The 57359-nt window shown below is 55.2% G+C and carries 55 protein-coding genes, 1 pseudogene and 1 other annotated feature (2 of these 57 cut by a window edge); of the genes and pseudogenes, 31 read left to right on the forward strand and 25 right to left on the reverse strand.

The features are described 5' to 3' along the window. Positions 1-214 carry the 3' portion of a metal-dependent hydrolase gene (locus ACQ3G7_RS05615; protein ID WP_263097722.1) on the forward strand. 308 nt of this gene lie to the left of the window's left edge, so 214 of the gene's 522 nt are visible here — the last part of the coding sequence; its start codon lies off the left edge, out of view; it ends in the stop codon at positions 212-214. A gap of 68 nt (positions 215-282) precedes the next feature. Here the strand turns inward: ACQ3G7_RS05615 and cysS are convergent, their stop codons facing one another. Further along, positions 283-1668 carry a cysteine--tRNA ligase gene (gene cysS / locus ACQ3G7_RS05620; RefSeq protein WP_263097723.1) on the reverse strand — a complete coding sequence of 462 codons (1386 nt, stop codon included), beginning with the start codon at positions 1666-1668 and terminating at the stop codon, positions 283-285. A 173-nt stretch (positions 1669-1841) separates the two neighbouring features. Between cysS and ppiB the strand changes: the two genes are divergently transcribed. The 4 genes from ppiB to purK all read left to right on the forward strand — a co-directional run bounded on the left by ppiB (position 1842) and on the right by purK (position 4766). Then, the gene (ppiB, locus tag ACQ3G7_RS05625; RefSeq protein WP_263097724.1) at positions 1842-2336 is read left to right on the forward strand and encodes a peptidylprolyl isomerase B; all 495 of its coding nucleotides are present in this window, start codon (positions 1842-1844) and stop codon (positions 2334-2336) included. 3 nt (positions 2337-2339) lie between these two features. Further along, positions 2340-3062 carry a UDP-2,3-diacylglucosamine diphosphatase gene (lpxH, locus tag ACQ3G7_RS05630; RefSeq protein WP_430889148.1) on the forward strand — a complete coding sequence of 241 codons (723 nt, stop codon included), beginning with the start codon at positions 2340-2342 and terminating at the stop codon, positions 3060-3062. 130 nt (positions 3063-3192) lie between these two features. Then, the gene (purE, locus tag ACQ3G7_RS05635; RefSeq protein WP_263097726.1) at positions 3193-3702 is read left to right on the forward strand and encodes a 5-(carboxyamino)imidazole ribonucleotide mutase; all 510 of its coding nucleotides are present in this window, start codon (positions 3193-3195) and stop codon (positions 3700-3702) included. Continuing rightward, positions 3699-4766: a 5-(carboxyamino)imidazole ribonucleotide synthase gene (purK, locus tag ACQ3G7_RS05640; protein WP_430889149.1), complete on the forward strand. Its 1068-nt coding sequence runs from the start codon at positions 3699-3701 to the stop codon at positions 4764-4766. Before purE ends, purK begins: the two co-directional genes overlap by 4 nt. A 102-nt stretch (positions 4767-4868) precedes the next feature. On the opposite strand, the gene ACQ3G7_RS05645 is transcribed toward purK, so the two are convergent. The 6 genes from ACQ3G7_RS05645 to ybbA all read right to left on the reverse strand — a co-directional run bounded on the left by ACQ3G7_RS05645 (position 4869) and on the right by ybbA (position 12167). After that, positions 4869-5528 (reverse strand): methionine ABC transporter permease, encoded by a 660-nt coding sequence (locus tag ACQ3G7_RS05645; protein WP_263097728.1) that lies wholly within the window; start codon positions 5526-5528, stop codon positions 4869-4871. Further along, positions 5521-6543: a virulence-associated ABC transporter ATP-binding protein SfbB gene (sfbB, locus tag ACQ3G7_RS05650; RefSeq protein WP_430889150.1), complete on the reverse strand. Its 1023-nt coding sequence runs from the start codon at positions 6541-6543 to the stop codon at positions 5521-5523. Before sfbB ends, ACQ3G7_RS05645 begins: the two co-directional genes overlap by 8 nt. A 57-nt stretch (positions 6544-6600) precedes the next feature. Then, on the reverse strand, positions 6601-7437 hold the full coding sequence (locus ACQ3G7_RS05655; RefSeq protein WP_430889151.1) for a MetQ/NlpA family ABC transporter substrate-binding protein: 837 nt from the start codon (positions 7435-7437) through the stop codon (positions 6601-6603). Positions 7438-7738: 301 nt separating this feature from the next. Further along, positions 7739-8887: a porin gene (locus ACQ3G7_RS05660; protein WP_263097731.1), complete on the reverse strand. Its 1149-nt coding sequence runs from the start codon at positions 8885-8887 to the stop codon at positions 7739-7741. Between the two features lie 182 nt (positions 8888-9069). Next, entirely contained in the window at positions 9070-11484 is a 2415-nt protein-coding gene (gene ybbP, locus ACQ3G7_RS05665; RefSeq protein ID WP_430889152.1) for a putative ABC transporter permease subunit YbbP, read from the reverse strand. Further along, complete coding sequence (gene ybbA / locus ACQ3G7_RS05670) at positions 11481-12167, reverse strand: putative ABC transporter ATP-binding protein YbbA (protein WP_430889153.1); 687 nt, start codon at positions 12165-12167, stop codon at positions 11481-11483. The genes ybbP and ybbA overlap by 4 nt, the downstream gene beginning before the upstream one ends. Between ybbA and tesA the strand changes: the two genes are divergently transcribed. From tesA to ACQ3G7_RS05705, 7 genes are all read left to right on the forward strand, one after another. Further along, positions 12138-12761 carry a multifunctional acyl-CoA thioesterase I/protease I/lysophospholipase L1 gene (tesA, locus tag ACQ3G7_RS05675; RefSeq protein WP_430889154.1) on the forward strand — a complete coding sequence of 208 codons (624 nt, stop codon included), beginning with the start codon at positions 12138-12140 and terminating at the stop codon, positions 12759-12761. The two genes, ybbA and tesA, sit on opposite strands and share 30 nt — an antisense overlap. Before the next feature lie 28 nt (positions 12762-12789). After that, the gene (locus ACQ3G7_RS05680; protein WP_263097735.1) at positions 12790-13560 is read left to right on the forward strand and encodes an SDR family oxidoreductase; all 771 of its coding nucleotides are present in this window, start codon (positions 12790-12792) and stop codon (positions 13558-13560) included. A 59-nt stretch (positions 13561-13619) separates the two neighbouring features. Then, a complete protein-coding gene (locus ACQ3G7_RS05685) occupies positions 13620-14474 on the forward strand; it encodes a co-chaperone YbbN (protein ID WP_430889155.1) in 855 nt (284 codons plus the stop codon). A gap of 84 nt (positions 14475-14558) precedes the next feature. Beyond that, positions 14559-15476 carry an SPFH domain-containing protein gene (locus ACQ3G7_RS05690; RefSeq protein ID WP_263097737.1) on the forward strand — a complete coding sequence of 306 codons (918 nt, stop codon included), beginning with the start codon at positions 14559-14561 and terminating at the stop codon, positions 15474-15476. Beyond that, positions 15473-15931 (forward strand): NfeD family protein, encoded by a 459-nt coding sequence (locus ACQ3G7_RS05695; RefSeq protein ID WP_430889156.1) that lies wholly within the window; start codon positions 15473-15475, stop codon positions 15929-15931. Before ACQ3G7_RS05690 ends, ACQ3G7_RS05695 begins: the two co-directional genes overlap by 4 nt. Before the next feature lie 23 nt (positions 15932-15954). Continuing rightward, positions 15955-18174, forward strand: coding sequence for a PA5441 family protein (locus tag ACQ3G7_RS05700; protein ID WP_430889339.1), 2220 nt, complete (start codon positions 15955-15957; stop codon positions 18172-18174). Then, positions 18144-18884 carry a DUF3142 domain-containing protein gene (locus ACQ3G7_RS05705; RefSeq protein ID WP_430889157.1) on the forward strand — a complete coding sequence of 247 codons (741 nt, stop codon included), beginning with the start codon at positions 18144-18146 and terminating at the stop codon, positions 18882-18884. Before ACQ3G7_RS05700 ends, ACQ3G7_RS05705 begins: the two co-directional genes overlap by 31 nt. Here ACQ3G7_RS05705 and cueR read toward each other — a convergent pair. Further along, a complete protein-coding gene (cueR, locus tag ACQ3G7_RS05710) occupies positions 18838-19248 on the reverse strand; it encodes a Cu(I)-responsive transcriptional regulator (protein WP_061497047.1) in 411 nt (136 codons plus the stop codon). The genes ACQ3G7_RS05705 and cueR overlap by 47 nt on opposite strands. A gap of 239 nt (positions 19249-19487) precedes the next feature. Here cueR and ACQ3G7_RS05715 point away from each other — a divergent pair, with 239 nt between their 5' ends. The 5 genes from ACQ3G7_RS05715 to ybaK all read left to right on the forward strand — a co-directional run bounded on the left by ACQ3G7_RS05715 (position 19488) and on the right by ybaK (position 24511). Next, complete coding sequence (locus ACQ3G7_RS05715) at positions 19488-19784, forward strand: TM2 domain-containing protein (RefSeq protein WP_263100951.1); 297 nt, start codon at positions 19488-19490, stop codon at positions 19782-19784. 128 nt (positions 19785-19912) lie between these two features. Continuing rightward, positions 19913-20374 carry a YqhG/Tai3 family protein gene (locus ACQ3G7_RS05720; RefSeq protein WP_312690924.1) on the forward strand — a complete coding sequence of 154 codons (462 nt, stop codon included), beginning with the start codon at positions 19913-19915 and terminating at the stop codon, positions 20372-20374. A gap of 187 nt (positions 20375-20561) precedes the next feature. Then, positions 20562-23060 (forward strand): copper-exporting P-type ATPase CopA, encoded by a 2499-nt coding sequence (gene copA, locus ACQ3G7_RS05725; protein ID WP_430889158.1) that lies wholly within the window; start codon positions 20562-20564, stop codon positions 23058-23060. A gap of 83 nt (positions 23061-23143) precedes the next feature. After that, positions 23144-23953: a TraB/GumN family protein gene (locus ACQ3G7_RS05730; protein ID WP_430889159.1), complete on the forward strand. Its 810-nt coding sequence runs from the start codon at positions 23144-23146 to the stop codon at positions 23951-23953. A 78-nt stretch (positions 23954-24031) separates the two neighbouring features. Continuing rightward, entirely contained in the window at positions 24032-24511 is a 480-nt protein-coding gene (gene ybaK / locus ACQ3G7_RS05735; protein WP_263097743.1) for a Cys-tRNA(Pro)/Cys-tRNA(Cys) deacylase YbaK, read from the forward strand. A gap of 7 nt (positions 24512-24518) precedes the next feature. Here the strand turns inward: ybaK and ushA are convergent, their stop codons facing one another. Next, positions 24519-26171, reverse strand: a complete 1653-nt coding sequence (gene ushA, locus ACQ3G7_RS05740) for a bifunctional UDP-sugar hydrolase/5'-nucleotidase UshA (protein WP_430889160.1) — start codon at positions 26169-26171, stop codon at positions 24519-24521. 175 nt (positions 26172-26346) lie between these two features. Here ushA and ACQ3G7_RS05745 point away from each other — a divergent pair, with 175 nt between their 5' ends. Continuing rightward, positions 26347-27546, forward strand: a complete 1200-nt coding sequence (locus tag ACQ3G7_RS05745; protein WP_263097745.1) for an MFS transporter — start codon at positions 26347-26349, stop codon at positions 27544-27546. Positions 27547-27773: 227 nt separating this feature from the next. Next, complete coding sequence (gene ybaL / locus ACQ3G7_RS05750) at positions 27774-29450, forward strand: YbaL family putative K(+) efflux transporter (protein WP_263097746.1); 1677 nt, start codon at positions 27774-27776, stop codon at positions 29448-29450. 32 nt (positions 29451-29482) lie between these two features. On the opposite strand, the pseudogene ACQ3G7_RS05755 reads toward ybaL, so the two are convergent. The 11 genes and pseudogenes from ACQ3G7_RS05755 to ACQ3G7_RS05805 all read right to left on the reverse strand — a co-directional run bounded on the left by ACQ3G7_RS05755 (position 29483) and on the right by ACQ3G7_RS05805 (position 40579). After that, a pseudogene (locus tag ACQ3G7_RS05755) lies at positions 29483-30797 on the reverse strand (type II toxin-antitoxin system HipA family toxin). Then, positions 30798-31046: a helix-turn-helix domain-containing protein gene (locus ACQ3G7_RS05760; protein ID WP_430889161.1), complete on the reverse strand. Its 249-nt coding sequence runs from the start codon at positions 31044-31046 to the stop codon at positions 30798-30800. It abuts the pseudogene before it with no gap. Positions 31047-31192: 146 nt separating this feature from the next. Beyond that, the gene (locus ACQ3G7_RS05765) at positions 31193-32497 is read right to left on the reverse strand and encodes an inosine/guanosine kinase (RefSeq protein WP_263097747.1); all 1305 of its coding nucleotides are present in this window, start codon (positions 32495-32497) and stop codon (positions 31193-31195) included. A 64-nt stretch (positions 32498-32561) separates the two neighbouring features. Beyond that, the gene (hemH, locus tag ACQ3G7_RS05770; protein ID WP_430889162.1) at positions 32562-33524 is read right to left on the reverse strand and encodes a ferrochelatase; all 963 of its coding nucleotides are present in this window, start codon (positions 33522-33524) and stop codon (positions 32562-32564) included. A gap of 112 nt (positions 33525-33636) precedes the next feature. Further along, positions 33637-34281 carry an adenylate kinase gene (gene adk, locus ACQ3G7_RS05775; protein ID WP_263097749.1) on the reverse strand — a complete coding sequence of 215 codons (645 nt, stop codon included), beginning with the start codon at positions 34279-34281 and terminating at the stop codon, positions 33637-33639. A 165-nt stretch (positions 34282-34446) separates the two neighbouring features. Then, entirely contained in the window at positions 34447-36321 is a 1875-nt protein-coding gene (gene htpG, locus ACQ3G7_RS05780) for a molecular chaperone HtpG (RefSeq protein WP_430889163.1), read from the reverse strand. Positions 36322-36431: 110 nt separating this feature from the next. Then, entirely contained in the window at positions 36432-37037 is a 606-nt protein-coding gene (gene recR, locus ACQ3G7_RS05785; RefSeq protein ID WP_263097751.1) for a recombination mediator RecR, read from the reverse strand. Then, positions 37037-37366, reverse strand: coding sequence for a YbaB/EbfC family nucleoid-associated protein (locus tag ACQ3G7_RS05790; RefSeq protein WP_023478246.1), 330 nt, complete (start codon positions 37364-37366; stop codon positions 37037-37039). Before ACQ3G7_RS05790 ends, recR begins: the two co-directional genes overlap by 1 nt. Positions 37367-37447: 81 nt before the next feature. Next, positions 37448-39376, reverse strand: a complete 1929-nt coding sequence (gene dnaX / locus ACQ3G7_RS05795; protein ID WP_430889164.1) for a DNA polymerase III subunit gamma/tau — start codon at positions 39374-39376, stop codon at positions 37448-37450. Next, positions 38051-38115: a sequence feature (DnaX frameshifting element), on the reverse strand. (Overlaps the previous gene by 65 nt.) A 121-nt stretch (positions 39377-39497) precedes the next feature. Further along, the gene (gene apt, locus ACQ3G7_RS05800) at positions 39498-40049 is read right to left on the reverse strand and encodes an adenine phosphoribosyltransferase (protein WP_263097753.1); all 552 of its coding nucleotides are present in this window, start codon (positions 40047-40049) and stop codon (positions 39498-39500) included. Positions 40050-40201: 152 nt separating this feature from the next. Then, a complete protein-coding gene (locus tag ACQ3G7_RS05805; RefSeq protein ID WP_263097754.1) occupies positions 40202-40579 on the reverse strand; it encodes a DUF454 family protein in 378 nt (125 codons plus the stop codon). Positions 40580-40646: 67 nt separating this feature from the next. Here ACQ3G7_RS05805 and priC point away from each other — a divergent pair, with 67 nt between their 5' ends. Continuing rightward, on the forward strand, positions 40647-41174 hold the full coding sequence (priC, locus tag ACQ3G7_RS05810; RefSeq protein WP_430889165.1) for a primosomal replication protein N'': 528 nt from the start codon (positions 40647-40649) through the stop codon (positions 41172-41174). Positions 41175-41187: 13 nt separating this feature from the next. Next, positions 41188-41334, forward strand: a complete 147-nt coding sequence (rsmS, locus tag ACQ3G7_RS05815; protein WP_071890056.1) for a pleiotropic regulatory protein RsmS — start codon at positions 41188-41190, stop codon at positions 41332-41334. A gap of 35 nt (positions 41335-41369) precedes the next feature. On the opposite strand, the gene mscK is transcribed toward rsmS, so the two are convergent. Further along, on the reverse strand, positions 41370-44726 hold the full coding sequence (gene mscK, locus ACQ3G7_RS05820) for a mechanosensitive channel MscK (RefSeq protein WP_430889166.1): 3357 nt from the start codon (positions 44724-44726) through the stop codon (positions 41370-41372). A gap of 126 nt (positions 44727-44852) precedes the next feature. Continuing rightward, entirely contained in the window at positions 44853-45506 is a 654-nt protein-coding gene (gene acrR / locus ACQ3G7_RS05825) for a multidrug efflux transporter transcriptional repressor AcrR (protein WP_263097757.1), read from the reverse strand. Positions 45507-45648: 142 nt separating this feature from the next. On the opposite strand from acrR, the gene acrA reads away from it, so the two are divergent. From acrA to ACQ3G7_RS05855, 6 genes are all read left to right on the forward strand, one after another. Next, positions 45649-46842, forward strand: a complete 1194-nt coding sequence (gene acrA / locus ACQ3G7_RS05830; RefSeq protein ID WP_263097758.1) for a multidrug efflux RND transporter periplasmic adaptor subunit AcrA — start codon at positions 45649-45651, stop codon at positions 46840-46842. 22 nt (positions 46843-46864) lie between these two features. Then, complete coding sequence (gene acrB / locus ACQ3G7_RS05835) at positions 46865-50014, forward strand: multidrug efflux RND transporter permease subunit AcrB (RefSeq protein ID WP_263097759.1); 3150 nt, start codon at positions 46865-46867, stop codon at positions 50012-50014. 514 nt (positions 50015-50528) lie between these two features. Continuing rightward, positions 50529-50903, forward strand: a complete 375-nt coding sequence (gene tomB, locus ACQ3G7_RS05840; protein WP_061497094.1) for an Hha toxicity modulator TomB — start codon at positions 50529-50531, stop codon at positions 50901-50903. 23 nt (positions 50904-50926) lie between these two features. Continuing rightward, entirely contained in the window at positions 50927-51145 is a 219-nt protein-coding gene (hha, locus tag ACQ3G7_RS05845) for a hemolysin expression-modulating protein Hha (protein ID WP_061497097.1), read from the forward strand. 74 nt (positions 51146-51219) lie between these two features. Beyond that, positions 51220-51786: a maltose O-acetyltransferase gene (gene maa, locus ACQ3G7_RS05850; protein ID WP_430889167.1), complete on the forward strand. Its 567-nt coding sequence runs from the start codon at positions 51220-51222 to the stop codon at positions 51784-51786. A gap of 100 nt (positions 51787-51886) precedes the next feature. After that, entirely contained in the window at positions 51887-52366 is a 480-nt protein-coding gene (locus ACQ3G7_RS05855) for a YlaC family protein (protein WP_430889168.1), read from the forward strand. Here ACQ3G7_RS05855 and pdxR read toward each other — a convergent pair. Then, positions 52332-53780: a MocR-like pyridoxine biosynthesis transcription factor PdxR gene (pdxR, locus tag ACQ3G7_RS05860; RefSeq protein ID WP_430889169.1), complete on the reverse strand. Its 1449-nt coding sequence runs from the start codon at positions 53778-53780 to the stop codon at positions 52332-52334. The genes ACQ3G7_RS05855 and pdxR overlap by 35 nt on opposite strands. Positions 53781-53878: 98 nt before the next feature. On the opposite strand from pdxR, the gene ACQ3G7_RS05865 reads away from it, so the two are divergent. Then, positions 53879-54580 (forward strand): GNAT family N-acetyltransferase, encoded by a 702-nt coding sequence (locus tag ACQ3G7_RS05865; protein WP_430889170.1) that lies wholly within the window; start codon positions 53879-53881, stop codon positions 54578-54580. Here ACQ3G7_RS05865 and ykgO read toward each other — a convergent pair. Further along, positions 54577-54717 carry a type B 50S ribosomal protein L36 gene (gene ykgO / locus ACQ3G7_RS05870; RefSeq protein ID WP_088236752.1) on the reverse strand — a complete coding sequence of 47 codons (141 nt, stop codon included), beginning with the start codon at positions 54715-54717 and terminating at the stop codon, positions 54577-54579. The genes ACQ3G7_RS05865 and ykgO overlap by 4 nt on opposite strands. Before the next feature lie 3 nt (positions 54718-54720). Continuing rightward, positions 54721-54981: a type B 50S ribosomal protein L31 gene (locus ACQ3G7_RS05875; protein WP_061497109.1), complete on the reverse strand. Its 261-nt coding sequence runs from the start codon at positions 54979-54981 to the stop codon at positions 54721-54723. A 263-nt stretch (positions 54982-55244) separates the two neighbouring features. Between ACQ3G7_RS05875 and ACQ3G7_RS05880 the strand changes: the two genes are divergently transcribed. The 3 genes in view from ACQ3G7_RS05880 to ACQ3G7_RS05890 are tightly spaced (at most 26 nt apart) and all read left to right on the forward strand, a layout consistent with a single transcriptional unit that may run on beyond the window. After that, positions 55245-56270 carry an isopenicillin N synthase family dioxygenase gene (locus tag ACQ3G7_RS05880; RefSeq protein WP_430889171.1) on the forward strand — a complete coding sequence of 342 codons (1026 nt, stop codon included), beginning with the start codon at positions 55245-55247 and terminating at the stop codon, positions 56268-56270. 26 nt (positions 56271-56296) lie between these two features. Beyond that, on the forward strand, positions 56297-57103 hold the full coding sequence (locus ACQ3G7_RS05885; protein ID WP_430889172.1) for a MetQ/NlpA family ABC transporter substrate-binding protein: 807 nt from the start codon (positions 56297-56299) through the stop codon (positions 57101-57103). Then, positions 57100-57359, forward strand: partial view of a methionine ABC transporter ATP-binding protein gene (locus tag ACQ3G7_RS05890; RefSeq protein ID WP_430889173.1) — the 5' portion only. It continues 532 nt past the right edge of the window; 260 of the gene's 792 nt are visible here — the first part of the coding sequence; its start codon is at positions 57100-57102; the stop codon falls past the right edge of the window. The genes ACQ3G7_RS05885 and ACQ3G7_RS05890 overlap by 4 nt, the downstream gene beginning before the upstream one ends.

Here is a 57359-nt window from a genome sequence, read left to right on the forward strand (position 1 = left end):
GGATTCGATAACCACCGGGGGTAAAGGTGTTGGCTGGCTATGGCCCTGGTCAGATGAACGTTTCTTTGCGCCGTGGCAGGTGATTAAAGTCGCGCCTTTCGCGTTATCACGCTACAACACGCCGTACGGGCATCAGGTGATTATCTCAGAATTGCTGTGGGTGTGGCTGCCGGGAGCGGTGGTGATGGGATTGTTGTGGTGGCGCAGGCGTTAACCGCCCGCCGTTTTGTCGTTAACAGGCCGGATAAGACGCTAACGCTTATCCGGCCTGTTTATTCTCTGTTACTTACGGCGCCAGGTGGTCCCTTGCGGGCCATCTTCCAGCACGATACCCATCTCATTAAGACGGTCGCGCGCCGCATCCGCCGCCGCCCAGTCTTTCGCTTTACGCGCATCCAGACGCTGCTGAATTAACTGTTCGATTTCGGCAACTTCGCCATCATCCGCCTGCGCACCGCTTTGCAGGAACAGATCCGGGTCCTGCTCCAGCAGGCCCAGCACGCCGGACAATTTACGCAGATGCGCCGCCAGCGCGTTTGCCGCATGCGCATCTTCTGTTTTCAGGCGGTTAACGTCACGCGCCATATCAAACAGCACGGAGTAGGCTTCAGGCGTGTTAAAGTCATCGTTCATCGCTTCGATAAAGCGGGCTTCAAACGCCTCGCCGCCTTCCGCCGCGACCGACGTATCCGTACCACGCAGCGCGGTGTACAGACGCTCCAGTGCAGAACGCGCCTGCTTAAGATTCTCTTCGCTGTAGTTAAGCTGGCTACGGTAGTGACCCGACATCAGGAAGTAACGGATGGTTTCGGCATCGTAGTACTTCAGCACATCGCGCACGGTAAAGAAGTTACCCAGCGATTTCGACATCTTCTCGCGGTCAACCATCACCATGCCGGAGTGCATCCAGTAATTGACGTATTCGCCATCGTGGGCGCAGGTCGACTGGGCAATTTCGTTTTCATGGTGCGGGAACATCAGGTCAGAACCGCCGCCGTGAATGTCAAAGTGCGAGCCCAGTTGTTTGCAGTTCATCGCTGAACACTCAATATGCCAGCCCGGACGCCCTTCGCCCCACGGTGACTGCCAGCTCGGCTCACCCGGTTTGGACATTTTCCACAATACGAAATCCATCGGGTTGCGCTTCACTTCCGCCACTTCAACGCGCGCGCCGGCTTGCAATTGATCCAGATCCTGACGGGAAAGCTGACCATACGTCGGATCGGTCGGCACAGAGAACATCACATCGCCATTATCCGCGACATACGCGTGACCGCGCTCAAGCAGACGTTCAGTAATCTCAATAATTTCGTGGATATGATGCGTCGCACGGGGTTCGTTGTCCGGACGCAAAATATTCAGCGCGTCAAAATCCTTATGCATCTCGACAATCATGCGATCGACCAACGCCACAAAGCTTTCGCCGTTTTCATTAGCGCGCTTAATGATTTTGTCATCAATGTCGGTGATATTGCGCACGTACTTCAGCTGATAGCCGAGAAAACGCAAATAGCGGGCGACCACGTCAAACGCAACAAACGTACGGCCATGGCCGATATGACAGAGATCGTAAACAGTAATACCACACACGTACATGCCGACTTCCCCGGCATGAATAGGTTTGAATTCCTCTTTTTGGCGCGTCAGTGTATTAAAGATTTTTAACATCGAAGATTCCATGTAGACGTGTGTGGAGCGAAAGCTGCATATATTACCCGTAATTCAAACCCGAAGCAGCACACTTTGCAAGGTGATCCAACCTGCCGGTTATGCTATAACAAGCGACTATCTCTGGCCCATTGCCGGGTCTACGCACCACACTATCAGAACAGGATGCAATAATGGTTACTTTCCACACTAATCACGGCGACATCGTAATCAAAACGTTTGATGACAAAGCGCCTGAAACAGTTAAAAACTTCCTGGACTACTGCCGTGAAGGTTTCTACAACAACACCATTTTCCACCGTGTTATTAATGGCTTTATGATCCAGGGCGGCGGTTTTGAACCGGGCATGAATCAGAAAGCGACAAAAGACACCATTAAAAACGAAGCCAACAACGGCCTGAAAAACACCCGCGGTACGCTGGCAATGGCGCGTACTCAGGCGCCGCACTCCGCCACCGCGCAGTTCTTCATCAACGTGGTCGACAACGACTTCCTGAACTTCAGCGGCGAAAGCCTGCAGGGTTGGGGCTACTGCGTGTTTGCCGAAGTGGTTGAAGGCATGGACGTTGTGGACAAAATCAAAGCGGTCGCCACCGGTCGCAGCGGTATGCACCAGGACGTACCGAAAGAAGACGTGCTTGTTGAAAGCGTGACCGTTAGCGAGTAATTCGTGGCGACACTCTTTATCGCAGATTTACACCTGCAAACAGAAGAACCGGCGATCACCGCCGGTTTTCTGCGTTTTCTGGCGGGAGAAGCGCGAAAGGCGGATGCGCTCTATATCCTGGGCGATCTGTTTGAGGCCTGGATTGGTGACGACGACCCCACCCCGCTGCACCAGCAAATCGCGCAAGCGATTAAATCCCTCGTCGACAGCGGCGTACCCTGCTACTTCATCCACGGCAACCGTGATTTTTTGCTCGGTAAACGTTTTGCCCGCGCCAGCGGCATGCAACTCCTGCCGCAAGAACAGGTGCTGACGCTGTATGGCCGTAACGTGTTGATTATGCATGGCGATACGTTATGCACCGACGATGCCGGCTATCAGGCATTTCGCGCCAAAGTCCACCAGCCCTGGTTACAGGCGCTGTTTCTCGCCCTGCCGCTCTTTATCCGCCGCCGTATTGCCCGGAAAATGCGGGCTAACAGCCGCGCCGCCAACAGCAACAAATCGCTGGAGATCATGGATGTCAATGCACAAGCGGTCGTCGGGACGATGGAAAAACACCGCGTACAATGGCTGATCCATGGTCATACTCATCGTCCGTACATTCATACCCTGACGGCAAATAACGCGCCGGCTTTTCGCGCGGTATTAGGGGCCTGGCACAGCGAAGGGTCAATGGTGCGGGTGAGCGAGAGTGACGTGGAATTGATCCCTTTCCCTTTCTGATTTTGGCTGCGTAGTACGGCGAGAGATCCGCGAAACATCGCCACGCAACCGTTTTCCTTGACCGTTTTACATGCTATTCTCTGTGCCCTCTTATGTAGTCTGAAGCACACCCACAGGAGTTTTGAGACGCATGTCTTCAAGCAACCAACCGGCGCGCATCGCCATTGTTATGGGCTCGAAAAGCGACTGGGCAACCATGCAGTTCGCCGCAGAAATCCTCGATACCCTGAACGTCCCGCACCATGTTGAAATCGTCTCTGCACACCGCACCCCGGATAAACTGTTCAGCTTCGCCGAAAACGCGGAAAACAACGGTTATCAGGTGATCATTGCCGGCGCTGGCGGCGCAGCGCATCTGCCGGGAATGATCGCGGCAAAAACGCTGGTTCCCGTGCTGGGTGTGCCGGTACAAAGCGCGGCGTTAAGCGGCGTGGACAGTCTCTACTCCATAGTACAAATGCCACGCGGTATTCCGGTGGGCACACTGGCGATTGGTAAAGCAGGCGCAGCCAATGCAGCTCTGCTGGCGGCGCAGATTCTGGCGCAGCACGACGCCGCGCTGCATCAGCGTCTGGCGGACTGGCGTAAAGCGCAGACCGATGAGGTGCTGGATAACCCGGACCCGCGAGGTGCGGCATGAAACAGGTCTGCGTATTAGGCAATGGTCAACTCGGGCGCATGTTACGCCAGGCGGGAGAGCCGCTCAGCATTGCGGTCTGGCCCGTCGGGCTGGATGCCGATCCGCAAGCGGTGCCGTTTCAGCACAGTGTGATTACGGCGGAAATCGAGCGCTGGCCGGAAACGGCCCTGACCCGCGAACTGGAACGTCACCCGGCGTTCGTCAACCGTGATGTATTTCCGGTGATTGCCGACCGCCTCACGCAAAAACAACTCTTCGATAAACTCTCGCTGGCGACAGCGCCATGGCAGTTACTGGCAGAAAAAAGCGAATGGCCTGCGGTTTTTGCCCGCCTTGGTGAGCTGGCGATTGTAAAACGCCGCGTGGGCGGTTACGACGGTCGCGGGCAGTGGCGCTTACGTGCGGAAGAGATCGACCGGTTGCCGGATGAGTGCTATGGCGAGTGCATCGTCGAGCAGGGCATTCATTTCCTCGGGGAAGTGTCGCTGGTTGGCGCGCGCGCCCATGATGGCAGCACCGTGTTTTACCCGCTGACGCATAACCTGCACCAGGATGGGATCCTGCGCGCAAGCGTAGCGTTCCCGCAGCCCAACGCAGCGCAGCAAAAACAGGCAGAAGCCATGCTGTCGGCGATTATGCATGAACTGAACTACGTTGGCGTGATGGCGATGGAGTGCTTCGTCACCCCGTCAGGTTTATTGATTAATGAGCTGGCGCCGCGTGTGCATAACAGCGGGCACTGGACGCAAAACGGCGCATCAATCAGCCAGTTTGAGCTGCATCTGCGCGCCGTGGTGGATTTACCGCTGCCGCCGCCGGTGGTGAACAGCCCTTCGGTGATGATCAACCTGATTGGTAGCGATCTGAACTACGACTGGCTGAAACTGCCGCTGGTGCATTTGCACTGGTACGACAAAGAGGTGCGACCGGGGCGCAAAGTGGGCCATCTGAATCTGAACGATACCGATACCGCCCGCCTGAGCGCGACGCTGGAAGCGCTGGTTCCTCTGTTGCCGCCGGAATATGCCAGCGGCATTGCCTGGGCGCAGTCAACTCTGTCATAACGGCGGGTTTGCTCATCTGCAAGCCGGATGAGGCAACGCTGCCATCCGGCAGAAATGCCCGCTGGCGATTACGCTGAGCGGGCCTGCATGCAAAATGCTGTATTAATGGCGATCGCGTTTATCGGCGCGTTTCGCCAGCCAGTCTCCCAGCACCTGCACCACCTGCACCAGAATAATCAGCGCCACCACCGTGACGATCATCACCTGCGTTTCGTAGCGGTAATAGCCGTAGCGAATCGCCAGATCGCCCACACCGCCGCCGCCGACAATCCCCGCCATCGCCGAATAGCCAATCAGGCTGACCAGCGTAATCGTCAGACCACGCAGTAACCCGGCGCTGGCTTCCGGCAGCAACACGGTACAGATAATGCGTAACGGGCTGGCGCCAAAGGCCTCCGCCGCCTCAATAATGCCTTTATCCACTTCGCGCAGCGCGCTGTCCACCAGACGGGCATAGAACGCTATCGCCGCCACTGACAGCGGTACCGACGCCGCAATCGGCCCGATGGTGTTACCCAACAGAAACTGCGTTAACGGCAGCAACAGCACCAGCAGGATCACGAACGGTACCGAGCGGATCACATTCACCAGCACGGAGCTCGCCAGGTAAACCACGCGGTTTTGCCAGAACAGATGCCTGTCGGTGACGAAAATCAGGAAACCGAGCGGCAAGCCGCCAATGATTGCCAGCACCGTTGAGATGCTCAGCATCTGGAAGGTTTCGCCAAAGGCCAGGCTCAGGTCGGCCACTAAATCATCCACGGATCACCTCCACCTGTGCGGTACGGTTGCGAATATAGTCCACGGCCTCGCTCAAGACGGTCGGGTTGTCCGCAGACGTTAATTGAACCACTAAGATCCCCAGCGCTTTCTCACCGATGTACTCGATTTTGCCGTGCAGGATATTGACCGCCACGCCAAATTTCACCGCCGCATCGGAAAGCACCGGCTGCTCGGCGGAATCGCCAATAAACAGGATCTTCAGTAGCTGCCCCGGCAGATGCTGCCGCAGGCGTTCCGGCAGGGTTAAATTGAGCGTGTGCGACACCAGCTGCTGCGTAAAAGCATGTTGCGGGTGGGCAAAGAGATCAAACACCTCCCCTTCTTCCACAACCTTGCCGCCGGACATGACCGCCACCCGATCGCAGATCGATTTGATCACATTCATCTCGTGGGTGATCAGCACGATGGTAATGCCTAGCTGTTGGTTGATCTGCTTCAGTAACGCCAGAATGGTGGCGGACGTTTCCAGATCCAGCGCCGAAGTCGGCTCATCGCAGAGCAGCACATCCGGATGGTTGGCAATGGCGCGGGCAATGCCGACACGCTGTTTCTGCCCACCGCTAAGCTGCACGGGGTAGCGGTTCGCTTTATCGCTCAAACCGACCAGCTCAAGGATTTCCGCCACGCGCGGAGCGATCTTCGCGCGCTCCCAGCCCGCCGCTTTCAGGCTGAAGGCCACGTTCTGCGCCACGGTGCGGGTATGCATTAGGTTAAAATGCTGAAAAATCATACCAATACGCTGACGCGCCTGACGCAACGTCGAGCCCTGAAGCGCAGAAATCGCCACGCCATTGATTTTTACGCTGCCCTGACTCGGCCGCTGTAACGCATTCAGCGTGCGTAGCAGCGTACTTTTGCCCGCACCGCTGGTGCCGACAATGCCGAAGATCTCACCCGGCGCAATACGCAACGTCACATCGTCCACCGCCCGGGTGGTTGCCGTTGCGCCGCGGCTTGCGGGAAAGTCCACGCAAACCTTTTCTATTTCAATCATGTAAACCTCAAACGGCAAAAGGCAGGCCGTAGCCTGCCCGTAAACTCAACCTGATGGTTATTTTTTGTCGGCGACAGCCATCCATTCGGGTTTCTGGAAAGCGGTAAAGATGTTTTTCGGGTCGTCGATCACCGCGCGATAGGCGGGCGATTTCACCACTTCGACGATGTCTTTGGCGAAGGGCTTGTCCGCATCTTCGGTGCGCACGGCAATAATGTTTTTCAGGTTCTCATCCAGATGCTCTTGTTTTAGCGCTGAAGCGAGATCCATTCCGGCGGCAATGGCGAAGTTACCGTTGACCAGTGATGCCGTCGCACTATCCAGCGTACGCGGCAATTGCGCCGCTTCCAGCGGTTTAAACACCAGCCCTTTCGGGTTGCCGGCAATATCCCGCTCGGAGGCTTTGGTCGGGTCGATATTCTCTTTGAGGGTAATAATATTGAGCGATTGCAGGAAACGCAGTCCGCGCGCCAGATTGGTCGGGTCATTGGACAGCGTCACAATGTCGCCCTTTTTCAACTCATCCAGGCTTTTGATTTTGTGGGAATAAAACCCCATCCCCGCCGTCGGCACGGCCAGCAGTTTGGTCAGTTTCAGGCCCTTATCGGCAGTGAATTTATCGAAATAGAGGCTGTGCTGGAACAGGTTGGCGTCGATGCTGCCGTTCGATAGCGCCATGTTAGGCTGCACGTAATCGCTGAATTCGCGCACCACAACGTTATAGCCTTTCTCTTTCAGCGATGGCGCAATCGCCTGTTTGACCATATCGCCATACGGCCCCGGCGCAACGCCGAACACAATGGTGTGCGGATCGCTGCTGGCGTGAGCAAACGGTAAACCACATACCAGAAGTAATGCGCCGACGAGGGCGCGCAAACTGAGACGACGTCCCATAAATTCTCCCTAACGAGTTGGTCTGCTGTGTGACGCGGCGTGCAATGCGGCGCGTTCCATTTTCACCCTGTGAATAAGGCTGTCGTCTAAGATGGCACAAACGCAACGCGGCGGTAATTGAAAAAAATTCAACTTGCTGTGAACTATGTCACTGAATGGCGGGGAGATCCTGGCGAGGTAAAACAATGAAGCATAACGAAAAGCCCTACCCTGAGCAGGGTGCTGGCACTCTCGTTATGCTTTTTATAGCTAAGCATTGCCGGATTTTAACGAAGCCATCCGGCAAATACCCATCGACTTATCAGAAGTCGTAACGCAGACGAACGATGTTCATATCGCCCAGAGCTTTGTCGGTGCTGTTGGTGAACACGTGTTCGTAATCCACACGGAAACCGTAATCCAGCTGAACGGTCACACCCAGGCCGTTGTCGATACGTTGATAGTAACGACCGGTGGTGTATTTCAGACGGTCGCCCATCACGTACGGCTGGACATATTTAAGCCCGTACTGGCCCACCGGGATTTTGTAACCAGCATAATATTCAATACCCCACGCGTCGCCCGCGAAGTAGTCATGAACATTTTTCTGACCGGTGGTGAGGAAGTTTTCGTACCAGCCGCCGCCGAAGGAGAAGGTCCAGTTATCCGGCGTCCAGCTCAGCGCTGTACCGTAGATGTTCTGGCTGTAAGAATCGGTATCGCCACTGCTGCTGTTACGCACGTTGGCTTTGGTGTAGTTCCACGCCGTACCCCATGTCAGGTTTTTGGCCAGGTGGTAATCAACGCCCAGTGAACCGCCGCCATTACGTTTGTAACGCACGCTGTTTTTCAGCAGCAGATCGGTATCTTCGAACAGGTAGGATGCGTAAAGATCAGCGTCACCGAAGCTATTCTTATATTTCAGCATTTTGCGTGAACGATAAGAACCGTCGTAATCGCCTTTCACACCGTTACCCGATGCCTGGGCTTTCATATCGTAGTCCCAGACGTCAGTTTTCGCACCGACCACATCGTAGTACACGCTGTTCTGCTGACCGAAGGTCATGGTACCCCAGGTCTTACTTTTCAGACCGGTGTACAACATACGGCGGGACGTATAGTTGCTGCCTTCAGCATAATGGCTGTCCCAGTCGAACACCGCCGGAACGTTGACACCCAGTTCGTAGTAGCTGATCCAGCTAATATCATCAAACAGGTAGTAATCCGCAGCAAAACGGAAGCGCGTGCCGCCGTCATACCCGTTACGTTTGTAGGATGTTTTGTCCATGTCACCCATCGCGTTATCAAACTGCGCGCGGATAGACCCACCTACGGTGAAATTCAAACGACTCAGCGGATCGCCCGCTTTTGGATCCTGTTTCAGGACGGTGATTTCCGCCTGGCTTGCAAAAGACATCAATGCCACTGCGGCGCCGATGGCTGTCGCCACGGCAGTTGTTTTTATTTTCATGTTTTTCCCTTGAGATAGACACTGCTAAATAATTTTTAGCATGCAGATACTATCTGTAATAAACGGAACGTTTATAGGGATTTTTTAATGATTTGTGCTACTAAATATTTGATGTGTAAATGTTTACACATGGAAATACAAACACACCGGTAGACATGACCGGTGTGTGATGATACTCACTGTTAATTATTGAACTGACGGAATAGTGCCTTGCCTTTTAGCAGTCGGAGGCCCAGCCAGCCGCCGCACAGCGACAATAGCAGCGCGCCGCATAACGGTAAGGTGACCCACAAGCGCCAGTCTGGTGCCCACGGGAAGTCAAACACCCGTGTTTGCAGTACCGCCAGTGCAGTCTCTGCGCCAATCGTTGCCACCAGCCCGGAAACCAGCCCCAGCAGGGCAAATTCACACCACAGCGTGGTGCGGAGTAGCCGCTTCCCGGCTCCCAGAGTACGCCAGACCACCAGTTCCTGATGACGCTGTCGCATACCGACCTGCACCTGCGCCAGCAACAACAACACGCCGCACGCCGTAACCAGCACCACCATCACTTCCAGCGCCCGACTCACCTGCTCCAGCACCTGTCCGACCTGTTTTAAGATCGCGCCAATATCCAGCAGGCTGATGGTGGGAAACTCGCGGTTAAGCTGTGTCAGCATGCCGTTGCCATTTTCCCAACGGAAACTGGTGAGCCAGCTTTGCGGCTGCCCATCCAGCGCCCCGGTCGGGAAAATAAAGAAGAAGTTTGGCCGCATACTTTCCCAGTCGACCTTGCGCAGGCTGGTAATTTTCGCGCTGAACGCCTGGGTATCGCCGGTAAAGGTCACGCTGTCGCCCAGTTTCAGACCCAGCCTTTCCGCCAGTCCTTCTTCTATAGAGACTTCGCCCGCTTTCGGCGGCCAGCTTCCGGCGGTGATCGGGTTATGGTCCGGACGCTGCGTTTGCCAGGTCAGATTCAGTTCGCGGTTTAGCGCCTCATCCGGGTTACCGTCCGTTGACTGACCGTTAATTTGCGTCAGCCTCGCCCGTACAATCGGGTAGAAGGACTCCGGGATCACCTGATGCTCAGAGAGGAAGGCTTTTAACGGCGTAACCTGCTCCGGTGCGATATTGATCAGGAAATAATTCGGGCTTTCCGGCGGCAGTTGCTGCTGCCAGCGATCCAGCAGATCGCCGCGCAAGACCAGCAGCATCGCCAGCAGCATAAAGGAGAGCGAAAATGCCGATAGCTGACTTAAGGTTGACCAGGGTTGGCGCAGCAGACGGTTGACCGCAAGGCGCAGCGGCAGCGCTTTTAACGTCAGTTTTTTCAGCACATTAAGCAACAACCAGCCGACTACGCCGCACAGCAGCGCCAGCACCACCGCCCCTGCCAACACCGACCAGAGCAACATACTGCCGCCCATCAGCCAGGCCAGCAACACCACAGCGACAGCACAAATCACCGGTACGTAAAATTTCAGCGGCCAGAGATCCGCCACCGCATCCCGGCGCAGCACGCGCAGCGGTTGCGTTGCCAACAGTAAGCGGTACGGGCGTAACCCCACCAGCACGGAAATCACCAGCACTGCGCCCACCGCCCATAGCCACGGCCACAGGCTGGCAGGCGGTAATGCCGCGGGCAGAACCGGTTTGAGCAGCAGCATTAATATTTTTTCAAACAACAATCCTATTGCCCCACCGGTGACCACCGCCAGCGCCAGCACCAGAACCCACTGGCCGACGATCAGCTTGCGCAACTGTGCCCGCCCGGCCCCCAGTGTTTTAAGGATCGCCACCAGATCGTAGCGGCTGCGGCAGTAATGCCCCATCGCCACGGCTACCGCAGCGACCGCCAGCAACAACGTGAGCAGCGCCGACAACAGTAAAAATTGCTGTGAACGTTGCAAGGATTTGCCCAGCGCGCCGTCGTCCTGCTCAAGCCCGTACCAGCGGTGTTCCGGCTTTAACTGCGGCAGCAACCATTTTTCATATGCAGCCAGTTGCTCAGGCGTACCGCCAAACTTCACGCGCCAGGTCACCCGGCTGCCAGGCTGCACCGCCCCGGTTTTTGGTACATCCGCAGTGTTCATCAGCAAACGCGGCGCCATCTGGAAGGGGTTAAAACCGGCATCCGGCTCCTGAAGGACCTCCCCGGCGATACGCAATGTGGCATCGCCGACATCGATGCTGTCGCCAACCTTCAGATTCAACAGCGCCATCAACCTTGGCGCCAGCAGCACGCTTCCTGCCTGCGGCTTTAAATGCGCCGGCTGGGTTTGTAACTCGCCGTAGATAGGATAGATATCATCAACCGCTTTCACATCCGCCAGTTGCGGCGTATCTCCGGCAAAGGTCATGGTATTAAAACCAATCTGCTCGCTCACGGTGAGCCCGGTTTTCCGTGCTTCATCCAGCCAGGCCTGCGGCACTTCGCGGGAACTGCGCAGCGCCCGGTCGCCCGCCATAAAGTCCCGGCTTTGCTGGCTCAGCCCTTTCTCCATGCGATCGCTGATATTGCCCAGCGCCAGCACGCAAGCCACTGCCAGGCTCAGCGCCAGCCAGACAATCAGTAGCGACGGCGAGCGCCATTCGCGCCAGAACCAACGGGCAATCATGCTTCCTCCCGCAGTTCACCGTTGACCAGCCGCAAACGCCTGTCGCAGCGCGCCGCCAGTTGCAGATCGTGTGTGACCAGCAACAGCGTGGTGCCAAATTGCTGGTTCATGGAAAACAGCAGATCGGCGATCTTGTCCCCGGTCTGTCGATCCAGGTTGCCAGTGGGTTCATCGGCAAACAGCACCGCCGGTCGGCCATTAAAGGCGCGCGCCAGCGCCACACGCTGCTGCTCGCCGCCGGAAAGCTGCGCCGGAAGGTGATCAAGACGTTTGCCCAGCCCCAACTCATCAAGGAGTGCTTTGGCACTGGCGCGGCTTTTACCGCTGTTTTCGCCGCGCAACAAGGCGGGTAACTCGACGTTTTCCAGGGCGTTGAGAGTGGGAATGAGCATAAAAGACTGGAAGACGAAACCGACATTCTGTGCGCGCAACTGCGCTCGCGCCTCTTCATCCATAGCGTGCAGCGGTTTCCCCAGCAGGTTGACTTCGCCACTGCTGCCGTCATCCAGCCCGGCGAGGATCGCCAGCAGCGTCGACTTACCGGAACCGGATTCGCCAATCAGGGCAATGGTCTCGGCTGGTTTGACAACAAGCTCAACTCCGGTGAGGATGGAAAGTTCATGCTCCCCCTGACCGACGGACTTCTTAAGACGATGAACTTCAACAATGTTTTCCGCTGGCATTTGCCCTTCCTGTTTTTGCTTTTGTTAACCTTCCGCGCCGCCGCGGCGGACACGTTGTTGATTCTTGGCGACAGCCTGAGCGCCGGGTACCGCATGGCGGCGAACGTTGCCTGGCCTGCGCTGCTCAACGATAAATGGCAGCAAAAGCCCGCCGTGGTGAACGCCAGCATCAGCGGCGACACGTCGCAGCAGGGGCTGGCACGGTTAACCGCGCTGTTGAAAGAACACCAACCTCGCTGGGTGCTGGTGGAGCTGGGCGGCAACGATGGTCTGCGCGGTTTCGCACCACAACAGACGGAACAAACGTTGCGCCAGGTGGTGCAGGCGGTCAAAGCCGCCAACGCTGAACCCTTGCTGATGCAAATTCGGCTGCCCGCCAACTACGGTCGCCGCTATAATGAAGCGTTCAGCGCCATTTATCCTAAGCTTGCCAAAGAGTTGGATGTGCCTCTACTGCCCTTTTTTATGGAAGAGGTGTATCTGAAACCACAATGGATGCAGGATGATGGCATTCACCCCAACCGCGACGCCCAGCCGTTTATCGCCGACTGGATGGCGACACGGTTGGCTCCTTTAGTTAACCACGACTCCTGATCAATCAGGGACGCCCTCAGGTAAAGTTATGCAAAAAACGGTCTTAATAACAGGATGTTCCAGCGGCATTGGTCTGGAAAGCGCACGCGAACTGAAACGTCAGGGTTTTCGCGTGCTGGCGGCCTGTCGCAAACCGGACGACGTCGCGCGAATGGATCGGGAAGGATTTACCGGCCTGTTACTGGATCTGGATGACCCGCAAAGCGTTGATCGCGCAGCAGATGAGGTGATCGCACTGACCGAAAATCGGCTGTATGGGCTCTTTAATAACGCCGGTTACGGCGTCTACGGCCCGCTGGAGACGATCAGTCGCGAACAGCTTGAACAGCAATTTTCCAGCAATTTTTTCGGCACGCATCAACTCACCCTGCGCCTGCTGCCGGCCATGCTGCCCCACGGTGAAGGGCGCATTGTGATGACCTCGTCGGTCATGGGCCTGATCTCCACCCCCGGGCGCGGTGCCTATGCCGCCAGTAAATATGCGCTGGAAGCCTGGTCGGATGCGCTGAGAATGGAGCTGCGCCATAGCGGCATTAAGGTCAGCCTGATTGAACCCGGCCCCATCCGTACGCGCTTTACCGACAATGTGAATCAGACGCAAAGCGATAAACCGGTGGAAAACCCCGGAATTGCCGCACGTTTTACCCTCGGCCCGGAGGCGGTGGTGGCAAAAGTACGCCATGCTTTCGAGAGCAATCATCCCAAAATGCGCTATCCGGTTACGCTGGTCACCTGGGTTGTCAGCCTGTTGAAGCGCCTGCTGCCCGCACGCGTGATGGATAAAATTTTACACGGGTGAGTTGAAGGCGTATTGCCTGTCCCCATGTAGTACTAAACAGTAAAAACAGAGAATTCCACATGTCCGTACAGAATATCGTCAATATTACCGAAGCCAATCTGCAACAGGTGCTGGAGCAGTCCGTTGCGACGCCGGTGCTGTTCTATTTCTGGTCAGATCGCAGCCAGCATTGCCAGCAACTGACCCCGGTGCTGGAAAATCTGGCCGCGCAGTACAACGGGCAATTTGTGCTGGCGAAAGTAGATTGCGATGCCGAACAGATGGTGGCTTCGCAGTTTGGTCTGCGCGCGATCCCGACGGTCTACCTGTTCCAGAACGGGCAACCGGTGGACGGGTTCCAGGGGCCGCAACCGGAAGAGGCTATTCGCGCCCTGCTGGATAAAGTCCTGCCGCGCGAAGAAGAGCTGAAAGCTCAGGAAGCCATGCTGTTGATGCAGGAAGGAAAACACGCCGACGCATTGCCGCTGCTGAAAGACGCCTGGCAGCTTTCTCAACAAAACAGCGAGATTGGCCTGCTGTTGGCGGAAACGCTGATCGTTTTACACCGAGCAGATGAAGCGGAAAGCGTGCTGAAAACCGTGCCGTTGCAGGATCAGGACACCCGCTATCAGGGTCTGATTGCGCAGATTGAGTTGCTGAAGAAAGCTGCCGATACGCCGGAAATCCAGCAGTTGCAAAAACAGGTGGAAGAGAACCCGGCCGACGCACTGCTGGCGACGCAGCTTGCGCTGCAATTGCACCAGGTGGGGCGCAACGAAGAAGCGCTTGAACTGCTGTTCAACCATCTGCGTAAGGATCTCTCTGCCGCAAACGGCGAAGCACGCAAAATGCTACAGGAAATTCTGGCCGCGCTGGGGACCGGTGATGCGCTGGCATCGAAGTATCGCCGCCAGCTTTACTCCCTGCTTTACTAATCTTCCTGCCAAATTTGGCGATCGTGCTGTTTTGATCGCCAATTCGGGCTAAGATGGCATCAAATTAAACAGGAGGTTTTTTTGATGCCAATCGTCATTCTGGTTTTTATCTTCGTTGCGCTGGTGGTGGTTATCTCTGGCGTAAAAATCGTACCGCAAGGCTTCCAGTGGACCGTGGAACGCTTTGGACGCTTTACCCGAACGCTGCAACCAGGTCTGAGTCTCGTCGTGCCGTTTATGGACCGTATTGGTCGTAAGATCAATATGATGGAACAAGTTCTCGATATCCCCTCTCAGGAAATCATCTCCAAAGATAACGCCAACGTCACTATCGACGCGGTGTGCTTTATTCAGGTTATTGATGCGCCGCGCGCCGCCTATGAGGTGAGCAATCTGGAGCTGGCAATCATCAACCTGACCATGACCAACATCCGTACCGTACTGGGTTCAATGGAGCTGGACGAAATGCTCTCGCAGCGTGACAGCATCAACACACGCTTGCTGCATATCGTTGATGAAGCGACAAACCCGTGGGGCGTAAAAGTGACGCGTATTGAAATTCGCGATGTGCGCCCGCCCGCAGAACTGATTGCCTCAATGAATGCGCAGATGAAAGCAGAGCGTACCAAACGCGCCTATATTCTGGAGGCCGAAGGGGTGCGTCAGGCGGAGATCCTCAAAGCGGAAGGGGAAAAACAGTCGCAAATCCTGAAAGCAGAAGGCGATCGTCAGTCGGCATTCCTGCAAGCGGAAGCCCGCGAACGTTCCGCAGAAGCGGAAGCGCGCGCCACGCAGATGGTTTCGGAAGCTATCGCCGCCGGGGATATTCAGGCGGTGAACTACTTTGTGGCGCAAAAATACACCGAAGCATTGCAGCAAATCGGGTCGGCGAATAACAGCAAAGTGGTGATGATGCCGCTGGATGCCAGCAGCCTGATGGGGTCTATCGCCGGGATCACGGAGCTGATCAAAGACAGCGCCAGCGAGCGGAATAAACGATGATCCCGCTGCTGCTTGAGCATACTTACCTTGCCTGGCTAACGCTCGGCGGGTTGCTGCTTGCCGCCGAAATGCTCGGCGGTAATGGCTACCTGTTATGGAGCGGCGTAGCAGCCGTGCTCACCGGGTTACTGGCCTGGGTTTTACCTTTTAGCTGGGAGTGGCAAGGCGTTCTGTTCGCCGTACTGACCATGCTGGCCGCCTGGTTATGGTGGCAATGGCTGGCGCGCCGGGTGAAGCAGCAAAAGCCCGCTGACGCGTCGCTTAACCTGCGCGGTCAGCAACTGACAGGCCGGCGTTTTCAACTGGATACCGCACTGGTTAACGGCCGCGGTCATATGCGCGTGGGCGACAGTTCATGGCCTGTCAGCGCAGAGGAAGATTTACCCGCAGGCCAGCATGTGGAAGTGATTGCCGTAGAAGGCATCACCTTACACATTAAAGCCGTAAGCAAATAATAACATCACAAGGATCCGAAGTGATCGCACCCAAAAGCCATCTTGCGCTGGGCGTATGCCTGGCGTTTGCCGCCAGCGCCCCGGCGCTGGCGTCGTTTGATATGGATTACTGCCCCTGGGGCCACGCGGGCTGTTTTATCGTCAGTCCGCCGGTACTCGCCATCAACACCGACACGCGCGATAACCTGCTACGTCTGGTGGATGAAGCGAAAAACTTTACGCCACTACGCCAGCCCGTACCGGCAGACATCACCCGTAGCCGGGATTTCTATTTCGGCATTCATATGGATAACCCGACCAGCCAGCCGCCGACTGCGCCGACCACCGCCGAAACGCCAGGGGAAGACACCCTGCATCAGCAGATGACGGCGCTGGGACTGGATCCGGATGCCGCAACGGATGCCGTACTTCAGCGCATGACCGCGCAGGGTGCCGATCTTCAGGAAGCCAGCAACGCAACGGTCCAGCAGGATGAACTGGAGAACCGTTTTGTTTCGCGTAATGACGAAACGCTTTCCGCCTTTTTCGCCGCACTGCTCGCCGATACCTCCCTGAGCCATGAACAACGCCAGGCGCTGGCAAAAGCGCGCATGGCGGTAAACGGCACGGAAGCCAGCGAGCAAACCGTAAAAGCGCTCTCGTTCCCGCAAGGATCGGCAGCACAAGGGTTCCAGGCCTATTTACACGGCGCGAATGCGTTCTACGCGGGCGATTTTGATGCCGCCGGGCAGACATTTACGGCCCTCAAAACCAGCCAGCAGCCATGGCTTGCCGAAACGGCCAGCTATATGTTGATGCGCAACGCGCTCAATGCCAGTAGCGCAAATGCCAACGGCGACTATGGCGATTTCGATGTCCATAAAGTGGATAAAGCTCTCGCACAACAAGCGCGGGACGCCGCAGAAAGTTACCTGAAAACCTGGCCGAAAGGGCACTACGCCGACTCCGCACAAGGGATGCTGCGCCGTATTAACTGGTATTTACAGGATGGAAATGCGCTGGCGAAGCTCTATGAGCAGGCGCTGTCGCAGACCGAAAACGCCGATGCACTGGTCGCCATCATCGGCGAAAGCGACAACAAGCTGATAAGCCAGGATATCACCTGGGGAAGCGACGCCTTTCTCACCGCGCCGGACGCCTCGCTGCTGACGTTTGTGCAGACGCTGCGGCTGATGCGTAATAACACCTGCGACGGACGCACCCACTGCGTGGATCAGGCCTGGCTCGACAACCTGAAAGCCGACTTTGAGAAGAACAAACATGCGGATCTGTGGAATTACCTGCGTCTGATGCTGGCCTGGAGCAAGCAGGATTACACCACGGTGCAGAACGCCATTACGCCCGCCCAGTCGCTCCCGTCGCACAATATTCTCGCCTTCAGCGAGCAGGTGCTGTATGGCGATGCGCTGATGGCGCAAAAACAGTGGCCCGCCGCGCAGGCGCACTGGCTGCATCTGCTGGATCTGAGTAAAGATGTTGAACAGCAACAGCTCCTGCAAGCAAAACTGGCCGCCACGCTGGTGGAGAGTGATGCGCAGGCGCAGATTTTTGCTGCAGACAGCCGGGTGACCAATTTGCGTTACCGCTCACTGGTGCTGAAAACCCGGGCCTCGCGGGAGTTGCTACGCCAGCAGGCCACGCACGGGCCCAACAAAGAAGAGCGTACCATCGCCCTGCACACGCTACTGACGCGCGATCTGACCGAAGGCCATTACGCCGACTGGTTGCAGGATATGTCCCTGGTGGCCGCGATTACGCCGCCGGTCGCTGAAGAGGCGTTTGATGATGTGAAGCTGAGCACCTTTGGCTGGAAAGGCACGGACAAAGAGACCGCTTATTTCTGCGCACCGCTGGAGACAACCGTCACCACCCTGAGCCAGAAAGCGCACGATGCGCACGCGCTGAATTGCCTGGGTGAGTTCTTCCGCACGACACAAGCCCGCGTGACGCTGGAGAAAGATCGCGGCGGTAATGACGTGCTCGACGTCGCGACGCATGCAGAAGAACGCCCCGGCGTGCCGCACCGTCTTGCCTTATATCAGCAGGTTATTGCCGATGCCAAAGCCGAACCCGAAGATAAAAGCTATGCGCTCTACCGGGCGGTGATGTGCTATGCCCCCTCCGGCTATAACGATTGTGGCGGCAAAGACGTCGATAAAGCGGTGCGTAAATCCTGGTTCCAGCAGTTGAAGAGCCGTTATCCTGGAAACGTATGGGCCCGAGATCTCAAATACTACTGGTAATCGCTCTGTTTGCCGCGCTTCTTACTCCCTCTGCCCTCGCGGCAGAGGGCAGCCAGGCGTTCTGGTTGTGGTCTGGTGTCCGCCCCACGGCAGCGTTACGTGATGCAAAGACCGTTTACCTGCATCAGGGTGATGTCCTTGTCCTGGCGGGCAATGCGGTATTTGAACGTAAAGGCTTGCCGGTCAATCGACTGACTTTTCCGCATATCTGGCTAACCGTTCGCTTTACCACGTTGGATGTACCGGACGCGCTACTGCTGCGTCTTAATCGCCTGTTGGCGCGCTGGCGTGACGCCGGGAACACGGTCGTGGGATTACAAATAGATTTTGACGCCGCTACGCATCAGCTTGAGGATTACGCGCAGTTTTTGCGCCGGGTGCGGCAGATTTTACCCTCGCAGTATGCGCTGGGAGTCACCGGCTTACTGGACTGGGCGAAAACCGGTAATGTGCAAACGCTGAACGCCCTGCCGGTGGATGAACTGGTGGTGCAAAGCTACCAGGGGCGCAGCACGGTGGATAATTACACCGCCTACCTGCCTGCGCTGTCCGGGCTGCGTCTGCCGTTTAAACTGGGCGTGGTGCAAAACGGCCAGTGGGATCGTGACGAAGAGCGACGTATTGCCGCTTCGCCGTGGTATCGCGGGACGGTGATCTTTATGCTTAACCCTTCGCGTGGTGATGGCAGCAGCCAGAAAGGTTATCAATAATCGGGCAGTCTGCACTGTCGTCTCCGGGACAGGAATCCGCCAGCGCCAGCAGTTGCGTACGCATCTGCTGCAATTCGATGATATGCCGCTCGATCTCCGCCACTTTCTGCAAAGTGCGCGCTTTCACATCGGCACTGTGGCGGGCCGGATCGTTAAACAGGGTGACCAGCTCGCCGCACTCTTCAAGGTTAAACCCCACCTGGCGCGCCTGACGTAGCAGGGTCAGCTCATTTAAATGCTGTTGCGTGTAGCTGCGATAGCCGTTTTCGCTGCGTAACGGCGGCGTGACCAACCCTTTTTCTTCATAAAAACGGATCGCTTTACTGGTCAAACCGGTTTTTTTTGCCACATCGCTGATATTCACATGTCCCCCTTGCAGTCCGTGTTTCCGACCCGACAACATTATTTCGCCGACACAACGTATAGAGTATAGGGCCTTTAACCCGCCCTGACGTCAGGTGCACAATAGTAAGCGGCACAATATGACAAAACAAATATATCATTGTTGCCAATACATTTTTTATTTACCCCCGTTACCGCTTCGCTATAACATGTGGCCGGATGTTTCAAATAATGATAAATGATTTACACACAGGAGTTGTTATGAGTGATATGGCGTTTTGCCGTGGTTGCGGAAAGGAAATTCATAAAGAAGCGGTTGCCTGCCCGAATTGCGGCGCACCACAGGCCGTGGCGGGAACCAAAAGCCGCATTACCGCCGCACTGCTTGCTTTCTTCTTTGGTGGATTTGGCGTGCATAAATTTTATTTAGGGAAAACAGGTCAGGGCATTCTTTATCTCCTGTTCTGCTGGACCTTTATTCCCTCCATCATCGCGTTTATCGAATTTATTATTTACCTGTGCAATTCCGATCAGGAATTCGCCCGTAAATACGGTTAATGATCTGCCCGCTTCACGCGTCAGGCCTCGCACTATGCGGGGCTTTATTTTTTTATTCCCGCCCGACAGGCCTCTCCCGGCCCCGGCTATCGCAGATTCCACCCACCGTATGTTATCTACAGGAAAAAATGATGCGTTACGTACTGTCGTTATTGCTGGCGCTTTACCTTCCTTTCGCAAGTGCAAACACCGGAACGGATGTGCAGAAAGAGATCACGGCGTTTTACACCTATTATCTGAACGAGTTTGGCAAAACGCCGCCGGATGAACTGATTAAAACGAAAACCATGCAGCAATGGGCATCGAAGAAATTACTGGCGCGAATGGCCGTTATTTATGACATGCCTGAACAGGAATTATTGGGCTCAGATTACTTCACCTATTGCCAGGACTATGACCCGGCATGGATCGCGCGCCTTAATGTCTCCCCCGCAAAACCAGACGGAGACAGCATGAAACTGGACGTTTCGCTGGGTATTGAAAATAACAAGGCAAAACATCTTCAGGTATGGACGCGTAAGGAAGAGGGCAAATGGAAAATATGGCGAGTCGTTGACGCCGGAAACCATTACGAGCAGAAACTCGATTAACGCAACCCGATCAGCCATCAGCCCCGCTCACATCGCGGGGCTTTTTTATGGTGATTATCTGCGGACTGCGATACAGAGCAGAGGACAGCGTCCACCTTCTTTGCGGATCGCCCTTGACCTTCCCCTTGATGGAAGGTTTAAGCTTCAGCACAGTTACTATTCAGCGTCATCATTAAGGAGATTGAGTATGTCTCATACTATAGAGCTAACCCTTGATGGCCTCTCCTGCGGCCATTGCGTTAAACGCGTGAAAGAGAGTCTGGAAAAACGCCCGGACGTCGAACATGCAGACGTTACCATTGAACGTGCGGAAGTGACCGGCAGCGCCAGCGCTGACGCGTTAATCGCCACCGTGCAGGAAGCCGGCTACGGTGCGAGCGTAAGCCACCCAAAGGCTAAACCGCTGGCAGAGTCATCACTCCCGTCGGAAGCACTGACAGCGGCCACTTCTGAGCTTCCGGCAGCCGATGACGTTGACGACAGCCAACAACTGTTGATCAACGGCATGAGCTGCGCCAGTTGCGTCTCCCGGGTGCAAAAAGCCTTGCAGGCGGTTCCCGGCGTCACGCAGGCACGGGTTAACCTGGCGGAGCGCACCGCGCTGGTCATGGGCAGTGCGCCCGCCGCAGAGTTAGTCAACGCCGTAGAGCAGGCCGGCTACGGCGCAGAAGCCATTGAAGACGACATTAAACGGCGTGAACGCCAGCAAGAAACCGCCCTCGCCACCCTGAAACGCTTTCGCTGGCAGGCCATTGTCGCCTTGCTGGTTGGCGTGCCGATCATGGTATGGGGCATGCTGGGCGACAATATGATGGTGACCGACGCCAACCGCTCGCTGTGGCTGGTTATCGGTCTTATCACCCTCGCCGTTATGGTGGTGGCGGGCGGCCATTTTTACACCAGCGCATGGAAAAGCCTGCGTAACGGCAGCGCCACCATGGATACGCTGGTGGCACTCGGCACGGGCGCCGCCTGGCTCTACTCGATGAGCGTCAACATATGGCCCCAGTGGTTCCCGATGGAAGCGCGCCATCTCTATTACGAAGCCAGCGCGATGATCATCGGCCTGATTAATCTCGGCCATATGCTGGAGGCGCGTGCACGCCAGCGCTCATCAAAAGCGCTGGAACGCTTGCTGGACTTAACCCCGCCAACGGCGCGGGTCGTGACCGCAGACGGTGAGAAAAGCGTACCGCTGGCCGAGGTGCAGCCGGGGATGACGTTGCGTCTGACGACCGGCGATCGGGTTCCGGTGGACGGTGAAATCAGCCAGGGTGAGGCCTGGTTCGATGAAGCGATGCTCACCGGCGAACCGATCCCGCAGGAAAAAGGCGATGGCGACACCATTCATGCCGGAACCGTGGTGCAAGACGGCAGCGTCTTGTTTACCGCCAGCGCCGTAGGGAGCCATACCACCCTGTCGCGCATTATCCGCATGGTGCGCCAGGCGCAAAGCAGCAAACCTGAAATTGGCCAACTTGCCGACCGCATCTCCGCCGTGTTTGTACCGGTGGTAGTGGCAATCGCACTGTTGAGCGGCGCCATCTGGTTTTTCTTCGGCCCGGCGCCGCAAATTGTCTATACGCTGGTGATCGCCACCACCGTGCTGATCATCGCCTGCCCATGTGCGCTGGGACTGGCGACGCCGATGTCGATTATCTCCGGCGTCGGTCGCGCTGCGGAGTTTGGCGTCCTGGTCCGTGATGCGGATGCGCTGCAACGCGCCAGTACGCTGGATACGCTGGTGTTTGATAAAACGGGCACGCTGACCCTCGGCAAACCTGAAGTGGTAAGCATCAAAACACTTCACGGCGATGAAAGCGATGCGCTGCGTCTGGCGGCTGCACTGGAACAGGGTTCCAGCCACCCGCTGGCGCGGGCAATCCTGGACAAAGCCGCCGCCGAAACGCTCCCGCAGGTTAACCAGTTCCGCACACTGCGCGGTCTGGGCGTCAGCGGTCTGACAGACGGGCGCAATGTTTTGCTGGGTAATCAGGCGCTACTGACCGAACAGAACGTTGATACGCACGCGCTAGAGGCTGAGATAGCCGAACAAGCCAGCCGCGGCGCAACACCCGTGCTGCTGGCGGTCGACGGCGAAGCTGTGGCGCTGTTTGCCATTCGCGATCCGCTACGCGAAGACAGTGTTGAAGCGCTGCAACGTTTGCACCGCGCCGGGTACCGACTGGTGATGCTCACTGGCGACAACCCCACGACGGCAAAAGCCATTGCTCAGGAAGCAGGCATTGATGAAGTGATTGCCGGTGTATTGCCGGACGGCAAAGCCGACGCCATTAAAAACCTGCAACAGCAGGGTCGCCAGGTGGCGATGATTGGTGACGGTATCAACGATGCCCCGGCGCTGGCGCAGGCGGATGTCGGCATCGCCATGGGCGGCGGTAGCGATGTGGCGATTGAGACGGCGGCGATCACGTTGATGCGCCACAGTCTGCTGGGCGTTGCGGATGCGCTGGCGATAGCCAAAGCGACGCTGCGCAATATGAAGCAGAACCTGCTGGGGGCGTTTATTTATAACTCGCTGGGTATTCCGGTGGCGGCAGGCATTCTCTGGCCGCTGACCGGCACGTTACTCAACCCGGTGGTAGCGGGTGCAGCAATGGCGCTCTCCTCCATTACCGTGGTGAGCAACGCCAACCGCCTGCTGCGCTTCAAACCGCGCCAATAACCTTTCCCCCCGTCGGTCACCGGCGGGGTTTACACCTTCCTGCGCTGCGCGTTAGCATGGCGTTTTCTTTTCAGGAAGCGCGTATGGCCCTGTTTCAACGCTTGAAAAAGTTTTTTCGTGCGCTGCTGGTGCGCCGTTATCGCTGGCCCGCACAGGATATTACGCTGCCCGGTAATCGGTTATTGCATCTGGTCGGCAGCATCCATATGGGGACGCAGGGTATGTCGCCCCTGCCAGATGCCCTGCTGCAAAAATTGCGCGAGGCCGATGCGCTGATTGTGGAAGCCGATGTCGCGGGTTCCGATTCCCCTTTCGATAATCTCCCCCCTGTCGCCCCCCTTGAACAACGCCTTACCCCAGCCTTGCAGGAGGAACTGGATAAGACGCTGCAAACCTTATCGCTATCGCGGGAGGAGTTTGAACATCGCCCGGCCTGGCATATCGCGCTGGTACTGCAGGCAACGCAAGCTCAACGTCTGGGGTTACGCCCGGAGTACGGCATCGATTACCAGTTATTGCGCGCAGCGCAACAATACCAGGTCAGGATCCTCGAACTGGAGGGCACCACCAGCCAGCTTGACCTCCTGCGTGCATTACCGGATGACGGCAATGAGCTGCTACAGGATACGCTCACCCACTGGCATGATAATGCGCGCTTATTGCAGGTCATGATGAGCTGGTGGCTGGAACACCCGCCAGCGGAAAACGAGATGGAACTGCCGGGTACGTTTAGCCAGCCGCTGCATGAAGTGCTGATGCAGCAGCGCAATCAGGCATGGTGCGAGCGGCTGTTTGCCCTGCCTCCGGGGCGCTACGTCGTTGCCGCCGGGGCGCTGCATTTGTACGGCGACGGCAATTTACCCTTACTGCTGCGACAGAGAATGGCGCAATAGCGCAAGATGGTACTATTTTCATGCGCCAACAAAGGCGTATGCTGGTCGCGTCAGATTACTGTGGTAAGAAGGATTGCTATGACTCCCGCCGTGAAATTACTCGAAAAAAACAACGTCTCTTTTCAGGTGCACACGTACGATCACGACCCCAATGAAACCAATTTTGGCGACGAAGTGGTGCGTAAACTGGGACTGAATGCTGACCAGGTCTACAAAACGCTACTGGTGGCGATCAATGGCGACATGAAACATCTGGCGGTGGCGGTGACGCCCGTCGCCGGGCAACTGGATCTGAAAAAGGTCGCCAAAGCGCTCGGCGCAAAAAAAGTGGATATGGCTGACCCAATGGTGGCGCAACGCACGACCGGCTATCTGGTGGGTGGCATTAGCCCGCTGGGGCAGAAAAAACGACTGCCGACGCTGATTGACGCGCCTGCGCAAGAGTTTGCCTCGATTTATGTTTCCGGTGGCAAACGGGGGCTGGATATTGAACTCGCGGCGAGCGATCTGGCAAACATACTGGACGCAAAATTTGCCGATATCGCCCGCCGCGATTGACGCCGGGTTACTGCCAGCTCACCTCGCCTTTCGGTTCGTAAGCATTCACATCCAGCGGTGAATTTTTCTGGATGTACTCCTTCAGCGCTTCGGCATCAATAAAGCCGGTATTCACATAACCGGTTTTATCGTCGAGGCGCGGATAGCCATCACCACCGGTGGCGTTAAAGCTCAGGGTCGCCAGGCGGTAGGTTTTCGCCATATCAATCGGTTCGCCTTTGATTTTCACATCACTCAGTTTGCCGTTTTTCGCCACAAAGCTGACGTTAGCGAACTGCGGATACGCCCCGGAGTCCGGTTTTTTCTGCGCCACTGCCGTCAGGTAGTCGGTCAACGCTTTACCGTCGAGATCGACATACACCAGCGTGTTGCCAAAGGGCTGCACTTTCAGCACATCTTTATAAGTGATGTCGCCTGCTTCAATGGAGTCACGAACGCCGCCACCGCTCATCACCGCCAGGTCGGCGTTAGTGCGAGCCATTTGTGCCGCCAGGATCACGCGCGCCAGATTGGTTTGCACGAAACGCACTTTGCTGCGATCGCCTTCCAGGTGACCGTTAGTGTTGCCGATTTTGACCTCCAGCTGCGCTTTGCCTTTGTTCTGGAACGGCGTCAGCAAAGAGAGCATTTGCGCGTTTTCTGCAATTTCCGGGGTGTAGAGTACGCGCTCACTCTGACCGTTATCGTAGGTCACCTTCTTCTTCAGGTTGACCGGGATAAGCTGGTAGCGCACCAGTTTCATCTCGCCATTACGGAACTGGAAGTCGGCGCGGCCCACATATTTGCCCCACTCATGCGCCTGCACAATCCAGATGCCATTTTGCTGATCCGGCGCACATGGCGTACCCGGCACATAATCGACCTGCTTTTTATTTTCCGAGGCCATACACACCGGATCTTGTGAGTGACCACCCACAATCATTGCCAGCGCCCCTTTCGGCAGGCTGCGCGCCATTTCAACATCGCCCGGCGCATTGGAGCCGTGTTCACCGTTGTCGTAATGCCCCATATGGGTGGTGGCAACGATCACATCCGGTTTTTCATTCTGCTTCAGCTCATCAATCACCAGTTTGGCTTCATCCGCGGGTTTGCGGAATTCAATATCGGTGAAAAACTCCGGATTGCCGATTTTCGCGGTATCGTCGGTTGTCAGGCCGATCACCGCAATTTTCAGGCCCTGGCGATTGAAGATCATCCACGGTTTAAACAGCCGTTCACCGGTGCTTTTCTGGTAAATATTGGCGGAGAGGAACGGGAATTTGGCCCACTTTTCCTGCTGACGCAGCACGCTAAGCGGGTTATCAAACTCATGGTTACCAACCGCCATTGCGTCGTAGCCGATCAGATTCATGCCGCGAAAATCTGGCTCTGCATCCTGTAAATCGGACTCCGGAACCCCCGTATTAATGTCGCCACCGGACAACAGCAATACGCTACCGCCTTGCGCAGCCACTTCTTTACGGATGCCGTCCACCAGCGTTTTTTGCGCCGACAGTCCATATTCGCCGTAATCGCTGCGCCAGAAGTGACCATGATGATCGTTGGTATGCAGAATGGTGACGTTATAGGTTTTATCCTGCTCGTAAGCCTGTACCTGCCAGCTTGCCAGCCCCATCGCCGCCAGCATCGCCAGCGCCATACTCTTCTTTATCAATTTCATGCTTCTCTCCCTGACCCCATTAATAAAACTGAGAAATTACAGCGCTTAAGGATAATAGACAAATACGTTTTCAGCATTGCGACTTCCTTCAAACCTTAAGCACAGGTATGTTAGCCAGATAACGATTTACCGTTCTGACGCTCTCCGCCCCTTCTCATCAACATACGTGGTATTTATGGCAATAAGTGAAACGCAGCAGACACCCCCTGCCGCGCGTACATCGTTCGGTATTCTTGGCGCAATCAGTCTTTCGCATCTGCTCAACGATATGATCCAGTCCCTGCTGCTGGCCATTTATCCGTTGTTACAGGCTGATTTCTCGTTGTCGTTTGTGCAGATCGGCCTGATCACGCTGACCTTCCAGGTCGCCTCCTCGCTGTTACAGCCGGTGGTGGGCTACTGGACCGATAAGCACCCGATGCCGTGGTCGCTGCCCATCGGTATGTGCTTTACCCTTAGCGGGCTGGTGTTGCTGGCGCTGGCGGGTAGCTTCGGTACGGTTTTGATCGCCGCCGCGCTGGTGGGAACGGGCTCATCGGTCTTCCACCCGGAGTCCTCCCGCGTGGCGCGCATGGCGTCTGGCGGGCGTCACGGTCTGGCGCAATCCATTTTTCAGGTGGGGGGTAATTTTGGCAGCTCCCTCGGCCCATTGCTGGCGGCGGTGATCATTGCCCCGTACGGTAAAGGCAATGTCGCCTGGTTTGTCCTTGCTGCGCTGCTGGCGATTATTGTGTTGTTGCAGGTCAGTCGCTGGTATGCCGCGCAACATCGGGTCAATAAAGGCAAAAAATCCGTTTCAGTGATGAATCCGCTGCCGCGCAACAAAGTGGTGCTGGCGGTTTGCGTATTACTGATCCTGATTTTTTCGAAATACTTCTATATGGCGAGCATCAGCAGCTATTTCACCTTTTATCTGATGCATAAGTTCGACTTGTCAGTGCAAAACGCCCAGATGCACCTGTTTATTTTTCTCTTTGCGGTCGCAGCAGGAACCGTGGTTGGCGGGCCACTGGGTGACAAAATTGGGCGAAAATATGTGATTTGGGGCTCTATCCTCGGCGTAGCGCCGTTTACCCTCGTTTTACCCTACGCAACGCTATTCTGGACCGGCGTTTTGACGGTGATTATTGGTTTTGTTCTCGCATCCGCGTTTTCGGCCATTCTGGTCTATGCACAGGAGCTGCTGCCGGGCCGTATCGGTATGGTTTCCGGTCTGTTTTTTGGCTTTGCCTTCGGCATGGGAGGCCTTGGTGCAGCGGTGCTGGGGCTGATTGCCGATCACACCAGTATCGATCTGGTCTATAAAATATGTGCTTTCCTCCCATTGCTGGGGATCCTGACGATATTCCTGCCCGATAACCGCCCCGAAGCCTGATTTCCTCGCGGCCAAAATATCTCTTTGGCCGCACACCTTCTTGCTGGCATGCCGCTGGCGCACGATTTCTGTTACGGAAGACCCGGTTGGCAATTTATTTCGCCCAAATTGCCATTTTCTTCATAATTCAACAATTATTCATAAACATACTGGTCAAAATTGTCATAAACTGTAACGCAGTTACGCCTTATCGCCCTGGGATCCCCGCATCAACGAAAGGAGACGGAATGCATCACGCCACCCCGCTTATCACCACCATTGTCGGCGGCCTTGTGCTCGCTTTTATTCTCGGCATGCTTGCCAACAAACTGCGTATTTCGCCGCTGGTGGGCTATTTACTTGCGGGTGTGCTGTCCGGTCCTTTTACGCCGGGTTTTGTGGCGGATACGCAACTGGCGCCGGAACTGGCTGAACTGGGCGTGATATTACTGATGTTTGGCGTCGGCCTGCATTTCTCACTGAAGGATCTGATGGCGGTAAAGTCCATCGCCATTCCCGGAGCGATCGCGCAAATTGCCGTCGCCACGCTTCTGGGTATGGCGCTTTCCGCAACGCTTGGCTGGTCGTTAATGACCGGAATTGTGTTTGGGCTATGTCTCTCCACCGCCAGTACCGTGGTGCTGCTGCGCGCGCTTGAGGAGCGTCAACTTATTGATAGCCAGCGCGGGCAAATCGCCATCGGCTGGCTGATTGTTGAAGACCTGGTGATGGTGTTAACGCTGGTGCTGCTGCCCGCCATCGCAGGCATGACGGAAAAAGGCGATGTCGGGCTGGCGTCGCTGGCCGTGGATATGGGCATTACCATCGGCAAAGTGGTGGCGTTTATTGCCATTATGATGCTGGTCGGCCGCCGTCTGGTGCCGTGGATTATGGCGCGCAGCGCGGCTACAGGTTCCCGCGAACTGTTTACCCTTTCCGTGCTGGCGCTGGCGTTAGGCATTGCGTTTGGCGCTGTCGAACTGTTTGATGTCTCTTTTGCGCTCGGCGCCTTTTTCGCCGGGATGGTGCTGAACGAATCAGAACTGAGCCACCGCGCCGCGCACGATACGTTGCCGCTGCGGGATGCTTTCGCGGTGCTGTTCTTTGTCTCCGTCGGCATGTTGTTCGATCCGCTGATCCTGATTGAGCAACCGCTGGCGGTGCTGGGTACGCTGGCGATTATCATTTTCGGTAAATCCGTTGCCGCCTTCTTCCTGGTGCGTTTGTTCGGCCACTCGCCGCGCACCGCGCTGACCATCGCCGCCAGTCTTGCGCAAATCGGTGAGTTTGCCTTTATTCTTGCCGGGCTGGGAATGGCGCTGGATCTACTGCCGCAGGCGGGGCAAAACCTGGTGCTGGCGGGGGCGATCCTGTCGATTATGCTCAACCCGGTGCTATTTGCGACGCTGGAGAAATACCTCGATAAGACCGAGACGCTGGAAGAACAAACGCTTGAAGAAGCGATTGAAGAAGAGAAACAGATCCCGGTGGACATCTGCAATCACGCGTTACTGGTTGGTTTCGGCCGCGTGGGCAGCCTGCTGGGTGAAAAACTGATGGCGCAGGGGATCCCGCTGGTGGTGATTGAAACCTCGCGAACCCGTGTGGATGAACTGCGAGAGCGCGGCATCCGCGCGGTGTTGGGTAATGCCGCCAACGAAGAAATTATGAACCTGGCGCATCTGGATTGCGCGCGCTGGCTGCTGCTGACCATCCCCAACGGGTATGAGGCAGGAGAGATTGTCGCCAGCGCCCGTGAAAAATGCCCGCACATTGAGATTATTGCCCGCGCACATTATGACGATGAGGTGGATTACATCACCGAGCGCGGCGCAAACCAGGTGGTGATGGGCGAACGCGAGATCGCTAACACCATGTATACGCTGCTGGAGAAACCGCTGGTCGAAGAGGCGGTCACAGGTTAAGAAGCAAAGAAGCAGGCGCATAGCCTGCTTCTTTATTGCCTCAGCCGTTGGGCAGCCTGCCCGACGCCGTTAAGGATCGCCTCGCTGATGTGCGCAGGGAATCCCGCCGGGAGCAGGCGCTGCGCTTCGCTAAGCACCTGTGGGGTTTTATCATGAAACTCGGCTAACAACGCCGCCATGCGTTCCTCGCTGAATCCGCATTTTTTGGCCGTCGCCAGAAAATGACGCGGATAAATCATATTCCAGTCGTACTTCTTTCCGCCTTTTCCCGTTGAATGCAGTGCCATCGCCATTTTGATATCTTGCCGCGCCAGCCCTTGTCCGCCCATTAATGGGTAACAGGACAAAATATCGTAGAGTGGCGTAAGCCGATATCCACCACCGGGCATTATTGCAACGGAATAATTCTTCGCATGACCATCGCTTGCCGCCAGCAGCCAAAATAAAATATGCGATCGCATAAAGTTTTCTCGATCCTGCTCCGCCTCATCCGATCCCAGTAAAAAATGCATAATATCAACAATGCCAGGTCCGCTGTCGCTCTCATATTTTTTCGTTGAGGGATAACCCATCGCCTGGCAGAGATCTTCTTGCGGCAGCCGCGCAATCCAGCGGTGGTCGCTGACAAACCGACGATCAAAGGCGTGTCACCGCCAGCGCTGTGGTTTGTGGCGTGGTAATGATTTCACAGTCAGGCGTTTCAACACCGTACAGACGAGCCAACAGCATACTCAGCCACTCATTCTCGCAACTCTCGCGGAGATCCAGCTTATAACTGTGGCCCTGAATCTCGCCAACCGGCAGTTTAAAAATATGCGTGGTAGGCGTAAGGCCTGTCGGGATTTGCCAGCAGTCCTGATAACGGAGCAGCGCGGTTTTCTCCTGCGCACCTGCGATTGAAATACGAAAATCTCGTTGCTGCTGTTGCACGAGTCGGGATGTACTCATATAGCCGGTCAGTACATCGCCCAGTTGAACGTTATCCAAAGGCTCACCGGTGATCTGCTCAATATTCTGGATAGCCTCTTCAGGCGGCTGCAAAATTAACGCACCAACACAGTCCCGCCCTATTTCGTACAATAAATCAAAAGGTTGCAGAGATTTAGTCTGGTAACGGCTGGCGATACGCTCCCGAATGTCGCGGCTATCGGGTAACAGATTGTCGAAGTAATTAAACACCACTTCGCCAGAGTATTCCGCCGCACGTAACGGCATGGAGAGCGAGACAGGGCGAGCCCCTACCCTATTCAGCCACGCCTGATGGTATTGAAAGGTATTCGCGCCGCTATTTTGTTGTACTAATGACCCAACCAGATAGCCATTCATGTACACAGACAAACCTCTCATTTACCACTCCTCCTTCCAGTCCTGCTGCAGCGTTTTTTCGCCTCTGGTCTCCAGATGGAGCTCCATATTCATCGCCGACAGAATTTTAAAAAGCGTGTCAATCTGGGTTTTCGCCGGGCTATTTTCAAATTTCGAGATGGTTTCCTGCCGCAACCCGACCTTCTCGGCCAGCAGCTCCTGCGGTAATTTTTTTGTTTTCCGGACATCTTTCAGAAAAATAGCTAACTGTTCAGGAGAGGTTATTTTCATGATTTCCACCATCTACTTTTATGGGCACTCGCGCATAGAATCAATATTATTCGCACTAGCGCATAAACTCAAATTTATGCCCATCAGCGCATAAAAAAACCGGTAAGCAGCGCTTTACCGGTTTTCATCAAATCACTGTCGGAAAATTAACGTTCCCAGTACGCCTCTTCGAGGCTGTCTTCCCGCTCCGGCAGCCCACGCGTTAAGCGCGGTGAATGCTGGTTCAGCACCTGGTAACTGACGCGATTGGCGTATTTACAGACCTGCGCCAGCGACGAATAGGTCAGCCAGTTGAATTTGTGCTTACTGGAGTTGGGAACGTTGGCACGGTGGTAATTATTGGCGGTGATATCATGCAGCAACGCGGCCAGTGCGCCATCGCCTGCACCGTTGGTATTCATGATTTTTTCCGGGCCGCCCATATAGGGCGCAATGTGCGAATAGATACGCAGCGGGTGTTCACAATCTTTGTGGCGCAGCGCGCGGCTGAACTCAAACTGGTTGAATTCGGCAATCGCGCCCGGTAACAACGGATGCTGCGTTTTACGCTTCGCGTCGTCTTCCGTAAAGCCTGCCATATACAAGCCGACAGGCCCGGCGGTGCAAAGCACCAAATCAACCCAATCCAGCGCTTTATCAGAGGCCAGCAACGGATCGCTCTCGCCCGTCAGGGCATGCCCCTCCTCTTCGTTCATCGCCAGAATTGAGACGTTCTCTTTGAGGAAATCGCGCCACCACTGCGGGTTATCAGCAATCACATATTTGGTACCCAGCGTCAGCACCACCGGAACATTATGCTTTTTGGCGTACGCCACCGCCTGCAGGGTTGCCTCCGGCATCGGTTCACCGGGGTTGCAACGTACCAGGTAAGAAGAGAGTACCAGTGCAGAAGCCCCTGCAATCACCTCTTCCGGGATACTGTCGGCACGCAGTTGATTCATCTGGCCAGGGCTTATCGCAAACGTACGCTCGCCGCTGTCGTTAATCAGGGTGAAACAACGGCCAATCGCGCCGTCCACCCCTTGCAGATAGTTCAGATCGGTACGGCTGGAGGTGTTGCACAGGTAACGATAGGCGTAGCTGCCAATCTTCACGTTTTCACACATCACACCAAGCAGTACCGAGCGGTCATCCGCCAGCACAGAGTAGTTGTGCATGGTGTTGCCGATGGTGCCGCCAGCAAACTGATGGGTGATCAGGTTTTCACGCACCAGTTCCTGATACAGCGCTTCGGCGACATCATCCGCGATCACCAGCGAATGCCCGGCGCTCAGGCCATAACGCGTAATAAACGCATCATCCACCTTTGCCTCAATATCCACCAACGTCTGGTCAATGCCGACCACCCAGCAGGTGCTGACTTCGCTCTCAGGCTGGATTTGCTGCAATAACGGATCGCGGGCGTTGACGGGGAAATAGTGTTTGGATTTACGTTTACCGGGAAATTTCATGGTTGCGATAAGGGGATCAACATTCGGGCTGTGAATGGTAGCACACTCACGGCCCGCCGCGCGATCAGCGATATTTCGCGGTTAAATTCACCATCATCTCGATATGATCCGACGTGTCATTAAGCGCCGGAATGTACTCATATTTTTCCCCACCCGCTTCGAGGAAAAATTCACGGTTTTGCACCGCAATCTCTTCCAGCGTCTCCAGGCAGTCGGAGGCAAAGCCTGGTGACATCACCTGAATATGCTTCACGCCTTTCTCACCGAGCATTTTCAGCGTTTCATCGGTATAGGGGGTTAACCAGGGTTCGCGACCAAAGCGGGACTGGAACGTCATCATCACTTTTTCCGGCGGCAAGTCGAGCGCGGAAACCAGCTCGCGGGTGGTATCGCGACAGCGCTGCGGGTAATCATCCCCTTCGGCGGCATAACGTTGAGGAATGCCGTGATAAGAGAGCAGCAGCAAATCCGGCTCGCCATGTTGCGCAAAAGAAGCGCGAACGCTGTTTGCCAGCGCCGTAATGTAGTCCGCATCATCCGCGTAATCGCGAATAAAGGAGACGCCGGGAATATGGCGTTTTTTCGCCAGGATACGCGCCAGTTCATCCCAGACCGCCGCGACGGTGGAGCAGGAGTATTGCGGATAGAGCGACAGCACCACGATATGGTCAACGTCCTGCGCCAGCAACTCATCGACTGCGCTCTCCAGTGAAGGAGAACCGTAGCTCATGCCGAGCACCACTGGCACATCCGGTAGCCGGGCCGCCAGCGCCTGTTGCTGCCTGCGGCTGTAGACCATCAGCGGCGAACCGTCTTCCATCCAGATGGAGCGATAAAGTTTTGCCACGCGAGGTGAACGAAGGGGCAGGATCACGCCGCGCAGCAGCGGCCACCACAACAATCGCGGAGTATCAACAACGCGTCTGTCGCTCAGAAATTGTCGCAGATAGCGTTTAACTGCTTCGGGGGTAGGTGCATCGGGGGTGCCAAGATTGGCCAACAAAATGCCCGTTTTCGCCTGACTCATTCGCGCCTCTTAACCATTTAACGGGTTGATAATTGTAGCCGAAACGCGCGCAAACGGAACCAATTGCAGTGATTGTTGAAACTCCCCGGCAAGAGAGCCGGGGAGAGAGGCGTTAGCCGAGGATTTTTTCCAGTTCAGCGCGCACGTCGTTCACGGCTTTGGTGCCGTCAACTTTGGCATATTGGGTGTTACCCGCCTGCGCTTCTTTCTGGTAGTAGCCGATCAGCGGCGCAGTCATCTGATGGTATTCCACCAGGCGTTTACGCACGGTTTCTTCCTGATCGTCTTTACGGGTGGTCAGCTCTTCGCCGGTCACATCATCTTTACCTTCGACTTTCGGCGGGTTGAATTTGATGTGGTAAACGCGGCCAGAGGCAGCGTGAACACGACGACCAATAATACGGTCGACAATCAGTTCATCCGGCACGTCGAATTCCAGGACGAAATCCACCGCAATGCCCGCTTCTTTCATGGCATCAGCCTGCGGGATCGTACGCGGGAAGCCATCGAGCAGGAAACCGTTGCGGCAATCTTCCTGAGCAATGCGCTCTTTTACCAGCGCGATAACCAGTTCGTCAGTCACCAGTTTGCCCGCGTCCATAATGTCTTTAGCCTGTTTGCCCAGCTCGCTGCCGGATTTCACAGCCGCACGCAGCATGTCGCCGGTGGAGATTTGCGGAATACCGTATTTCTCCATGATGAACTGCGCCTGAGTTCCTTTACCTGCGCCCGGAGCGCCAAGCAGAATAATACGCATTGCGGAAATCCCCTCAAATGTTGGTTCAATTTTTCAAAAGCGCTAAAAGATACCACCAGAACGAGGATGGCTCAAGGAAGGCGGGACGGGCTGAAACGGTTAATGAGAATGAATGGTAGAAATAAAGCGTTACCCTCACCGCGCGGATGAGGGTAACGCAGAACCTTACGCCATCAACAACGCATTTACGCGTTTGATAAACAGGTTCGGATCTTCCAGCGTACCGCGCTCAGCCAGCAGGGACTGATCCAGTAACAGCTCGACCCACTCATTAAACCGCGTCTCATCCTGGGTATCCGCCGCACGTTTCACCAGCGGATGATCCGGGTTCAGTTCAAAGATGTATTTCACTTCTGGCGCGCTCTGGCCCGCAGCGGCGAAGAGTTTCGCCATCTGGGTGCTCATTTCATCCGCGTCGGTAACGACAACCGCAGGCGTGTCGGTCAGACGATGCGTCAGACGCACCTCTTTGACACGCTCGCCCAGCAGCGTTTTCACACGCTCAACGAACGGCTCCAGCGCTTTTTCAGCTTCTTTGGCGTTGTCATCCACTTCATCTGCCAGTTTTTCCAGCGACGCATCGGCTTTCGCCACGGACTGGAATGCCTTACCGTCAAACTCGGTCAGGTAGCTCATCATCCACTCATCGATGCGATCGGAAAGCAGCAGCACTTCGATGCCTTTCTTACGCAGCAACTCCAGATGCGGGCTGCTCTTCGCCGCGGCATAGCTGTCGGCGGTGATAAAGTAAATTTTCTCCTGCCCTTCTTTCATGCGCGACACGTACTCTTCCAGCGACACGGTTTGCGCTGAAGAGTCGGTGTGCGTAGACGCAAAGCGCAGCAGTTTGGCAATGGCTTCAATATTGCCGCTGTCTTCGCCAGCCCCCTCTTTCAGCACCAGACCAAATTGCTGCCAGAAGGTTTGGTATTTTTCCGCGTCATCTTTCGCCAGTTTATCCAGCATTTGCAGAACGCGTTTGGTCAACGCTGAACGCAGATTGCGGGTCACGCTGCTGTCCTGCAGAATTTCACGGGAGACGTTAAGCGGCAGGTCGTTGGAATCAATCAGACCGCGCACGAAGCGCAGATAGTTCGGCATAAACTGTTCGGCGTCGTCCATGATAAATACGCGCTGCACATACAGTTTCAGACCATGTTTATGATCGCGGTTCCACATATCCCACGGTGCCTGCGACGGGATGTACAACAGGCTGGTGTACTCCTGCTTCCCTTCTACACGGTTGTGGCTCCAGGTCAGCGGGTCAGTAAAGTCGTGAGCGATATGCTTGTAGAACTCGTTGTACTCGTCGTCTTTGATTTCAGACTTGTTGCGCGTCCACAGCGCCTGCGCTTTGTTGATCTTTTCCCAGCTAACGACGGTTTCGCCGTCTTTCTCTTCCTGTTTTTCGATCTCTACCGGCAGCGCAATGTGGTCGGAATATTTGCTGATGATGGAGCGTACGCGCCAGTCATTGAGGAAATCATCTTCCCCTTCACGCAGATGCAGGGTGATTTCGGTACCGCGGTCGGCTTTGGTGATATCGGCAACGGTGTATTCCCCCTCGCCTGCGGATTCCCAGAACACGCCGCTTTCTGCGCTCTCGCCAGCCGCGCGGGTACGCACGGTAACTTTATCGGCGACGATAAAGGCAGAGTAGAACCCCACACCAAACTGACCAATCAACTGACTGTCTTTTGCCTGGTCGGAACCCATAGATTCAAGGAACGCTTTGGTGCCGGATTTGGCGATAGTCCCCAGATGGTCAATCACTTCATCACGGGTCATCCCGATGCCGTTATCGGCAATCGTCAGCGTACGTTGTTCTTTATCGAAAGAGACACGCACGCGCAGCTCGCCATCGCCTTCATACAGTGACGCGTTGGACAGCGCGCGGAAACGCAGTTTATCCGCCGCATCGGAGGCGTTGGAGATAAGCTCACGCAGGAAGATCTCTTTGTTCGAATAGAGAGAATGAATCATCAGGTGCAGAAGCTGTTTTACTTCTGACTGAAAACCACGGGTTTCTTGTCCTTTCATTGGGAAAACCTCAACAATGCCATTTACAAGGTAAAAAAATGCGTTGAGGGAGAAGTGGGGACAGGCGTAACGCTTTTCAAGCGGAGGCAAAAATTTCTGCCTCCGTTTGGTTAAAAACGAATCTTGTGGCGACCGGCCAGCGAGTGCGACAGCGTGGTGCCATCGACCATCTCCAGCTCACCGCCTACCGGCACACCATGAGCGATGCGGCTGGCTTCGACCTCATATTGCGCGCACAGCTCCGCAATATAGTTGGCGGTTGCCTCCCCTTCCACCGTTGGGTTGGTGGCGAGGATCACTTCCTGGATCTTTTCCGATGCCAGGCGCTGTTCCAGTCTGTCGAGCCCGATGTCATCAGGCCCGATGCCGTCCAGCGGCGACAGATGCCCCATCAGCACAAAGTAGCGACCGGAAAACTGCCCGGTCTGCTCAATGGCGTAGATATCCGCCGGGCTTTCCACCACGCAGATTTGACCGTTTTCCTGGCGGCGGGGATTACTGCAAATGTTGCAGACATCCTGCTCGGTAAAGGTACGGCAATCAGCGCAATGGCCGATTTCCGACATTGCCCGGGTGAGCGCCTGCGCCAGACGCATACCGCCGCTGCGATCCCGCTGCAGCAGCGTAAATGCCATACGCTGCGCCGACTTCGGGCCAACGCCCGGCAGGCAGCGCAACGCTTCCATAAGCTGCGTTAACAGCGGACTGGTCTGCATCAGAACGGCATCTTAAAGCCTGGCGGCAGAGACATACCGGAAGAGACAGAAGCCATCTTCTCTTTCTGCGTTTCTTCAATACGGCGAGCAGCATCGTTGAATGCAGCGGCAACGAGATCTTCCAGCATCTCTTTGTCGTCTTCGAGCAGGCTCGGATCGATCTCCACGCGGCGGCAGTTATGCGCACCATTGATGGTCACTTTCACCAGACCCGCGCCGGATTCGCCAGTCACTTCCAGCTGCGCGATCTCTTCCTGCACTTTCTGCATTTTTTCTTGCATCTGCTGGGCCTGTTTCATCAGGTTGCCCAGACCGCCTTTTCCAAACATAGGCTTCTCTCTTTAGCTGTGGTGACTAACCAGAGTGATAAGTCACATTCAGGGTTGAAAACGGGTAGCCGGAGCTGCCCGTCAAAGGGGACGGATACTCTCTTCATCCAGATCTGCATCAAAAAACCGCTGCAGGGTCTGGATATTGTTATCCGCAATAATCGACTCACGCGCCTGCGCAAGTTTCTCCTCATAAATCGCCTGACGCCATTCCAGCGGCGTACGCACCGCCGGATTATCATCTTCAATGATAGTCAGTTCAATCGCCGAACCGCGTAATTCGCTCAGCGCATCGCTGAGCGCCTTCTGCGCGCCTTGCGAATTAAGGTGACGCTGTGAACTGCGCAGATGCAGACACAGACGCTCGCCGTCTTGTTCTCTCCAGGCATTAAGCGCCACCTGCTCGACCAGTTTTGGCAGTTTAAGCTGGCTGACCTCGCGGGCCCAGGCATCGCGTTCAATGGCCTCTTCCGCCAGTTTCTTCGCCAGCTCCGGCGTTTTTTCATGCTCCAGCGCTTTTTTCAGCGCCTTCGGTGTGGCAACGACTTCTTTGACCTCTTCAACGACGGTCGTGGCCTTCCAGCGATAGGCCTCTTTTTTCGCAGGCGTCTGTTCGAGCGCCGACGGCGCCGGGCGTGACTGCGCGCGCTCGGTCACCGACGCCAGTCGTTCCAGCGCGGCGTTATTCACCGGCCGCGCGCGGGAAGCGGCTGCCGGTTCACTCTTTTTTGCTTTGTCGGCTCCCTGCGCTCGCTGCAACTGCCTGCGCGCCGCCAGCACCTGGCTGGTGGCATCCGGCATCGGCGCATCATTTTGCGGCGGGGCCGGAGGCGCTACGGGCGCGGCCTGCTGCGGTGTCATCACCGCAGTAGGGGCAACCGGAGCAAAAGCGTGTTGCACAGCTTCAGGCGCTGGCAACGGCGTGCGCGGATGGAACGCCAACGCGCGCAACAGTGTCATCTCGACGCCCATCCGGCGATCCGGCGCATAAGGTAGCTCTTTGCGGCCAATCAATAACGTCTGGTAATAGAGCTGTACATCCGTTGGTGGCACCGTGCGGGCCAGTTCACGCACCCGATGTTCAACGGGCGCCATGTCGCTGCCCAGCGCCGAAGGCGTCAACTGAACCATCGCAATGCGGTGCATCAGCGTTTGCATTTCCAGCAGCAGCGCTTCCCATTCGACACCGCGGGAGGCCGCCTCATTCACCTGCGCCATCACGCGTTCGCCATTGGCGGCGACCACCGCTTCAATCAGCGACAACGCCTGATCATCGTTCAGCGTGCCCAGCATGGTGCTGACCACCGCCGCAGAGAGTTTACCGTCGCCGCTGGCGATCGCCTGATCGGTCAGACTGAGCGCATCACGCAGGCTGCCGTCTGCGGCACGCGCCAGCAGTTGCAACGCGCGCAACTCATGCTCAATCTTCTCTTCATCAAGAATATGTTCAAGCTGGCTGCGGATCTGATCGACATCCAGCGCCTTAAGATGGAACTGCAGGCAGCGGGAGAGAATGGTGACCGGCAGTTTTTGCGGATCGGTCGTTGCCAGCAGGAATTTGACGTGCTCAGGGGGCTCTTCAAGCGTCTTCAACAGCGCGTTAAAGCTGTGGCGCGAGAGCATGTGCACTTCGTCAATCAGATAGACTTTGAAACGACCGCGCGCCGGTGCGTACTGCACGTTATCCAGCAGGTCGCGCGTGTCTTCAACTTTGGTGCGTGACGCGGCGTCGATTTCAATTAAATCAACAAAGCGCCCTTGTTCGATTTCCCGGCAGTTATCACAGACGCCGCAAGGCGTGGCGGTGACGCCGGTTTCGCAGTTCAGCCCCTTCGCCAGCAAACGGGCGATAGAGGTTTTCCCGACGCCCCGGGTGCCGGAAAACAGGTACGCATGATGTATGCGCCCTGAAGATAGGCCGTTCGCCAGTGCAGTCAGCACATGCTCCTGGCCGACGACGTCAGCAAAAGTTTGTGGTCGCCATTTTCGGGCTAAGACCTGATAACTCATTGGCAGGCTCTGAAACGCTGGAAGGTGGATTTACGAAGGGATAATGCTAACACAGCATATGCTGTTAATACACTTCATCCCTCAGGCGCAAGCCCGAAGGATGAATGCGCGGGCAGAAGAATCAATGCCCCGGGAACGGCACCAGGCTGTAGGAGGTAACGCCTTGTTTTTCCAGACGCTGCTCGCCGCCAAGGTCGAACAAATTGATAATAAACGCCGCATCGGTCACTTCACCGCCCAGACGACGGATCAGTTTCACGGTGGCTTCAATGGTGCCGCCTGTCGCCAGCAGATCGTCCACCACCAGCACTTTATCGCCGGCCTGAATGGCGTCTACATGGATCTCTAACTGGTCAGTACCGTACTCAAGTTCATAGCTTTCGGCGATGGTTTCGCGCGGCAGTTTACGCGGTTTACGCACCGGTACGAAACCGACGCCCAGCCCCAGCGCAACCGGTGCGCCAAACAGAAAACCACGTGCTTCGGTCCCTACTACTTTGGTGATCCCGGCGTTTTTATAACGTTCAACCAGCAATTCAATGCTGAGAGCATACGCTTTCGGGTCTTCCAGCAAACTGGTGACATCACGGAACAGGATGCCCGGCTTCGGGTAATCCTGAATGCTTTTGATGCTGTCTTTAAGAAATTCAAGCTGCTGCGCAGTCGCTGTCATGGATATTTGCCTGATAGAAACGGTGTTACTCACGGTACGCGCTTTTAAGGTTTCATGTAACCACTGATTAACATTTAACCAGCCGCACCCGTGCTCGAAAACGCTCGAATTTACTGGCTGAGCGCGACAATTGCAACTGCCTTCGCTGCGCTTTACGGTTTTTGTTGCTTTGTATCAATCACCGGGATACGCCACATAAAAATGAGCAAGCAGGCCAGGATAACCAGCAACAGAATACGCACCCACATCATCTTCACTAAGTATAATGAAACGGCGAACGTCAGCAGAATAATAGCGACAGCGCGCGGCTTTGCACCGGGCGGCATTGCGCGGTATTGCTGCCAGTGGCGCAAATAGCCGCCAAACCAGGAGCGGTAGAGCAGCCAGTGGTGAAAACGCGGCGACGAACGCGCGAAACACCACGCCGCCAACAGGATAAACGGCGTCGTCGGCAACAGGGGCAGCACCACGCCAAGCGTACCAAGCGCTACCGCCAACCAGCCAATGATGATTAAAATAGTACGTTGCATAATGCGAATCGTTATCAAGATGAACGGCTAATGTAGCACAGGAAGGGCTATTTACAGGGGAAGATCAATGAAAAGCGCCGCGCTTTTACAGACGCTGGAACAGCAGCTGGCAGTGCTGCGCCAGCAGGCCGCGCCGCTGGCGCAGCATGCGACCGTAAGTCCACGCTTCGATCGGCATCTTTTCCGTACCCGCAGTACGCAAATGCAGGCTTATGTGGATGAAATTGCGGACAATCTACTGGCATTGCGCCATGCCGTTGACAGCAACAGCCTTGCCCAGGTCGTCTGGCTGGCGGAACATCTGACCGCGCAAATCGCCGCCTTAACCCGCGAGAGCGCCGTCTGGTCGCTGCGTGAATGGGATCATGCTTCTCCCGCCGTTGCGCGCTGGCAGCGGAAGCGCTTACAGCATCAGGACTATGAACGTCGGCTGTTGGAAATGCAGCAACAGCGCGAGCAGCGGTTGAGCCAGGCGACAACCTTTGTCGAGCAGCAACAGTTGCATAAAGAAGTGGCCGCGTTAGCCGCAAGGCTCGCCCGCTGTCGCAGCGCTCTGGATAAAATTGAGCGTGTACTGGCGCAGTTAACCCGTTAACCAAGGAGTAAGCATGTCACTGGAAAATGCCCCGGATGAAGTCAAACTGGCCGTCGATTTGATTATGTTGCTGGAACAGCATGAGATGGCGCCGGAACTGGTGTTAAAAGCGCTGGAGATTGTGAAGCGGGATTTTGAGAAGAAACTGGAATCCTGTTAACCCTCTCCCGTGACGGGAGAGGGTTGAGGAGAAAATTACGCCTGGTGTACTGGCGTCGGGTCATCCCCTTTCAGATCGCGTTTCACTTCAGTCAGCTCATCACCTTTTGCATTACGCAGGTGCACTTCAAGCTGATTAAAGGCGATATCAATGTTGTTCTCGCGGCACAGTCGGTCGATGGTACGGTTGAGCTCATCCACCGTGTAGCTGCGATCGCGCAGTTCACGGACATACAGACGCAGTTCATGATCCAGCGTGCTCGGGCCGAAAGTGGTAAAGAACACCGATGGCTCCGGATCGTGCATCACTTTCGGGTGATCCATCGCCGCCTTCAGCAGGACTTTTTTCACTTTATCCAGATCGGAGCCGTACGCCACACCGATGCGAACCACCACACGGGTAATGGTATCGGACAGCGACCAGTTGATCAGACGCTCCGTAACGAAGGCTTTGTTCGGGATGATCACCTCTTTACGATCAAAGTCGGTAATAGTGGTGGCACGAATACGAATTTTACTGACGGTCCCGGAGAAGGTGCCAATGGTCACCGTATCGCCAATGCGCACCGGGCGCTCGAACAGAATAATCAGGCCGGAAACAAAGTTACCGAAGATTTCCTGTAAGCCGAAGCCCAGACCTACAGATAACGCCGCCGCCAGCCATTGCAGTTTGTCCCACGATACCCCTAACGAGCCGAACACCGTGACGGCGCCGACCGCGATAATGGCGTAATTGAGAATGGTGGTCACCGCATACGATGAACCCTGTCGCATATTCAGCCGCGAGAGGATCAACACCTCCAGCAAGCCCGGTAGGTTGCGGATCAGCGCCCACGCCACGATAAAGACAATCACCGCAAACAGCAGGCTGCCCAGCGTGACGCTCTTCATGACTGCCGCGCCCGCTTCCGTACCGTTGTAGTGCCACAAGGTAATGCTGTCGAGATACGCAAACACCGAGATCAAATCAGACCAGATGGCCCAGAACACCACGCCAAACAGCGCAACCATCACCAGCATGGTGATACGCAATGTCTGCTGGTTCACCTGCTCCAGCGCGATGGTCGGTTCTTCCTGCGGCTCAGCGCCTTCCGCCCCCTCTTTCACCATGTTCTGGCGACGCGCCAGCGCGCGGCGATAAGCAATACGACGGGCAGCAACGCTCAAACCACGCAATACCGTCTGGTAGAGCAGGTTCCAGATAATCACCAGATAGACCGTTTCGATCCAGCGACCGGCAAGACGCAGCGTGGTGTAAAAATAACCCGTTGCGGTCAGCACCATTAACGCTATGGGTACAATCGCCAGCACGGTCACCGTCACCAGGCGTATGCTGTGGGACTCTTTGTCGCGCCAGCTTTCGCGGAACATCGGCCAGACCAGTGCGGTGATCAGCAGCAGATTAAGCAGGATGACAAACTGCCCGGCAACGTCATCCATCAGATGCAGCGGAGAGAGCTCCGACACCACCGACCAGAAATGCAGCGGCAACAGCGCCAGGCTGATGCGCACAATCTGCCGACGCCAGTGGCTGGTAAGCTGCTCAGGCATATTGAAGTGGCTGACAGCAACGCCATTCTTTTCCAGTACTTTCCAGCACAGGCCAAACACCAGCCAGAACAGCGCCAGTTTTTTACTGAAAGCCCACAACAGCTCGCTGATATTAAGCTGCATGGTAAGCAGGATCAGCCCGATCGCCAGAATCAACAAACAGACCGGCATCGCGCGGATCAGATCGATCAGAATCGCTTTCGGGGTATGGAGCTGGCTGTCATTGCGTAACTGACCAACCTGATCCGCCAGCTTCGCCTGGTACCCTTTTAGCCAGTTCAAACGCCAGCGAATAAGACCAGCAACCAACAGCAGCGGTAAACCGGCCAGGAAGGCAATCGCCACCGCAGGCCAGGCTTTCTCCCAGTTAACGGTGATCTTCGCGGATTTAATCTGATCGTGCAGCGCCTGTGGGAAGGCTTTAAACCAGTCCCAGTCCATGGGCTTATTGCTGTTTACCCAGAAGATCTGCTGGGTCAGGATATCTTGCAAGCTGTTGGAAACGCTCATCAACTGTTGCTGGTTAACCTGCAGGTTAATGGCCATCATCAGTTGATTGCCGAGCTGCTTGTTCAGCTGATCCAGCAGCTCGCGGCGCATATCCACCACTTGCAGGAGCGCATCGTGCACTTCATCGTTGACGTCGCTCTGATGGCCTTCCTCCAGTTTGGCGACGAAGGCATCGCTCTGGAACAGGGCATCACGCTGTTGGTTGACATCGAACTGCTCAATACGCAGATCCGCAATGCGGTTAGTCATATCTTTCAGCTCGTCTGCCGACGGCAGCGTCTGCTGTTGCTGATACAAAATGCGTGACAGCAGCAGGCTGCCCTTCAGCACCGCAATTTGCTCTTTGATATTGCGTTCAGACTGCAGCGCGCGATCCAGCCAGTTTTTCACTTTGATATTTTGCTGGACCAGCGAGTTGCCGTTCTCTGTTGCGGTGATCAGCTTCTGGCTCAACTGATGGTTGATCTCCAGTTCTTGCTTCACCAATGGATTCTCTTGAATACGCGCAGTTTCATCCGGCGTTACTGCTTGTTGCGCGGTTTTTTCCGTCAGCGTCAGACGTTTGTTATTTACCGCCTCCTGCAACAACTGCAACTGATGCTCAAGACGGTTACCGTTCGCGGTAACATAGTCGCGCTGTTTTTGCAGCGTATCCTGCAGTGTGGTGTTGCCTTCGAGACTTTTACGCAATTGTTCAATTTGCGCATTCAATAACGCCTGCTGCACCTGCAACAGCGCCTGTTGCGTGGGTCGCAATGCCCCCTCGCCTGCCGACGTGCCGTTCAAGCGGTTGCGGATTTGCTGCAACTGCTGCGACGCGTTGTACATGGCGTTTTGCACGCGTTCCGGCTGCGTCTGCAGCGACACCAGTTGGCTGTTATAGGTGGATAGATCGTTCTGTGCGGTTTGCAAATCTTCAAGCAATTGCGACATGCGGGATTCAAGCTGGCGCAAAGAGAGCGTCGCCAGCGTCTTACGCGTTTCGTCGTCATTGTCTTTATCGCCCAGCGCATTCAGCGCATCCGTCGCCTGACGCATTTTGTCCGGCGCCTGTGCGACTTTCTGCTTCAGCAATGCAGTTTCTTGCTTCACCCGGTCAATTTTATCGAGGGCATCCAGCGTCTCGGTCAGATCCTGAATGACCCGCTTGTCCTGCGCCGAGTGATCTTTTTGCTTATTCAGTGCGTTGAGCTGATTTTGCACATCGGTGCGGGAAGGTAAGTCGTTACTTGTCTCCGCCCAGGCAACGTTGCCCAGCAGGCTTGCGATGACAAGAAACAACGCGGCAGCAAAAGCTGCAAACGTATTACGCGTGCGATTGTTGTGCGACATAATTTGCGTGATCGGTTTCTGTACGGGAAAGGTGGTCGGGATGACCACGCGCGAAGAATATCACGCCGTCAGACAACAACCTAGAACAGTGAGAAGCCTCCAGGAAAAATCCTGGCGGCTTAGCGTTTACGCGTTTAGCGTCTCGCGATCGCTGCGCAGCGTCGGGCAGAGCTGGCACATCTCCAGCAGGATGGCCACGTAATCTCGTGCTTCTTTTTTTAAATCAAAGGATTGCGGTGCAAAGAGCCAGTTTTCCATTATCCCGGATATGTACGCGCGCATCAGCACAGCCACACGCCGGGTCAGTAAGTTGGCTGGCAACAATTTTGCCTGAATACATTCTCTCAGCGTATGCTCGATGCGATCATAACTTTCAAGGCTCAAATTACGCTGCGCTTCCTGAACAATCGCCATTTCGCCAACAAACTCACATTTGTGGAAAATGATCTCCATCATTAAACGACGTCGCTCTTCAACAACTGTCGCTTCAAGGATATAAACCAATATTTCTCTTAAAACAGAAAGTGGATCGTCGGGGAATTTTGCCCGATACTCAATCTCAAGATCGCCAATACTGGACTCCGACAGCTCCCAAATTTCACTGAACAATTCCGACTTGTTTTTGAAGTGCCAATAAATCGCGCCGCGAGTTACACCCGCCGCCTGTGCAATTTCCGCCAGCGAAGTAGAAGAAACACCCTGCCGGGAAAAGAGCCGCATGGCGACATCAAGAATATGCTGTCGCGTCTCCAGCGCCTGTTGTTTGGTTTTTCGTGCCATATGTTAGTGAATTTACAGGAGTCAGATTTACATACATTTGTGAATGTTTGTACCATAGCATGACGATAATATAAACGCAGCAATGGGTTTTTGGGCATTTGATCCATTGATCAATTTGAAATCGGACACTCGAGGTTTACATATGAACAAAAACAGAGGGTTTACGCCTCTGGCGGCCGTTCTGATGCTTTCGGGCAGCTTAGCGCTTACAGGATGTGATGATAAACCTGCGCAGCAGGGAGCGGGCCAGATGCCGGAAGTTGGCATCGTCACGCTGAAATCAGAACCTCTGCAAATCACCACGGAATTACCGGGCCGAACCACTGCATATCGCATTGCAGAAGTGCGTCCTCAGGTCAGTGGCATCATTTTAAAACGCAACTTTACTGAAGGCAGTGACGTTGCAGCAGGTGTCTCGCTCTATCAGATTGATCCCGCAACCTATCAGGCTGCTTACGAAAGTGCGAAAGGCGATCTGGCCAAAGCACAGGCGGCGGCCAACATCGCTCAGATGACGGTCAATCGTTATAAAAAACTGTTAGGCACGAAGTACATCAGTCAACAGGATTACGATACTGCGCTGGCGGATGCGCAACAGGCGGATGCATCGGTTGTCGCGGCGAAAGCTGCCGTTGAAACCGCACGTATCAACCTGGCGTATACAAAAGTCACCTCGCCAATCAGCGGACGCACCGGAACCTCAACGGTGACGGAAGGCGCGCTGGTGCAGAGCGGGCAAACCACCGCACTGACCACCGTGCAGCAACTTGATCCGATCTACGTAGACGTGACCCAATCCAGCAATGATTTCCTGCGCCTGAAACAAGAGATGGCGAACGGTACGCTGACTCAGGAAAACGGCAAAGCGAAAGTGGAGCTGGTGACCAACGACGGTGTTCAATATTCACAAAGCGGTACGCTTGAATTTTCCGGCGTGACGGTTGACCAGACCACCGGTTCAATCACGCTGCGTGCGATTTTCCCGAACCCGGATCACACGTTGCTGCCTGGCATGTTCGTTCGCGCCAAACTGGAAGAAGGCACCAACCCTAATGCGTTGCTGGTACCGCAGCAGGGCGTAGCCCGTACTCCGCGTGGCGATGCGACGGCAATGGTGGTTGGCGAAGGCGACAAAGTTGAAGTGCGTAACATCGTCGCAAGTCAGGCGATTGGCGATAAATGGCTGGTTACCGATGGTCTTAAAACAGGCGATCGCGTGATTATCGCCGGCTTACAAAAAGTTAAACCGGGCGTGCAGGTTAAAACCCAGGAAGTGACATCTGACAATAAACAGCAAGCCCAGGCCGGCGGCCAGTCAGAGAAACCGAAGTCTTAACTTAAACAGGAGCCGTTAAGACATGGCTAAGTTTTTTATCGATCGCCCCATTTTTGCATGGGTTATCGCGATTATCATCATGCTGGCGGGGGCGTTGTCGATCCTCAAATTGCCGGTAGCGCAATATCCAACGATTGCGCCGCCTGCGATTCAGATCACCGCGTCCTACCCGGGTGCTGATGCGAAAACGGTGCAGGATACCGTGACGCAGGTTATCGAACAGAACATGAACGGTATCGATAACCTGCTCTATATGTCTTCCACCAGTGATTCCTCTGGTACGGTGCAGATCACCATCACGTTTGATTCCGGTACCAATGCGGACATCGCGCAGGTTCAGGTGCAGAACAAACTGCAACTGGCCATGCCGTTGCTGCCGCAGGAAGTACAGCAACAAGGTGTGAGTGTTGAGAAATCATCCAGTAGCTTCCTGATGGTTCTCGGTATGATCAGTACCGACGGATCCATGACGCAGGAAGATATCGCGGACTACGTCGGTGCGACCATTAAAGATCCGGTCAGCCGTACCTCGGGTGTGGGTGACGTTCAGCTGTTCGGTGCGCAGTATGCAATGCGTATCTGGATGGATCCGAACAAACTCAACAACTTCCAGCTGACGCCGGTTGACGTGATCTCCGCGATTACCGCGCAGAACGCCCAGGTGGCAGCCGGTCAGTTAGGCGGTACACCGCCGGTGAAAGGGCAGCAGTTGAACGCCTCCATCATCGCGCAGACCCGTCTGACCTCAACGGAAGAGTTCGGCAAGATCCTGCTGAAAGTGAACACCGATGGCTCGCAGGTTCGCCTGCGCGACGTGGCGAAAATTGAGCTCGGCGGCGAAAGCTATGACGTTGTCGCTCGCTACAATGGCCAGCCAGCGGCTGGTCTGGGGATCAAACTGGCGACCGGCGCTAACGCGCTGGATACCGCAGAAGCGGTGCGCGCCACGATTGCCAAACTGGAACCGTTCTTCCCGCATGGTCTGAAAGTGGTTTACCCGTACGACACCACCCCGTTCGTTAAAATCTCGATTAACGAAGTGGTGAAAACGCTGGTTGAAGCGATCGTACTGGTGTTCCTCGTCATGTACCTGTTCTTGCAAAACTTCCGCGCAACGCTGATCCCGACGATCGCGGTGCCGGTGGTGCTGCTCGGGACGTTCGCGATACTCGCCGCCTTTGGCTATTCCATTAACACCCTCACCATGTTCGGTATGGTGCTGGCGATAGGCCTGTTGGTGGACGATGCCATCGTGGTGGTGGAAAACGTCGAGCGTGTGATGATGGAAGAAGGCCTGCCGCCAAAAGAGGCGACGCGCCGTTCCATGGGGCAGATTCAGGGTGCGCTGGTCGGTATCGCATTGGTTCTGTCGGCAGTATTTATCCCGATGGCCTTCTTTGGCGGTTCGACCGGGGCAATCTATCGCCAGTTCTCCATTACGATCGTTTCCGCGATGGTGCTGTCTGTTCTGGTTGCCTTGATCCTGACGCCAGCACTGTGCGCCACGATGCTGAAGCCAGTTGCCAAAGGCGACCACGGTGAAGGCAAGAAAGGCTTCTTCGGCTGGTTCAACCGCATGTTTGAGAAGAGCACGCATCACTACACCGACAGCGTGGGCAACATCCTGCGCAGCACCGGTCGTTATTTGCTGCTGTATATTCTTATCGTTGCGGGAATGGCGATTCTGTTCGTTCGTCTGCCCAGCTCGTTCCTGCCTGACGAAGACCAGGGCGTATTTCTGACCATGGCCCAGTTGCCTGCGGGCGCAACGCAAGAGCGTACGCAGAAGGTGCTGGATGAGGTTACGAAATATTATCTGGAAAATGAGAAAGACAACGTTAACTCCGTATTTACCGTTAACGGCTTTGGTTTCTCAGGTCGTGGGCAGAACACCGGTCTGGCGTTCGTTTCGCTGAAAAACTGGGATGAACGTCCTGGTGAGCAGAACAAAGTTCCGGCGATTGCAGGTCGTGCAAGTGGGCACTTCGCGCAAATTAAAGATGCGATGGTGTTCGCCTTTAACCTGCCAGCGATTGTGGAACTGGGTACGGCGACAGGCTTTGACTTCCAGCTGATCGACCAGGCGAACCTGGGCCACGATAAGCTGATGCAAGCCCGTAACCAACTGTTCGGTGAAATTGCGCAGCATCCTGACTTGCTGGTGGGCGTACGCCCTAACGGTCTGGAAGATACGCCGCAGTTCAAGATCGACATCGATCAGGAAAAAGCCACGGCGCTGGGCGTCTCCATCAGCGATATCAACACAACGCTGGGTGCAGCCTGGGGCGGCAGTTACGTTAACGACTTTATCGACCGCGGTCGCGTGAAGAAAGTGTACGTCATGTCGCAGGCGAAATTCCGTATGTTGCCAAGCGATATCGGCAACTGGTATGTCCGTGCAAGCGATGGGCAGATGGTTCCCTTCTCGGCCTTCTCCAGCACGCACTGGGAATACGGTTCACCGCGTCTGGAGCGTTACAACGGTCTGCCATCCATGGAACTTCTTGGACAGGCAGCACCAGGTAAGAGTACCGGTGAAGCAATGGCGATGATGGAGCAACTGGCCAGCAAACTGCCGACCGGTATTGGTTATGACTGGACGGGGATGTCCTATCAGGAACGTCTCTCCGGTAACCAGGCGCCTGCGCTGTATGCTATTTCGCTGATTGTGGTGTTCCTGTGTCTGGCAGCATTGTATGAGAGCTGGTCGATTCCGTTCTCAGTGATGCTGGTGGTTCCGTTGGGGGTTGTGGGTGCACTGCTCGCCGCAACGTTCCGCGGTCTCACCAATGACGTGTACTTCCAGGTTGGCCTGCTGACAACCATTGGCTTGTCGGCGAAGAACGCGATACTTATCGTCGAATTCGCCAAAGATCTGATGGATAAAGAAGGCAAAGGGCTGATTGAAGCAACACTGGAAGCCGTGCGTATGCGTCTGCGCCCGATTCTGATGACGTCACTGGCGTTTATCCTCGGGGTACTGCCGTTGGTTATCAGCTCCGGTGCTGGCTCCGGTGCGCAGAACGCCGTGGGTACCGGCGTAATGGGCGGGATGATCACTGCAACCGTACTGGCTATCTTCTTCGTTCCGGTGTTCTTTGTGGTGGTGCGCCGCCGCTTTAGCCGCCGCAGCGAAGACATTGAGCACAGCCATAAGGTTGAGCAGCACTGATACCCTCCAGGTATCTATATTAGAAAAGGCCGCGCGTAGCGGCCTTTTTCATTTCAACGCTCACACCAGGAAAGAACTTATTGTCAGTTTGTTTATTTCATGCGAAAGATATAAGGCATATAATTACTGTGTATTTGAGGTACATCTTATCTCTTAGGTATTATTCTTAATTATCACCTGCATTCTGTTTAAGTGAGAATAATCCTGGCTGAATTATTCGCAACACCGGAATAATCCCGTTCTCGCTAACTTAATGAATAGTAAGGAACCTCGGGCAATAACGCTCATAAACACAACAAAATTCGCCCTCAAATCGCACAATTATTTCGCCCCACGTCGGCAGAAAAAGACAATAATTGTAATTTTTCGTAATAGCGCAATGAAATTCGATTAGGACTGTCTTATAGTTATAATCAATCAACAGCGCAGCATTAGTCTCTGGTCAGAGCAGAAGTACCCATCCCGATACAGTGTTCGGTTAGTAAAAAAATTACCACTCAGAAGGGGATGCGTTATGGACGAATACTCGCCGAAAAGGCATGATATCGCACAGCTCAAATTTCTCTGCGAAACTTTGTACCATGATTGCCTCGCTAATCTCGAAGAGAGCCATCATGGTTGGGTTAACGATCCTACTTCAGCAATCAACCTGCAGTTAAACGAGCTGATCGAGCACATCGCAACCTTCGCGCTCAATTATAAAATTAAGTATAATGAAGATAATAAGCTGATTGCACAGATAGACGAATACCTTGATGATACGTTTATGTTGTTCAGCAGCTATGGCATAAATACACAAGACTTACAGAAATGGCGTAAAACAGGTAACAAACTGTTCCGCTGCTTCGTCAATGTGAGCAAGGCTAATCCTGTTAGCCACTCTTGTTAATATTTCAACACTAAGGTGAAAGTATGTCCGAAAAACCATTAACAAAAATTGATTATTTGATGCGGTTACGGCGTTGTCAGACTATTGATACATTAGAACGCGTAATTGAAAAAAATAAATACGAACTTTCAGACGATGAACTTGCGGTGTTTTATTCTGCAGCCGATCACCGACTGGCAGAGCTGACTATGAATAAGCTTTATGACAAAATCCCCTCCTCCGTGTGGAAATTTGTACGCTAATTCTCTGTACTGTTTATTTACGTTTTTTTCTGTAACACAGCGTTCAGCCTCATTGACAGGTGTATCCGATCCCGATGAATGAAGAAAAACAGAAAATGGTGGCAGGCTTGCCGTATCAGCCCGCAGATGAAACGCTGCGCGCAGACCGACTCCGCGCCCGCCAGCTGCTTCATCGTTATAACCATTCAGCACCTGAAGAAAAAGCCGAACGCAAAGCCATACTGACGGAACTCCTCGGTCAAAGCGATGGCGCTTATATTGAACCCAGTTTCCGCTGCGATTATGGTTACAATATTTTCCTCGGCAAAGAATTCTACGCCAATTTTGACTGCGTCATGCTTGATGTTTGTCCTATCCATATTGGCGATAATTGCATGCTGGCGCCTGGTGTACACATCTACACAGCAACACATCCGCTCGATGCCGTTGAACGCATTAGCGGTATTGAATATGGCAAGCCTGTCAGCATTGGGCACAATGTGTGGATTGGCGGCCGGGCCGTGATCAATCCCGGTGTAACGATCGGTAATAACGCGGTGATTGCATCGGGGGCGGTGGTGGTGAAAGACGTTCCCGCAAATGCGGTCGTCGGTGGCAATCCTGCCTGCATTATTAAAATGCTGGCCTCCCCGGTTCAGTAACTGTTATCGTTTTTTGGGGCAAAACTGTTACTTTTTTCACACAAAGTGGCAACTTAAAATAGTGTGTCCACTTGCAAAACCGTATCAGTAAAGGCCAAAAATGACAGAGATACAACGGCTGCTCACCGAAACGATTGAAGAGATCAACCAGCGCGAGAAACGGGATAACCGTCCACGCTTCAGCATCAGTTTTATCCGCAAACATCCGGGCCTGTTTATTGGCATGTACGTAGCCTGGCTGGCGACGCTCGCGGTCATGTTGCAATCAGAAACCCTGTCCGGCTCCGTCTGGCTGCTGGTGGTCCTCTTTATTGCCTTTAACGCCTTTTTCTTTTTCGACGTCTATCCCCGTTATCACTATGACGATATCGACGTACTCGATTTTCGCGTCTGTTATAACGGCGAGTGGTATAATACCCGTTTTGTGCCCACAACGCTGATTGATGCCATCCTGCATTCACCTCACGTTGAAACCGGGCACAAATATCAGTTACGGCAGATGATGGAGCGAAAAGGCGAGCTCTCGTTTTACGACGTGTTCACCCTCACCCGCCCTGCTGTTGTACAACCAGGCGGTTAAGCGTACGCACTGCCGCGGTAAACTGGCTGGCGGACGTATTGCCATAACCCAACACCAGCCCGCTGGATGCAGCGTCTGGTTGCAACCAGAAACGGCTCAATGCGTGCGGCGCAAGCTGTGCTTTCCGCGCTTCACGCACCACCGCCACATCATCGATTCCCGGGATCGACAACGTTAAATGCATTCCCCCGCCGCCGCCATAAACGCGATGTGGAGCCGTCATCTCTTGACGCAGCGCCGCCAGCAGATTCCCCTGCCGCTTGCGGTAAAGACGGCGCATGGCCGCCAGGTGGCGCGCATAATGCCCATCCTCAATAAAGCGCGCCAGCGTGAGCTGCTCGCCGCGGTGACCACCCCGCAATAAACTGCTAATCGCCGGCCTGGCTACCTGTGCGAGCGCGGGCGGCATCACCATAAACCCAATACGCAGCGACGGAAACAGAGTCTTACTGAAGGTTCCTATGTAAACCACCGGCGGATGGCGACGCATGCCAAGCATGGCCGGAATAGGATCGCCGGGGTAACGGAATTCACTGTCATAATCATCTTCTACAATCCAGCTTCCCGTGCGCTGTGCATAATCCAGCAGCGCGAGACGCCGCGTCGCACTCATCACCTGGCCAAGGGGATACTGGTGCGACGGCGAGGTGTAAATCATACGCGGAGATGTCGCATCGGTACTCAGCACCATGCCTTCATCATCAATGGGTCTGCCGCTAATCTGTAACCCGGCAGACAAAAACGCGCTTTTCGCTCCACCATAACCAGGCTCCTCCACCCAGGCATGATCCCCCTCATCACACAGTAAACGCACGCACAGCATTAATGCTTCCTGTGCCCCTTCGGTAATGACGACCTGTTCCGCTTCGCAATTGATGCCACGAGAGATAGCGAGGTGACGGGCGATGGCAGTACGTAAACGTAACTCTCCCGCCGACTCCCCATAGTTCAGCAATGTGCTGCCTTCACCGCGCCATACACGCTCCATCAAGCGCCGCCATACGGCCAGCGGAAAGTAATTTACCGCCGGAATGCCGGGCGTCAGCGCCAGCGCCGGTGAGTGCCGTTGCATACCGCCGGGCAACGCCTGCATACGTCGGGCCAGCGCCACTGGCGGCAGACTCTCAGGCCTGGCGTCTCCGTTCGCCAGCGTTAATATTCGCGTTCCCTGCCGGTCGCGCAGCACGTACCCTTCGATCGCCAGTTGCTCCAGCGCCGCATTCACCGTATTGCGCGACAGCGCCAGTGCCTGCGCCAATACCCGCGACCCCGGCAACTGGCTATTCGCCTTCAGCGCGCCGCTAAGCACCGCATCACGCAGTGCCACATATAACACCCGCTGCCGCGTTGCCCCTGCACGGGCTGTCAAAGCCTGATGCAGCAGCGCGTACAACCCCTCTTCCGGAATATTCATTTCGTGTCTCTTCGTGGCCCCATAAAACTATATCCTTATGGTTCTTTTTATGGAACCAGCACAGCGCTACGCTGCCTGTTCAGCGAAAAGGAGGCACCATGAGTCCGTTAAATCACTATCAACAACCCATCGGCAGCGCGTTACCCGACTGGCAACCCCGCCCTTTCCCACAGCGCATTGTGCTGGAAGGGCGTTATTGTCGCCTTGAACCGCTTGCCACCCGGCATGCCAGCGCCCTGTTTCAGGCGCATCAACAGGCAGAAGATGAACGCAGCTGGACGTGGCTGTTGCGTGACGCGGATAAAGATGAAGCCTCGTTCCGCGCGTGGGTGAGCAGCGTCTGTGAACTGCGCGATCCGCTGCATTTTGCCGTTATCGATAAGCGAACGGACTCGCCGGTGGGCAGCCTGTCACTGATGCGTATTGATGAGAAAAACGGTGTGATGGAAGTGGGTAGCGTGCATTTCTCTCCGCTGCTGTCGCGCACGCCCGCGTCAACCGAAGCACAGTGGCTACTGATGCGCTACGCCTTCGATACCCTGGGGTATCGCCGCTATGAGTGGAAATGTCACAGTCTGAATGAGCCGTCACGCCAGGCAGCGCTCAGACTCGGTTTTCAGTTTGAAGGCCGTTTTCGCCAGGCGCTGGTCACGAAGGGCCACAATCGCGACACCGACTGGTTTTCGATTATAGACAGTGAATGGCCACACGTTGATCGGGCTTTGCAACGCTGGCTTGCCGCCGACAACTTCACCGCCGACGGCAAGCAACGTTTCCCCCTGGCGTCATTACGCGCTTAACGTTTTTTCTTTTTGCCCTGCACCGCTTTAAAACGCGGATTGGATTTACAAATCACATATAAACGCCCCTTGCGCTTGACGATTTGGCAGTCAGGGTGGCGTTGTTTTGCGCTCCGCAACGAGTTCAGCACCTGCATGGTTTACTCCTTTTTATCCGTGAAAAAACGGCCATAACGCTGCTGGAAACGTGCCGCGCTGCCTTCGTTCGCAATCACTTTCTGTTTGCCGGTGTAATACGGATGCGAAGCGGATGACACATCGATGGTGACATACGGGTAAGTGACCCCGTCGAGTTCGATCTCACGGTCCGTCCTGATGGTGGATCCGACTTTGAAGTATTCATTTGCGCTGGTGTCGTGGAACACCACCGTCCGGTAGTGGGGATGGATATCAGGTCTCATTATGGGCTCATTTGTTTTGTTATAACATAACAAAAGTCTACCCAACTTAATTTCGCATTTCAAGCGATCCGCGTTATGCGTTTTTTGCAAAAGCACATGATCCTGCCCGGTCATAAATTAGAAAAGAACGTTATTGGTTGAATGCGTTGCCATCAGGCAAGCTGTAAACATCACCCAATGCGAGGAATGAAAAATGCGCTGTTGTTGTCCCCGAACCCTGAAATCACACAGAAAACCGTTACCTATTGCCTTCGGAGAACACAATGAACGCAACGACATTACCGCTCCTCGATCTTGCCCGCTATCACGGCGCTGAACGCGACGCTTTTCTTACCGACCTGCGCCACGCCGCGCGCGATATTGGCTTCTTCTACCTGATTAATCACGGCGTCGACGACGCACTCCAGCACGCTGTCCAGCGCGAAGCCCAACGCTTCTTCGCCCTCCCTGATGAGCAAAAACAGCAGGTGGCGATGATCCACTCGCCACATTTTCGCGGCTACAACCGCGCCGCGTCTGAACTGACCCGTGGGCAACCCGACTGGCGCGAACAATTCGATATTGGCGCAGAACGCCCGGCATTATTACTTAGCGATGATGATCCCGGCTGGCGACGCCTGCAAGGCCCGAACCTATGGCCGCAAACGCTGCCAACATTAAAACCGGCGCTGCTCAACTGGCAACGTGCCATGACCACGATGGCGACCCGTTTATTACGCGCCTTTGCCGAAGCCCTGCAACTGCCCGCGACAGCGTTTGACGCACTGTACGGCGACAAACCCAATGAGCATATCAAGCTGATTCGCTATCCCGGCCAGCAAGAGACGCAAAGCGCACAAGGTGTGGGCGCGCATAAAGACTCCGGTTTCCTGAGCTTTCTGTTGCAGGATCAACAGAAAGGGTTACAGGTCGAAGTGGCGCCAGGCCGCTGGATCGATGCCGCACCGCTGCCCGGTAGCTTTGTGGTGAATATTGGCGAGTTGCTGGAACTGGCGACCAATGGCTACTTGCGTGCCACCGTGCACCGGGTCGTTTCTCCGCCGGCCAACCAGCAGCGGCTCTCCATTGCGTTCTTCCTCGGCGCGCAACTGGACGCCGTGGTGCCGGTTTACACCCTGCCGCCCTCCCTGGCGCAGGAAGCCCCCGGTCCGGAGAGCGATCCGCACAATCCACTGTTGCGCGATGTGGGGTGGAATTACCTGAAGGGACGCCTGCGATCCCATCCGGATGTTGCAGAACGTTATTACCGCGATGTGCTGCGCGAACGCACAGAACAATTGATCGTCTGACCATAACAAACACAGGAACACACATCATGAAACATGCCACTTTTACTCTGGCAGGGGTAGCACTGTCTCTTTCACTGGTATGGACTTCCGCACAAGCCGACGCGCTGCGCGTCGCCGCCGATCCGGTTCCGCATGCCGAAATCCTTAACTACATCAAAAAGATTGATCCGAAGCTGGATCTGAAAGTGGTGGAACTGACCAGCGGCGCCAACGCCAATGAGTTGCTGGCAAACGGCGATGTCGACGCCAACTATTTCCAGCATGTGCCCTACCTGAAAGATCAGGAAAAAGCGCTGGGTAAAACCTTTGCTGTCGCCGCCACGGTGCATATTGAACCGCTCGGTATCTATTCGCATAAATACAAAGACGTTAAATCCGTGCCGGATAACGCCACCGTTGCCGTTCCCAACAACGCCACCAACTTAAGCCGTGCGCTGTTCCTGCTGCAAAGCCAGGGACTGATTAAACTGGCGGCGAAATTTACCGATCCGGCCACCACGCTGGCGACCCCGAAAGACATTGCCGAAAACCCGAAACACCTGAAGATCCTCGAAGTGGAATCGCCGCAAATCCCGCGTTCGCTGGATGATGTAGATCTGGCGGTGATCAACGGCAACTATGCGCTGGAAGCAGGCTTAACGCCGTCGAAAGATGCGCTGGGACTGGAAAGCGCCAGCCACAATCCGTATGCCAATATTCTGGTCACCAACCCGCAACTGGCGAACGATCCACGCATTAAGGCGCTGGCGAAAGATCTGACCTCACCGCAGGTGGCAGAGTTTATCCGTAAGCAGTACAACGGCTCGGTGATCCCGGTTGCGCCGCAATCATGATTGAGATTGAAGGGCTGAGTAAAATCTACGCCGGAGCAGGCCGACCAGCGTTAAAAGATGTGTCGTTAAGCGTGCCGAAAGGGGCGATTTACGGCATCCTCGGGCGCAGCGGCGCGGGAAAAAGCACGCTGATCCGCTGTCTGAATCTGCTGGAGCGGCCCACAACGGGCCGCATCATTGTCAATGGCAGCGACATTACGCAACTGGATAAAGCCGGGCTGCGCGAACACCGTCTGCGTACCGGCATGATTTTCCA

The organism is Kosakonia sp. N21 (assembly GCF_050587465.1).
GTDB lineage: Bacteria > Pseudomonadota > Gammaproteobacteria > Enterobacterales > Enterobacteriaceae.

Coding starts and splice junctions, on each gene's coding strand:
- cysS (WP_263097723.1), bottom strand. CDS start 1,668: ATGTTAAAAATCTTTAATACACTGACGCGCCAAAAAGAGGAATTCAAA.
- ppiB (WP_263097724.1), top strand. CDS start 1,842: ATGGTTACTTTCCACACTAATCACGGCGACATCGTAATCAAAACGTTT.
- purE (WP_263097726.1), top strand. CDS start 3,193: ATGTCTTCAAGCAACCAACCGGCGCGCATCGCCATTGTTATGGGCTCG.
- purK (WP_430889149.1), top strand. CDS start 3,699: ATGAAACAGGTCTGCGTATTAGGCAATGGTCAACTCGGGCGCATGTTA.
- sfbB (WP_430889150.1), bottom strand. CDS start 6,543: ATGATTGAAATAGAAAAGGTTTGCGTGGACTTTCCCGCAAGCCGCGGC.
- ACQ3G7_RS05655 (WP_430889151.1), bottom strand. CDS start 7,437: ATGGGACGTCGTCTCAGTTTGCGCGCCCTCGTCGGCGCATTACTTCTG.
- ACQ3G7_RS05660 (WP_263097731.1), bottom strand. CDS start 8,887: ATGAAAATAAAAACAACTGCCGTGGCGACAGCCATCGGCGCCGCAGTG.
- ybbP (WP_430889152.1), bottom strand. CDS start 11,484: ATGATTGCCCGTTGGTTCTGGCGCGAATGGCGCTCGCCGTCGCTACTG.
- tesA (WP_430889154.1), top strand. CDS start 12,138: ATGAACTTCAACAATGTTTTCCGCTGGCATTTGCCCTTCCTGTTTTTG.
- ybbA (WP_430889153.1), bottom strand. CDS start 12,167: ATGCCAGCGGAAAACATTGTTGAAGTTCATCGTCTTAAGAAGTCCGTC.
- ACQ3G7_RS05680 (WP_263097735.1), top strand. CDS start 12,790: ATGCAAAAAACGGTCTTAATAACAGGATGTTCCAGCGGCATTGGTCTG.
- ACQ3G7_RS05685 (WP_430889155.1), top strand. CDS start 13,620: ATGTCCGTACAGAATATCGTCAATATTACCGAAGCCAATCTGCAACAG.
- ACQ3G7_RS05690 (WP_263097737.1), top strand. CDS start 14,559: ATGCCAATCGTCATTCTGGTTTTTATCTTCGTTGCGCTGGTGGTGGTT.
- ACQ3G7_RS05695 (WP_430889156.1), top strand. CDS start 15,473: ATGATCCCGCTGCTGCTTGAGCATACTTACCTTGCCTGGCTAACGCTC.
- ACQ3G7_RS05705 (WP_430889157.1), top strand. CDS start 18,144: ATGGGCCCGAGATCTCAAATACTACTGGTAATCGCTCTGTTTGCCGCG.
- ACQ3G7_RS05715 (WP_263100951.1), top strand. CDS start 19,488: ATGAGTGATATGGCGTTTTGCCGTGGTTGCGGAAAGGAAATTCATAAA.
- ACQ3G7_RS05720 (WP_312690924.1), top strand. CDS start 19,913: ATGATGCGTTACGTACTGTCGTTATTGCTGGCGCTTTACCTTCCTTTC.
- copA (WP_430889158.1), top strand. CDS start 20,562: ATGTCTCATACTATAGAGCTAACCCTTGATGGCCTCTCCTGCGGCCAT.
- ACQ3G7_RS05730 (WP_430889159.1), top strand. CDS start 23,144: ATGGCCCTGTTTCAACGCTTGAAAAAGTTTTTTCGTGCGCTGCTGGTG.
- ybaK (WP_263097743.1), top strand. CDS start 24,032: ATGACTCCCGCCGTGAAATTACTCGAAAAAAACAACGTCTCTTTTCAG.
- ushA (WP_430889160.1), bottom strand. CDS start 26,171: ATGAAATTGATAAAGAAGAGTATGGCGCTGGCGATGCTGGCGGCGATG.
- ACQ3G7_RS05745 (WP_263097745.1), top strand. CDS start 26,347: ATGGCAATAAGTGAAACGCAGCAGACACCCCCTGCCGCGCGTACATCG.
- ybaL (WP_263097746.1), top strand. CDS start 27,774: ATGCATCACGCCACCCCGCTTATCACCACCATTGTCGGCGGCCTTGTG.
- ACQ3G7_RS05760 (WP_430889161.1), bottom strand. CDS start 31,046: ATGAAAATAACCTCTCCTGAACAGTTAGCTATTTTTCTGAAAGATGTC.
- ACQ3G7_RS05765 (WP_263097747.1), bottom strand. CDS start 32,497: ATGAAATTTCCCGGTAAACGTAAATCCAAACACTATTTCCCCGTCAAC.
- hemH (WP_430889162.1), bottom strand. CDS start 33,524: ATGAGTCAGGCGAAAACGGGCATTTTGTTGGCCAATCTTGGCACCCCC.
- adk (WP_263097749.1), bottom strand. CDS start 34,281: ATGCGTATTATTCTGCTTGGCGCTCCGGGCGCAGGTAAAGGAACTCAG.
- htpG (WP_430889163.1), bottom strand. CDS start 36,321: ATGAAAGGACAAGAAACCCGTGGTTTTCAGTCAGAAGTAAAACAGCTT.
- recR (WP_263097751.1), bottom strand. CDS start 37,037: ATGCAGACCAGTCCGCTGTTAACGCAGCTTATGGAAGCGTTGCGCTGC.
- ACQ3G7_RS05790 (WP_023478246.1), bottom strand. CDS start 37,366: ATGTTTGGAAAAGGCGGTCTGGGCAACCTGATGAAACAGGCCCAGCAG.
- dnaX (WP_430889164.1), bottom strand. CDS start 39,376: ATGAGTTATCAGGTCTTAGCCCGAAAATGGCGACCACAAACTTTTGCT.
- apt (WP_263097753.1), bottom strand. CDS start 40,049: ATGACAGCGACTGCGCAGCAGCTTGAATTTCTTAAAGACAGCATCAAA.
- ACQ3G7_RS05805 (WP_263097754.1), bottom strand. CDS start 40,579: ATGCAACGTACTATTTTAATCATCATTGGCTGGTTGGCGGTAGCGCTT.
- priC (WP_430889165.1), top strand. CDS start 40,647: ATGAAAAGCGCCGCGCTTTTACAGACGCTGGAACAGCAGCTGGCAGTG.
- rsmS (WP_071890056.1), top strand. CDS start 41,188: ATGTCACTGGAAAATGCCCCGGATGAAGTCAAACTGGCCGTCGATTTG.
- mscK (WP_430889166.1), bottom strand. CDS start 44,726: ATGTCGCACAACAATCGCACGCGTAATACGTTTGCAGCTTTTGCTGCC.
- acrR (WP_263097757.1), bottom strand. CDS start 45,506: ATGGCACGAAAAACCAAACAACAGGCGCTGGAGACGCGACAGCATATT.
- acrA (WP_263097758.1), top strand. CDS start 45,649: ATGAACAAAAACAGAGGGTTTACGCCTCTGGCGGCCGTTCTGATGCTT.
- acrB (WP_263097759.1), top strand. CDS start 46,865: ATGGCTAAGTTTTTTATCGATCGCCCCATTTTTGCATGGGTTATCGCG.
- tomB (WP_061497094.1), top strand. CDS start 50,529: ATGGACGAATACTCGCCGAAAAGGCATGATATCGCACAGCTCAAATTT.
- hha (WP_061497097.1), top strand. CDS start 50,927: ATGTCCGAAAAACCATTAACAAAAATTGATTATTTGATGCGGTTACGG.
- maa (WP_430889167.1), top strand. CDS start 51,220: ATGAATGAAGAAAAACAGAAAATGGTGGCAGGCTTGCCGTATCAGCCC.
- ACQ3G7_RS05855 (WP_430889168.1), top strand. CDS start 51,887: ATGACAGAGATACAACGGCTGCTCACCGAAACGATTGAAGAGATCAAC.
- pdxR (WP_430889169.1), bottom strand. CDS start 53,780: ATGAATATTCCGGAAGAGGGGTTGTACGCGCTGCTGCATCAGGCTTTG.
- ACQ3G7_RS05865 (WP_430889170.1), top strand. CDS start 53,879: ATGAGTCCGTTAAATCACTATCAACAACCCATCGGCAGCGCGTTACCC.
- ykgO (WP_088236752.1), bottom strand. CDS start 54,717: ATGCAGGTGCTGAACTCGTTGCGGAGCGCAAAACAACGCCACCCTGAC.
- ACQ3G7_RS05875 (WP_061497109.1), bottom strand. CDS start 54,981: ATGAGACCTGATATCCATCCCCACTACCGGACGGTGGTGTTCCACGAC.
- ACQ3G7_RS05880 (WP_430889171.1), top strand. CDS start 55,245: ATGAACGCAACGACATTACCGCTCCTCGATCTTGCCCGCTATCACGGC.
- ACQ3G7_RS05885 (WP_430889172.1), top strand. CDS start 56,297: ATGAAACATGCCACTTTTACTCTGGCAGGGGTAGCACTGTCTCTTTCA.